Genomic DNA, 45,070 nt, shown 5'->3' on the forward strand with positions numbered 1-45,070 from the left:
TGGCGCCGAATTGAAGGTCCAGCCCAGATTGTTGGTTTCGCCCGGGTTGGCCGTCAATGAGGTCGGCGAGACCGTCAGCATGCCGAGCACGGCGGTGCTGTTCAGCCCGCCCGTGGTGCCGGTGAGCGACACTGAGGCGACACTTGCGGTTACCGTGTCGGAGACATCAGCGTCGTTCACAGTCAGCGTGCCGCTTTTCGTCAGAGCCGAGTTGGTCTCGATCAGAGAGGCCGCCGCACTGTCGCTCGTCACCAGATGGATATCGGGTTTGTCGTTGGTGCCGGTGAACTGAACGGTGGCCGTGGCCCAGCTCAACGTGCCATTGCCGAGCTGAATGGCGTAGGTCACCTTGTCGACGAGAACCTGACCCGCGGAAAGTGCCTGTAGCTGCGCAGCGATACTGGCCGTGTCGTAGTGGATCGTGCCATCGCTGGCCATCCAGATCTTGGCTCCCAACAGGCTTGTGTCGGTGCTCCCGGCGGCTCCCGAACTATCGGTAGAATATGTCGTGTCACGCGCGAGCAGATCTGCCGGGGCATATGTCTTGGTTGCGGTCGACAAGCTGTCAGCGTTGTCGATGGAGTAGAGTTGTTTGGCCGCTCCGCCCAGATCGTTCGCCAAAACATTCAGGGATAGGATGCCCGTGACGTCTTCCGAATAGGTGAAAACATCATCCTTCGCCTGCGGCGTGTTTGAAAAAGACGCCGTGGTGCCGCCGGCACCGGTGACCTGAGTAGCCATTTTCACCCCCCTAGTTGTTAAAGAACAGATGCCCAACCATCTGCTTCATAAACAGTACTGAACGACCGGCTGCTTCCAGTCGAAGAATAGTCGCGCGATCGGCGTGCAATTCGCGCAGGCATCACTTGCCGGCGCCATCCAGACAAACCTCTCCGTTACGAACAGCTGGTTTAAGCTGGCCATTCATGGACGGACGGTGGCTCGATGACGGTGGCAGCGACGACCTTGGTCGCCGCTCTGCGTCTCCCTACCCCAATTGCATCGTCTAACTCGCCGGTTACCGGTCACGAATTTTAGACAACGCTTATATTAGGAGATTATTAACTCTAGCAGAGCGGTGGCGTCAACGTGCAAGTTTGCAAAACAGTTAATAGTTGAAGGAGCCGCGGCCATGATATCGGTGTTCGGCTCGACCAAATGGCAGGTTGTTGGGCTGAACACTACAACATACACACGGTCTGCTTCCGCGTAACGGCAAGGTGATCGCAACGACCGACATGCGGCACAATATCAAAATCCAGCCTCAAAACTGGATAATGACGTTCGAAGAATTTGTGGCCCTCGGAGGAGCCGACGCCGCAGACCAATCGCCGAGGCCCAAGCGCAGGACGACTAGACCGGCAGAGCCGCATCTGAAGCGACAATTGGCTCAACTATCGTGTCACTAGCTTCGCCCGCGTCCACAAATGGCGTTCGCCGATGCCGGAACATGCTAAAGCACCGTCAGCGCGGAAACGTCATCCGCGGGCGATTTTCTTTATATATTCAGAATGTTGACTTGAAAAAAATATCGTCAGGTCCGAGATCCGTGACGGTACTTTTCTCGAACGTTGAGCCTCGTATGAAAAGTACCGTCAAATTGAGCTGCTGTCCTTTGCTCCAGGCGAAGGTCCAATTTGCCGGCAGCCAAAAAATCAGTGACTTAGAGCAGCAATGGGTTCAGTTGATGATGTAGATTCGGTGGTGAACGAGATAGACCGCAAACCGTTGCTTTTTCTGCGAAAAACTACGCCGGAGCACGCCAGACTACGCTAGCCCGTCACTCCCACTCGATGATCAACGGGAACTTCAACACACTGATTTTGCATACTAATTTCTTTCAACGAATTCCATAATACCGTCCAAAATACCGTCAGATTCTTACGCTGTTGAAAACGCTACAACAATGTAGTCGCTGTCGCAGCGTGCATCCTTTTGACTGCATCATTTACGGTAGCGCCTTCGCAGCGCCAAACAGAATGGCGCGTGCACGCCATTTCGGCGGATCCAACGGACGCGGTACGCAAACGACACAGACAGCGGCTGCTTGGTTTCGCATCCGTTTGGCCCACCGAGCACCGACGAATTTGCACAATTCCACTGTATACGAACTTTGGACTATTCGCAGCCAGTTGGCGAATGGCCGCAGTGGGGCCGCTAGCCGATTGGCAGCTCCCGGCGTTCAGAATGATAGCGGACAGAGCCGGAAAGCACTGCTCGTGGCCGCGAAATTGCGGTTTCCGGGACCCCGAACGGGCGGCGGCCGAAAGCCGGCGCAAAGGCGACGTGAGCGGCTTCATCGAGGGATCCGTGTCCCACTGCGATGGCCGTGCCGTCGGAATGCTTGGTTGGATAGGCGGGCTTGGCGACGATTTGATATCCGGCCACCATGTCCTGAGCGGCCTGCCGCGACGCCTCGAGCGTATCGTGCACCCACTGGACGTCGACGCCTGCGAGGGCGGGAACGTTCGCCGGGTCGATGTCCATTTTCGTGATGCGCCATGAGTAGTGCATCAGATAGGCGCGTTCCACCGGCCTGAGCGTGGTGCCTATTGAGACCGCGGCCCCTGCAGAGCGCATGGCCGATATGAACGAATCCACTCCGGGTCGGAATGAGGCATTCAGGTCCGAAGTCGACGTGCTTCCAGGAAACTGACTAACCCATTTTGCCCCGCTTGGGGTCTTGGCAAGGATGCGGATACGCCCGTTGGCGAACGCATTGCATACGCCCTCGAGCTTACGCCGCAGCGCCACACGGTTTGCTGGGGCCCCGCCCGCCAGTTCCAGTCGAGAAAGGACTTCCAGGGCCTGCAGGGCTTGCGTGATCGAGCCTGGCCTCGCTAAGTCCGCTCTCAAGCTTTGGAGCCGCTTGACGAGATACCGACTCTTTCTGTCCCGTTGGCACTTGCGCCTCCCCTTTTGTTCTCTCCCTTTGCTTCGTTCGTATTACTTGGGCCCTTGGCTTTCTCCTTAAATCGGCGCAACAGATAACAAATGTCTCAGCATACGCTTTTCCCTGAATGCAGCGTTTAAAATCAACACTTGCCACGGCGCGCCACTACCGCCCCACTGCTTTGATTTGCCTCGGCGCGCGAGATTAGAGTTCGAGCCCTTCGAATTTTTCGCGCCGCGCCCAGACGCGAAGACTATGTGCGCTATCGACAGTCGAAGCTGGGCCTTCTTCAGCGCGGTCTGGCCGGCAGTGCTGTCCAGAGAACAAATCTCTAACTGCCGAACAACGGCGCCAGAAGGCCGGGACCCATCGACGGCAAGCGCGACGCGTCCAGTCCATTTTTTCTGTAGTATGCCAGGAGACGGCCCCGCCCGCGGCTGCCCTTTGCAAGCGGAAGAAATCGCAATGCGTTGCGCCGGAATATCTTGTCACAAGCGTCGTCCGACAGGCCACAGTCGGTCCGCAGGAAAGCGTTGATGCTTTCGATGTAATGACTGTAGCCCGCTTCCTTGCCGAGCATGATCCAGTCGCTCCCGAACAGGATGTGGTTACATTCAGGGTCAAATTCCGCCACCCAGTGCCTGAAAGAGGCTGCCAGGGATTTCCTGGTCTCTGCCTTGGCGGTCAGGACCTCGGAGAAGTAGCTGATGTCAGCGACAACATTCTGCCGCGGATGGGCTTTGACAAATTCGCCAAGCCGCCATTCCCAACTCCCCTGCGGCAAAGGCATATCTCCGCGCCCTGCCGATTTCGTATCGAAGGTGCCGAAATGGGCCAAGCATACCCGCAAACTCGGGAACTTCTGGAGGATCGGGATCCAATAGGCAGGGTCTCCCCGCTTTTCATACCCAGGACCTGAGCCATTGGACGCCGGGGCATGGGCAAGGATGGGAGCATCCAGCTCCACGCACAACCGATAAAGGTCCTCCAGGGCGGCATCCAGCCGTTTGCTTGGATCAAAACCCAGAGCCGCAACGGTGCGAAAGGGATAGGGTCGGGAGTTGCCGGAAGCGCGAAAACCCATGGGCGGATAAAGCTTCGCGCCAATGAAGCCGTGCTCTGTCAGGGCTGCCCGCATCGTCGCCAGCGAACTGACAGCGCTCTTGCCGGCCCGATGGGCAACCTCCCGCAGCGGATCAAAGCCCATATAACCATGAACAACGGGGCCCTTCTTGGCCATGCGCTGCGAAATCCTGTCCATCACCAGCATTTGGCGCGGCAGCGGCGAGGCATCGACGTCCTCGTAGAGCCATTCATCATAGTCCACCAGCGCTGGGGTCAGCATCAGAGGCCGGAAGCCCTGCCGTTCGGTGTCTGAGACGAGACGCTCGACGAGGACGTGGCGATAGAGCCTGAAGAGGCTGAACCAGTTCAGATACCTGGCGAGCGCACTCTGACCGTTGAATGCTCTTTGACTTGCGGCGCGGGCATGCGCATACGAAAATTCCTTGCCTGCCCGAAGCGTGACCGTCGGTTCCCCAAGCATGTAGTTCAGGAATTTTTCCTCCGCCAGCGGAGCCCGCTCAGACCTGGCGGATAGACTGTCCATACTGATGATCCGTTTGCTTTTCCGGTCCAAGTCAAGCAAGTGATGTGCAGTGTCCTCAACCGCAGCCTGCCGCGCCTTGTCGGCTAATTGAGCCGACTGTTGGGCATGTCGACCTGTCGTCAGGTAGGCGATCTCCTGATCGGCGCTTGGCGCCTTGTCGGTTCCCAGCAATCGCACAATGAGCTTGTAGAACTCATCGGCGATATCCGGATCACGTATTGCCAGGATCTTGGCTGATTGCTTGGGAAAGTCGTCAAATACGACCTGCCGAAGGAAGCGTGCTGTCGGCAGGTCGGATGCGTTGAACACATGACAATGAGCGTCGATCAAAGGTGCGTCGTGGCCGGATTCGGCCTCGCCTTCCGTCTTGCAACCGGCAGCAACGGCAATGAGAGACATCGATGACTGCTTCATGAAATTTCGACGATTCATTATTCTTCCCCCAAGCATCGACACAGGCACGAGGCGTTTCTACTTCGGTGTCGTCTCATTCATGAATAGTATCCAACTGCAGCGATACGACCATTAGTTTTCTGCCGCAATATAACGATACCTTGCCTTTGAGGTCCGTCAAACGTAGGGTTTACTGCGTGTGCGACGACTTCCTGGAACAACACACCGAGCTGACACCAACGCCCGACCTGCTAAATCACCACCTTATGATAGAAGTGGTTGCGGGGCCCGCCCTAAGCGCCGCTTTTTGCACGCAGAGGGATATCAGCCCAGCGTGCCCCTCAGACACTCAAATCGTTGGTTTTCTATAGTTGGCACGTCATTCGATTCCACGTGGGGGAAGTTGAATGACGAAACACACAAAAACCGGAAGACGATTCCGATTCCCTTCGGCTGACGGAGGCCGAGCTTGCACCTCTTCAGCGGGATGCAGCAAATAAATCGATAGCAAGCATGTCATCCTTCGGAGGATTGCGGCGGGTCAAGGGAGTTAGCCGAAGTCTGCAATGAAATTTGCCAGGATCTTTGCGCGCGTGCCGCGTCCGTCAAAGTCCCAGCCGACGGCGCCCAGCCCTTCGATTGTGTCGTCGAACATTGCCTCTCTCGCGCGCGTGGCCGGTGCGGGTTTGAGGACCATCATACCGTAGGCATTCCCGATCGCCTGCTTGAACTGGAAGCTTGGCCAGAAGAAGCCTTTCGAATCTGATATGTCCTTAGTCCATACGAGCGCGACGTATGTTGTAATTGCGCCAGCAAACGCGCCGGTTACAAATTTTATAGCATCAGCGTCGGAAACAACGCCAAGAAAGCTGGGAAGAGGTTCGAGTCCAATCCAGAGAATGAGCGCCGTCGCAATTGACATTACTCCGACGGACGCAACGATCCATACTTCGATGAACCATCGCCCGATTCCGGGTTGGCTGTGCATCATTTGTTTTCCAACACCTAACGATGCCGTAGCTATGGCAATGAGGCCGAGACTAGCAACGACCCAACCCCACCCCCCCGTAAAAGTTCGGATTCCGAGGAGGACGCCGAGAAGAGCTGGGAGGCCCGCCAGTGCGCCTCCAAACGCCGCATTCATATCGGCGTGCCATCAAGTTTCCATTTATGCGGCGTGGCATGCTGACAGCGGTAAATCAGGTACCCGTCGGGGTCTGTAGTCATTTCGATGTCGGTGGGCGGCGGCGGATTCTGCCCACATCGCGCTGCGGCGCTCATTAGCATGCCATTCACTTTCTGAATGGCATGGACGACGTCCGTCGAACGCAGATTGCCCGCGTTCCTTGCCCGGCGAGCCGCTCGCTCGGCACGGCCGGCAGCAATCATGATCTCCGGGACCATATCCGTCCGCTCGAGGATAACGTGCGGAAACTCGTCAATCCTCGGCGCTTCTCTTTCCATCATGATTGCAGTTCCTTTCCTGCCTGTGTCATCTCGTTTCAGCTCAATCCAGGAATGGGACCTTCTATTTCGATGATTTCGAGACGAGGATCGAGGCTCAGGTCCCCCGGGTTTGAACCTGGCTCCCCTTGCGGTACCTCTAACCCAAAATATGCATAATACTCGACCCACGTTTGCAGGATCTCTCCGGTAGATGGGTCTCTGAAACTCATCGGATTCTCGGCGAAGAACTGGTGCCCACCATTGGCGTATGCGAACATGTCGACGACCAGTTCGCTGCAATAAAGTGCGCCTTGATCGGTCGAATAGAGCTGGTCGTACGGGACGTCGCGCAGGGTCAGCCCGTAGGCGATGGCTGCCGGCATGAGACGAGAGTGGCTTGGCCGGAGCCGACCCACCAAAAAGCGGCGCTGGCCGGAGCCGGGCGGAAATTCCGTGCGACGGGCATACACCTCCCAGTTGGTCACTCTGACCTCGGGGGGAAAAGCTTCCAAAACAAAGAGACCTTTCTGATTTTCGACCGCAACGCCGACATGGTTCATGAGGCAGCTACGATAACCTCGAGTAACGACGGAAATCGCATCGGTCATTGGTCCGATGCAAGTGAAAACCAGGTCTCCGGTAGTGATATCCATGCGTTGGCCCCCCTGAAGTTAGCTCAGTCTCACCCCAGTTCAGCATCGCGAAAGCGCACAACTCACCAGCAAAGGAGTCACGTCCACATGGCGCGGTTCCTTCTTGTTTCGAACCAGCCCACTGTCCGACTGCATCAACACCAGCCCCTCGCCTACAGATTCGGACGGTTGGGGCGGGTAGCCGCCGAGGAAGACGCCTTCGTCACCGGAGCCATTGGCGACGACGATGTTCAGATAATCGGCAGCCCGAGTTCTCCAAACCACGTCCACGTCAGCCGTGCCGATGTCCGCCGAAACGGCCACGACATCGACGCCTAGTTTTTCCATTACCATAGTTGTCTCGGGAGCCAGCAGATCTGGCCCTTGAAGAATAGAGAGCCGCCCGTAGGGCCTATCGACGATCACGAAGTCGTCTCCGGGCCTAATGCCTTCGTTGGCAAGTCGGTGCGTTCTGACATAGCGATGAAGCGTCACCTCGCCTCCGTCGACCGCAAACAGGATACTCGTGGGCTGTCGCATTGCTCCAGCGTTGTCGAAGGGGATCACCAAATCCACGCTCTTTCGTTTTGCGAGCGCCGCCAGTTGATCGAGTATTGTTTCTTCGTCAGTTGCGAAGGTGCCAATCGGGAGCACAAAGAGGCTCACCTTCCTGTGTTCCACCTTCGCCTTTGTGATCGCGTTTTCAAGCGCGGCGACAACATCGGACACGGCGTGAGTGCCATTTCCAAGATCAGCGGCAACCAAGATTCCCGCAGCGGGCGCAGGTAGTCCCAACTGGGTGAAGGTGTAGCCCTCAAGCGTATCCTGATTGAGCAGCGCATAGAGATCTGGACGCCGAATGACAGGAAAGATGTGCTGATCAGGCGGGTCGATCTCGCCAAGAACGACTCCATCGTTCGCATCAGTCCACTGCGAGATCGCTTTCCCGTCATGCTCGACGATTGCGCTTAGAGATCCGTACGAAAAGTCGTAGGGGAAAGGAGACGCAATTGTGAACGTATCTTCGTCGAATGCATCGACCTGCACGCCCCGCGTCTCTGTCCCATACCTGTTGGCGACGATCAGTGCCACGTCGTTCTCCCTGGCTCTCTGTTTGAGAAACGACAGATCGACGCCTGTGTTGGCGGGCGCAAGGAGAATATCCGCCCCCTCAACGGCAGCCAGTCGAGCAAAATGTGGATAGAAAAGGTCGGCACAGATTACGATCGCCAGCTTTCCATACGGCGTATCGAAAATTGGCACAGGGCCACCAGCGATGGCATTGTACGAAGCTTCGAGCAGTGTGTTGCGCTTGCGGTAGCTACCGGCAACAGTGCCGTCTGGGGCGATCAACGCGGCGGAATTGAAGTATTGATCGGTCGCTTTTTCAAATTCAGGCAAACCGATCGCGATGTAGACTCCATACTGTTTCGCAAGCTTACCAAACGCCTCCGTGCTCGCACCCGGAATTGTTTCGGCGACCTTGGCCATGTCTGCTCTGCTGAAGATTGCGTAGCCTGATGTCGCCATCTCAGTATTGACAATGATCTTCGCGCCGGCTCTCGCGGCTTGTTCACTCAGCGCCAGCAGCCGCGCCCGATTTCCAGGAACGTCCCCAAGCACAGGTTTGAAGTGAATAGTAGCTACCTTTACGGGAGCCGCGCTCGCAAACGTCATCGGCAGCATGAAAAGCAGCGGAAGGAGTATTCGAACTAAACGCCGCCACATTGCTTTTCCCTCTTAAAAGCCGATATTACCGTAGACTGGAATGTGAATTCGGTCGACATCAAAAAGATATTTTACTGCCCGTCAGGATTTCGCATTGCGTGCCAACCCCAATGCCCCGTGGGCATCAAGGGAATGCTCTCAGGACTTCAACATTGGCGGCAGCGCTCCCAGTCCGATGACGATCACCGAAAGATGATTGTTGGCGCATGCAATCGGTGGGCAGAAAACGACCCATTTTTCGATAGTCACCATTGAAGTGTACTGGCGAGCTTTCTGATGATGATAGTATGTATGACAACGCCAGCTGGTGGGAGAGAGGAAATGCGATTGAAGCTGTTTTTGAGGGTTACCGCTGCCGCTGCTATCTTGCCGCACCTAGCGCTGGCGCAAACTCTCCCCGTCCCGTCAACTTGGATCAATGAGCGAGGGTCTGTGCTCACAGTCCAAAGCGTTGATGCTTCGTCAGGTAAGATCCTCGGCAATTTTACTAACAATGCCCCGAACACCGCCTGCCTGGGAACGCCGGGCTTCGACCTTGCGGGAAAGATTGAAAATGACGACGTTAAGCTATACGTCACCTTCAAAAATCAAAGCATGGATTGCCGCACCATTACTCTGTGGACAGGCAAACTCGCCGGCGACAAAATAACAACGATATGGGAATTGGTCTATTTGACCCCGGATGGTTTTTCCACGGCAACCGGGTCGGATACGTTTACGAAGCAGTAGTCGCCATGTGGCCGATTTGACAACATCAGACCGCGTCGGATTGACGGCCTCATCCTAAGCGCGTTTCTGCCACCCAGTATCCAGCATTATCTGAGAGCCTTTTAGTCTAGCCAAATGGCCACCGCTACCGCTCCGCCGCCCGGGTGGCCCACCGCACGTTGGCCAAGATATCCATGCTCGCGCCACGTATGCCGCTGCACCTAGGCGCGTGTCACCAGCGGATCACGACGACTTTTTCAGTTCCATGGCCGCATGTTCATGTCGTCGATCAGTCGCTGACGCAGTGGACTGATAGGTGCATCAAGAACAGGATACGGCATGGTCAGGCTCCTTGTTGAACAAGCCGTGATGCTCTGCCGCTGCCGAACCACCCTTAATGCGAGCGCGACGCCATTGAGATAGGAAACGCTATCCCCGCCACGGCTTGGTAGGTTCCGTGGAATGATGGCTCATCGGGGCCAACTTCCAAAGCTGCTCGTGTGGTTTCATCGCCTGAGCATGGCCGCAATGCCATGGCGGATAAGGGGAAGGTGCTGGGCGAAGCGAAGCCCTAAATGTCTTGCAAGCCGTGCCGCTCGGCGCTCGCTTGAGTAGAGGCCCACAAGTACGTTCGTAGCATGGTAAAGCGGCCCCGCCGACAGTCGCAAACAGCTTTCGTAATTGCGCAACATGTCGGGATCGGCAATGTCGCGACCATCGCGACATGCTGTCAAGATTCTATAGGCGAGTTGCTTCTGGCTGCAGAGGCCGATGTTAAACCCATGCGCGGTCACCGGATGCATGCCAATCGCAGCGTCGCCGATGAGCGCGACGCTCGGAGCGCAGAATTTGTGCGCCCACGTCGTGACGAGCGGATAGCTATGGCGGCTGCTTGCCAAAGTCATTTTTCCAAGGCGGCTTCCACACCGGTTCGTCAATTCCCTAAGGAATAGATCGTCGTCGAAGGCAAGTAGTCTATCGGCCTCGTTTGAGCGCAAAGTGAGCAGCAGCGATGACACGCCTTCCTCAAGGGGCAACATCGCTATCGTCTGATGGTGATCGAACCATTCGATTGCAATCTGGTGGTGGGCATGCTCGTGCCTTACCCGGCAAATAAGCATTGAGTGGCCGAGCCAATTAACATCCGCACCGATACTCAGGAGGTCGCGCGTGGTGGACAGACGAGAGTCCGCAGCAACTAGAAGTCGAGCGGTCAATTGCCTGCCATCGGACAGCGTTATGACTACTCCTCGGCGGCTGTTTGTTGCATTCACGACTGAATGGCCGCAGAGCAATCGGGCATGATCCTGCAAGCGGATGATTTTGAAAAGGGCATCGCGAATCCGGCAATTTGGGACGAGAACTCCCAAAGGTTGCCCAGATTGGCTCGAGGAATCGAAACGCAGAGCGAAAGAGCTCGATCCGTTGAGGACGCGTGCGCCTTGAAGTGATGATTTGTCCGAAGCGGGAATGGCATCCCAGGCGCCGAGCTCGCGAAGGATTCTGATCGAGGCGTGGGTCAGCGCGATCTCGCGACCGTCGAACGCCGGATTCGCAAGTTTTTCCGGAGCAAGGGCTTCAACAAGTGCCACCTTGAGTTTGCTCTGGGCGAGCGATGCGGCGAAGGAAAGGCCGACCGGCCCCGCGCCAACGACAATGATGTCAAAGCTGCTGTCGGACCCGCCCATCAGCGTGGCGCCATTGCGTCGGCTCTCCAGTGCTCAAGCACGAACCGCGAAATCAAAAACGCTTTTGATGCTAGTTTAAGCATGACGCGCACAAGGTACAGTCGCCTAATAGGTGGCATCAGCGGCAGATGCTAACAAAGCCGTTGCCCGACCGCTGCACCTGACAAATAAGCGGTCGACCGGGCCGTTGCTGCTCGCGATCCTTGGCGCGAAACTGCTGCTGCTGCTCCTGATATTGCTGCCGCCGCAGCCTGTTCTCCAGCATCAACAGTTCGTTTTGCTGCACCAGCGCATTGCGATTGGCGGGGTTGAGGACTGGTGCCGAGGCGACCGGACCCGGCAATGTCACCGTTGCCAACATTCCCGACATGAAGCTCGTCAATAGGCGAAACCGTGGCATCCATTCACTCCTGCAAACAAAATTCTAAGCTCAGCGATGCCATGTTCCAGCATCATCTCGACTTCGCCACGCTCGCTCAGCCGAAAGGGAATTGCAGCGACCTGACCCGCTCACTACGACCTTCTTCATGGTGGCTGTCGTTTCCGGCGATCCAGTTAGGCTCTTCGTGAGATGTTGGTGGGCTTGAGCCGCAGGCGGCGGACCGATCGCGCGATCCAGTGGCCGCCGCATCGCCTCAAGAAACCGGGAAGGAATATCCGCACGATTCGGAAACCGAAGAGGTAGTCTCATGAGACAGGGCAGCGGCTGATCGAACCCGGCCTTTGCTGCGCTCCCCTGAGCAGATAGCCATCCAACCAGCGGGTTTCTAACGTCGGCCATTCAGGTTTCCAGCAGCCACACTTGCATGGAGCCTTTCGCCCGATTGTTCCAGAGATAATATGGCAGGGCAGTTAGCTGGCAGTCCGAAGCGATCGGGGGCGCACTCCTGTACAGGCCATCTCCCCAGGCTTGGTCTTCGACGCGCTGCGCGGAGGTGGTCAGCGTGACCACGCCGTCGAAAAGATCGCCCCGTTCGACCGTTTCGATCTTGGCCTCTCGCGGCAGCTTGAGCTGCTGCACGCGCGCCCCGGGATTGTCGACCTCTTCAACGCAATAAACCAACGGTCCGCGCTTGAGCGCCACCCGGCCGATATCCTGCTTGACCAACGGATGAGCATAGATCCGCTCGGGAGACATCGGTAGCTCGAGGGCGATCATGTCTCCTGGGGACCATAGCCGCGAGATTGAAAGATAGCCATTTCTGGTACATGCAGTCACGTCGATCACATGTTCCCCGACCGAAGCCTTAGCTTCGTGCGCCCAGCCGGGAATACGCAGTTTGACGGTGAACTCGGCCGGCGCGTCAGGGCTGACCTCTATCCTAATCGAGCCAAATAGTGGATAGGCGCTGGTTTCCCGCAGGAACACATTTGCTCCAGCGAGCTGGATGTTCGTCGAAATGCCGCCGTAGAGATGGAAGGCAATTGCGTCTTCGCTGGCCGAGACAAAATAGCCTCCGACCGAAGCGATCAGACGCGACAAATTCATCGTGCAGCATGGACATGTGTGCCAGGCCCATCGGCTGTGTCGTCCATCGCTGTCCAGCGGATTGGTATAAAAATAGTGCCGGCCATCGCGCGACAGGCCGGTCAGCGCGCCGTTAAACAACGCCCGTTCCATAACGTCGGCGTAGCGGCCGTCGAGATCGAAATGCAGCATACGATGGGCCCAGAAAATCAGCGCTACAGAAGCGCAGGTCTCGGCATAGGCCGTATCGTTCGGCAAGTCATGGGCCTCGGTAAAGCCTTCATTCCCGCCGGCCGGACCCAAGCCGGAAGTAATATAGATCTTTGAGGACATGACGTCAGCCCAGAGCAGCTCGCATGCTTTCTTTAGGCTGTCGTCATTCAGTTCCGCCGCGAGGTCGGCCATGGCAGAAAACATGTACATGGCGCGGACGGCATGTCCAACCACAATGGTCTGCTCGCGCACCGGCTTATGCGATTGGCTGTACTCAAATCTCTCCACCCAGAAATCCTGCGGACTCTCCCCGCGCGCAACTGCTTCCTGATCGAAGTAGTGCGGCTGGCGCCCGCGCTCATTGATGAAATAGGCTGCGAGGTCGAGATGCTTTCTCTCTCCCGTCAAGCGATAGAGCTTAACGAGAGCCAGCTCTATCTCCTGATGGCCGCAATAGCCGCGCTTCTGGCCGGGGTTCGGGCCGAATGTCTTGCGCACATGGTCGACATAGCGCTCGAGGATGCAGAGGAGCCGGCGCTGGCCAGTCGCAACGAAGTAGGCGATGCCGCCTTCGAGCAAATGTCCAAGATTATAGAGTTCGTGATTGTCGCGTAGGTTCGTCCAGCGCTTGTCTGGGTCGCGCTGCAAGTACCAGCAGTTCAGATAGCCGTCGGGAGCCTGCGCTTTTTCGAGATCGTCGACGATCTTTTCGATCCTGGCCACCATGTCGGCGTCGCTCCTGTGTGACAGCGCATAGGATGCCGCTTCGATCCACTTGCCGACGTCGGAGTCCCAGAACAGCTGCACGAAATCATGCCCATTGTCTCGGAACGACGGCGGGCGGTTCGGCAGGGTCAGGGACTGCAAAATACCGTGCTTGCCAAGCTGGACGTGCTGGCTGGGGATGGTACGTGTCAGGACCGTCTCTAGCCGTTCGCGCCAAAATTGCCCCTCCAGCGCCAAATCGACAAACCGAACTGGCTTGGTTCATTCGGACGCATCCGTTCCTGCAACGAAGTGCACTAGCGAGTTCATGGCTGCGACGATGCCGGCCAGGACCAGCGAACATGGCCAGCGCCTGACGCCGCTCTGCTGCCGTCCCGCGATAATCTTGAGCACGCGGTCAGCAGCCTCGCGTCCGAGCCCCTTTAGGTTCAAATCGACGGTTGTCAGCTGCGGACGCGCCGCAAGGGCCACAATGTTCTCAAAACTAGCGAGGGCTACGTCGGCATGTATTAGCGAGCCAATCTCGCAGAGCGAGTCGCACGCGCCCCGGGCGATCTGATCGTTGCCGCCGAAGGTCGCGTTCGGCGTTTGCTCACAAGAATCCGGCCGCCGCCTCGCGCACCCACGCCTCGGTCCACTTGTGGCCCTGGCCGCCCTTCGTGTCGGTCTTGATCCAGACCGATCGCCGAGGCGTTCGGCGGTGCGATTCATCGACGGAGGCATGCTTTCACCCCTTGGAAGACTGGCCGATGAAACCACACCGCTGAGCAGATAACCCTGATCTGGGTCAATCGGCACGACAATTCCGGCGACCGCGGTTCGAGGATCACCCGCCTGCATATTGGGGCGGATGGGCGACGTAATTCTTCGAGCGACAGATGCCTTTCACAGATCAGCGTCAGCGGCGGCCAGGTGAAGCTGGCTACCTCAGCAGTTGTTCCGGACGACTCGGCTTACGGCCGGCATCCGCACGGCCGCCTGCACAGCGGCTTATTCAGCGTTCCGGCTTGTCGTCCTGGTCGATAAGGATACGCTCTGCTGCCCCGTCGAGATCCTCGTATTGACCGCTTTTCAAGGCCCATAGGAAGCCAGACAGCCCAAGCCCGCCGAGGAGCAAAGCCACAGGTATCAGATACGCTAGCGTCGTCATTACAACTGTGCCAATCCGCTACTGTTGGAGCGTCCATCATTGGGAACAGTTTTCGTTGGTGCGTCCCGAACAAAGCCTTCCAGGCGCAATGCATTCCCGATCACCAGCAGTGATGACGCAGACATGGCAATCGCCGCGATAAGCGGAGTGACGTGCCCTAGAATAGCGACTGGTACAGCGATGGTATTGTAGAGAATTGCGACGGCGATGTTTTGGCGAATCAGCCCTCCCGCCTTCCGCGAGACCTCCAGAGCAAGGGATACTGCGAGAAGGCTTTCGCGCAGGAAGACGAAATCCGCGGCATTGCGACCAATCTCGGCTGCGCTGGCCGGAGCGATCGAGACGTGAGCCGCGCCCAGGGCGGGCGTATCATTGAGTCCGTCGCCGACCATCAGAACCTTGTGTCCGGCCGTCGCCAGCGTTTCGATGCGCTCAACCTTGCCGGATGGCAGGAGGTCCGGGACGAAGCGGCGGATATCTAACAGGTTTGCAACCTCACGGCAGGCGGCTGCGGTATCGCCCGACAGCATTTGCACCGACACCTCTTGCTCGTTCAACTTCAATATGGCTGCCCTGGCGTCAGCGCGCAGCGCATCCTCGAAAACAAACGACGCAACTATGACCCCGTCTTTCGTCAAAACCGTTCCGCCATTTGTGCCTTTGCCGCTGATTCGAGCTTTCCACGCCGCCCATCCGCGTCGGCCAAGCCGCCACGTGCTGCCCGCAGCGGTGCCTTCGATCCCGCATCCGGGGTACTCACTGACGGACTCAAGTTTTGGCTGACCCGCAAAACCCCCAAGGCCGGCCAGCGTCTTTGAAAAAGGGTGGCGGGAATGCGCAGCCATGTCGGCCGCGATGGCCAGCATGGCCGGATCGATTGCTGCCACATTGACGAGTCTGGGCAATCCTAGGGTCAGCGTACCGGTCTTGTCGAACACGGCGGAGTCGATTGCGGCGAGACGCTCCAGAGCCGAGCCGTCCTTGACCATGACTCCGGCCTCGAACAGGCGCCGGGCCGCCATGACCTGGACAATCGGCACGGCAAGGCCGAGGGCGCAGGGGCAAGTGATGATGAGCACGGCGATGGCGACGGTGATGGCGCGGTACCAATCGCCGGACGCGATCATCCAGCCGAGGAACGTGGCAAAGGCCGCCAGATGGACCACGGGCGCATAGAGCGCCGATATCCGGTCCGCAATCCTCCTGTAGCGCGAGCGGCCTCCCTCTGCGGCCTCCATCAGCCGGACCATTTCCGCCAGGAAGGAATCCTTCGCGGCGGCGGTTGCCTGCATCGTCAGAGGACCCGTCAGGTTCAGCGTGCCAGCCTGGACATGGGTGCCGGCACTCACGGTTTTGGGAGCGCTCTCGCCGGAGACGATCGAGCAATCCAGGTCGGAATTCCCGCTGATGATATCGCCGTCGACCGGTATCCGTTCCCCGGCCGCGATGAGAAGGCGCATTCCCGGCATGAGCTCGGCGACGGGCACGTATTCGCGCGTGCCGTCGTCCCGCAGGACAATGGAACCCCGTGCGACAAGCCGCGACAGGCCATTGACCGCGGTTCGCGCCCGCTCACGCATAACGTGGTCCAGCGTGCGGCCGATCAACAGGAAGAAAAGCAGCGATACCGAAGCGTCAAAATAGGCGTGCTCGCCGTGATTGATCGTTTCATAGAGGCTCGTCGCGTAGGCGAGCGAAACACCCACCGCGATCGGCACGTCCATGTTCATCCGGCCATGGCGCAGCGCGTTGGCCGCGGAACGAAAGTAGATGCCGCCGGCGAAGGCGAGCGCCGGGATGGCGATCAGCGCGGATATCCAGTGAAACAGATCCCGCGTCGCGCCTTCGGCGCCGGACCAGACCGACACCGACAGCAGCATGATGTTGCCCGCCGCGAAGCCCGCGACGGCGACGGCGCGGATCAGCTCCGAGAGAGTCTTGTCCTTCTCATGGATTTCCGGGTCGAACAGGTGTGCCTGGTAGCCCAGCCGTGAAAGCGTGGCGAAGAAAGGTGGGACCTCGTCGCCTTGCCAGCGGACCGACACGCGTTTCGTCGAGAGGTTGACGCGGGCCATTTCGACGTTTTCGAGCTTGGCGAGCGCCGCCTCGATCGTCTGGATGCAGCCCCCGCAATGGACAGCCGGCACCGACAAATCCGTCTGGTGAATGTCTCCGCCCAACGCGCGGCTGGCCAGCTTGATTTCGTGAATGGAGGGCAAAGCCGATGCCGCGTCGGCGACTTCCAACGCCATTTCTGCTCCGGGCGCGCAGCAGCTCATTGCAGGACCCCGTTCGAGATCATGACGCGACGAACGTCGCGGAACGGCGAAGCCAGGCCTGCGTCGGCATCGATCTCGACGATCCAGACGCCGTTCCTTGGCGTGTGCCGGGCGGCAAATTCTTCGGTGTTCCCGGAAGTGCCTCCGGACACCGCGGCAAGTGTCAGGGCTTCATCCTCGGCTTCGTAGGCCGGGTGGCGGAACAGCACCTTCACGCCGTGCAGCGGCACCGGCTTGCCTTTGCTGTCTGCAAGGCTGTAGCGGACTTCGCCGGAGGCGACGGTCAGCTTGCCGGTCCAACCGAGCGCCGCTTGCGCCCGTCCTTTCCTCGCTTCTTCGTTGAACTGCTGACTAGCTACATAGCTGTTCTCGACTATGAGGCCGGACCAGCTCCTGCTGGCGAGTGTCGCCATAGTCAGATTGACGGCGATGACCACACCAAAAAAGGCGAGAATGGTGGTTAACATGTGTCTGCCGGTGAATTCCCAGCTTCGTTGCGTGTTGACGCTCATCTGGTGATCTCCGGGGTGCTGAAAGTGGCGGTGTATTCGTCCGCCTCGAATCTCGCCTTGTCCTCGGCGCGGAATTTGAACGTTTGGGCTGCGCCTCCGAGCCGGTCCGCCGGTAGGCTCACAAAAATCTTCAGCATCTTCAGGCGGTCGGGTTCGACTGGAACGGCGAAGGACCGGCCTGCCGGAAGATCAATACCAACGACGCTCATTTCGGCTCCCGGCAGGCCCTGCATCGTGACGACGACTGTCCTTGGCTCGGGCGCCATGTTGAGCAGCTTTACGGTGTATCCGTTGCGGATTGACCCGTCGGACAGCGTGACGAATTGCGGGTTGCGATCGTGCAGGACATTCAACTCCAGCCGCTCACGGGCCAGAAGTGAATAGACCAGCGCGAGCCCGACCGCCGACCAAGCGCCCAGATAGATGTAGGTGCGCAGGCGAAAAATCTTGCGAATATGGAATTGCGCCAGCTTGTCAGAAAATTTGCCTTCATCCGTCCTGACAAAGGAAGGATTCACTGTGGAGGAACCGCCCGCTGTTGCCACCGCCATATTGGCGCTGTAGTCGGATAATGTCGCATAGGAGATCAGCCCGTGCTCCTTGCCGAGCTTGTCCATGACGTCCTTGCAAGCGTCGATGCAGAGCGCGCAGGTGATGCATTCGAGCTGCTGGCCGTCGCGGATGTCGATCCCCATTGGACAGGCGGCGACACAGGCGTTGCAGTCAACGCAGTCGCCGACCGGCTGCCCCGCGGCCAAGGCCTTCTTGGCGTGGCGCGAACGAGGCTCGCCGCGCCAGTCGTTATAGGTCACGGTAAGTGAATTCTCGTCGAGCATGGCAGCCTGGATGCGCGGCCAAGGGCACATGTAGGTGCAGACCTGCTCGCGCATCAGCCCGCCGAATGTGTAAGTGGTCGCCGTCAGCACGCCGATGGTGACGTAGGCGGCCGGGGCGGCCGCGCCGGTGAAGACTTGGCCGATCAGCATCGGCGCGTCAGCGAAATAGAAGATCCATGCGCCGCCGGTGGCTACTGCAATGATCAGCCAGATAGCGTGCTTGGTTGCGCGTAGCACCAGTTTGCGCGCCGTCCATGGATGGGCGTCGAGCTTCATGCGGGCGTTGCGATCGCCTTCGATCGCCCGCTCCACAGCGAGAAACAAGTCCACCCACACGGTCTGCGGGCAGGTATAGCCGCACCATGCACGGCCGACGGTCGAGGTAATCAGGAAAAGGCCGATTCCGGCCATGACCAGAAGGCCGGAGACGTAGTAGAACTCCTGTGGCCATATCTCGATCAAGAAGAAGTAGAAACGGCTGTTCGCAAGATCGACCAGCACGGCTTGATCCGGGGCGAACGGCCCGCGATTCCACCGCAACCAGGGTGTCAGGTAATAGATGCCAAGCGTGATCGCCATCACCAGCCATTTAAAGCGGCGAAAGTTGCCCGAGGTGCGCTTGGGGAAGATCTTTTTGCGCGCAGCGTAACGCGTCGGGCGCGTCTTGGAGAGATTGGCTGGCGACGCTTCCAGCCGTCCTATCCGCGTTTCACCCACGTGCGTCTCCACTCACCAGCCATGTCAGAGCCCGCCTGTCGAACACCTTTGTTTTTGAGGCGGTCCTCGCCGTTGAGGCAGGGTCCAGCCTGACGGTGTCGAGGCCCGGCTTTCGCCGGGCCCCGTCGCTTGGCAGGGGGAGGCCGAGAATAGGGCTTCCGTTCCTATTCTCCGCCGCCAAGCGAATGGACATAGATTGCAAGTTCCTTGACTTTGGCTTCGCCCAGACGTCCGAGCCATGCCGGCATCACACCATGCTTGGGTCCGCGGACCTGCGCGGCGATGGCCGTCTCGCCGCCTCCGTAGAGCCAGATAGCGTCGGTCAGGTCAGGGGCGCCGAATTCCCTGTTCCCCTTCGCATTGTCGCCATGGCAGGCGACGCAATTTTCCGCGAAAACCTTGGAGCCTGGTTCGATTAGGCTTGCATCTTTAACTTTGCCGGAAAGGCTGGCGACGTAGGCGCTGACCTGTGCGATCTGGTCGGCGGTGATGAGGTCGCCGAAGGCCGGCATTTCCGACAGGCGCGTGTCTGGATCTGACGCGAAGCGAATGCCATGCATAATCGTCTGCTCGATCTGCTCGGCCTTGCCGCCCCACAGCCAGTCGTCGTCGTTGAGGTTGGGAAACCCCTTGGAGCCCTGCGCGCCGGAGCCATGGCACTGAGTGCAGTTGACCTTGTACGCGGCGCCGCCGGCTGCGATGGCGAATTTACGTAGGGTGTCGTCCGCGGCGATCTCAGGGAGACTTTTCGATTCTATCGCAGCGACATATTTTCCCTTCCCCGCTTCCGCCGCCGCCAGCTCATTGTTGACCCCGTTGCGGCTCGAATAGGCCAGCACACCCTTTGTCGCCGAGTGCAGCAATGGCCATGCCGGATAGGCGATGGTGTAGCCGATCGCCCAGGCAATCGTTACGTAGAAGGTGGTTATCCACCAGCGCGGAAGAGGATTGTTCAGCTCCCGGATGCCGTCCCATTCGTGGCCGGTGGTCGACATGCCAGAGATATCATCGATCTGCTCGTCGCTCATGATCACTCGTCCTGAAGCGGAATTCGCGCGGCTTCATCGGCCAACTCGACGCTGCCGGGGCGGAGAGCGAAGGCGATTGCTCCGACAAAGAAAAGTGCCATGGCGACCAAGCCCCAGCTGTCAGCAAACTCCCGCATCAAATTGTAATCCATGGATAAAACTCCTCAGCGGTAGCCGGTGGTTTCCTTGTAGTTTTTGTAATCGACCAGGGTGCCGAGCATCTGGAGATAGGCCACGAGGGCATCCATCTCGGTCACCTGTCGCGGGTTGTTGTCGAAGTCCCCGATCTTGGCTTTTGGATAACGGGCCTCCAGGCCGGTCGGGTCAGCATTGGGATCAGCCTGGGCCATCAAATCGGCGTTGGCATGCGCGATCATGTCATCGTCGTAGGGGACACCGACACGCCGGTTGGCGACCAGGTTCGTAGAGAAATCCTTCACCTCGATCGGGGTGTCTTTCAAAAACCCATAGCTTGGCATGATCGATTCCGGCACCACGGAACGCGGGTCCGAAAGATGCGCGACATGCCAAGCGTTCGAGTAGCGATCGCCGACGCGTGCGAGGTCCGGCCCAGTGCGCTTGGATCCCCATTGGAACGGGTGATCGTACATTGACTCGGCCGCCAGGCTGTAATGGCCGTACCGCTCCACCTCGTCGCGGAACGGCCTGATCATCTGGCTGTGGCAGAGGTAGCAGCCCTCGCGCACATAGATGTTGCGCCCAACGAGCTCGAGTGGCGAGTAGGGACGCATCCCGTCGACCTTCTCGATCGTGTTGTCGAGATAGAAGAGCGGTGCGATCTCTACGATGCCGCCGACGGTCACCACAAGAAGGGAGCCTACGAGAAGAAGCGTGGCGTTCTTCTCGATGATGGCGTGTCTATCTATCAATCTCATCTTCTGGCTCCCGATCGCGCAACTCGGAGACCTGCAACGGAACCTGGCATCGGCTGCTCCTCGCGTCGGTATCCGAGGATGGTCATGGCGATGTTCCAGGCCATGATTAGGGCGCCGGACAGATACATGGCGCCACCGATGGCGCGCATCACGTAGTAGGGGTGCATGGCGGCCACCGTCTCGGCGAAGGAATAAACCAGGAGACCCTGCTCGTCGTATTCGCGCCACATCAGCCCCTGCATGATGCCGGATACCCACATGGCGGCGGCGTAGACGACGATGCCGAGCGTCGCCAGCCAGAAGTGCCAGGTAACCAGCCGCAGCGAATAGAGCCGCTCGCGGTTCCAGAGCTTCGGCACCATGTAGTAAATCGCGCCGAACGAGATCATGCCTACCCAGCCGAGCGCGCCCGAATGGACGTGGCCGATAGTCCAGTCGGTGTAGTGCGACAGCGAATTGACTGCCTTGATCGCCATCACCGGGCCTTCAAAAGTCGACATGCCGTAGAAGGCGATGGCCGCGACCATCATGCGGATGATCGGATCGGTGCGGATCTTGTCCCAGGCGCCAGAGAGCGTCATCAGGCCGTTGATCATGCCGCCCCATGAGGGCATCCACAGCATGATCGAAAACACCATGCCGAGCGTCTGCGCCCAGTCGGGTAAGGCCGTGTAGTGAAGGTGATGCGGCCCGGCCCAGATGTAGAGAAAGATCAGCGCCCAGAAGTGGATTATTGACAGGCGGTAGGAATAGACAGGCCGATTGGCCTGCTTGGGCACGAAATAATACATCATGCCGAGGAAGCCGGCGGTGAGAAAGAAGCCGACTGCATTGTGTCCGTACCACCACTGCGTCAACGCATCCTGGACCCCTGAAAACGCAGAGTAGCTCTTAGAACCGAGAAAAGAGACGGGCATCGATAGATTGTTGACCACGTGTAGCATCGCGATGGTCACTATGAAGGACAGGTAGAACCAGTTGGCGACGTAGATGTGTGGTTCCTTGCGCTTCAGGATGGTGCCGAGGAACAGGATGAGGTAAGCCACCCAGACGATGGTCAGCCAGAGATCGACATACCATTCGGGCTCGGCATATTCGCGACTCTCGGTGATGCCGAGCAGGTAACCGGTCGCGGCCATGACGATGAAAAGCTGGTAGCCCCAAAAGACAAACCAGGCGAGATCACCGCCGAAGAGGCGGGCGCGACAGGTGCGTTGCACGACGTATAATGACGTGCACAGCAGCGCGTTGCCGCCGAAGGCGAAGACGACGCCGGAAGTGTGCAGCGGCCGCAAGCGTCCGAAATTGAACCAGGGCTGGATGTTGAGATCGGGGTAGGCCAGCTGCAGTGCGATGACCACGCCGACCAGCATACCGACCACACCCCAGAACATGGTGGCGACGGCGCCATAGCGGATCGGCCCATCCATGTAAGCGGAAGGGTCGACCGGAGCTACCGGCTTCAACTCGGTGTTGCGCATCAAGATGGCGGTAAAGCCAGTCAGGGCGAAAAACAGCACCCACATGTGCTGGCGGAAAGGTCCATCGACGCCGAAGCCGGCAGCCACCAACGCCGCAAAAGCAAAAAAGCCAAGCACGACGATCTCTGTGCCGAATTTCATCGCAATCCCGATCTCGAGTCCGGCGGACGCCACGTCCGCAATGCATTTTATTGCGCAGCCTCCGCCTTGCTCGCCCTGACCTATGTCAGGGCCGTGCGATTTTACTTCGGCCAATATCGAGAACTCAGTGCGATGAGGAGATGGCGATTGAACCAGAAAACGCAGAACGGGCTCCCGCGCTCGTGGACAACCCTGGCATCGTCGGTCCGAGCGCGTGCGGAGATGGCTCCGGGCGACCTGATGAACCTTGCCCATTTGGAAAAGCTGAGGCTCTGCAGCGCTCTGGAAAGCATTGCCGATGGTTTGCCGAACGTCGACTGCGCCAGATGGCTCGGAACGGCCAACGCGATCGTTCCGCTGCTGCGAGACATTCATAACTTCGAAGAGACGGTGATCTTCCCCGCGTATAGGGCCTGCTTGACCTCAGCTGAGGTTGACCTTGGCACTACCGGCCGGTTGCGCCTCGAGCACATCAAGGATCAATGCTTCGCCGGCGAGCTGGCCGAAACACTCCTGTCGATCGGTAAAGGTGATCCGATAGAAAGCGCGGAAGCTATCGGCTTCATGCTACGCGGCTTTTTCGAAGGATTGCGGCGACACATCGCATTTGAACGCGAGCATATCCTGCCGCGCATCGGAGTAGCCGACGCCGGCACCCCCGGTTAGGCCTCGTGCAAAGAGCTCACAGTGGCGCCACTCGCCCGCCGCAGCGCTGTTCCAGGCGGCTCATGCTGTCCACCGTCACATGACGCTTGTTTTCGATCCGGATCACGCCATCCACCCGCAGTCGAGTCAGCTGGCGGCTCACGGTCTCGTTCGTAAGCCCAAGGAAATCAGAAATTTCAGCCCGAGTCAGCGGCAGATCAAAGCACGTCGGCCGTTCCGCAGAATCAACACCGGAATGCATATTCCGGCCGATCATGAGCAAAAAGCTCGCCACTTTCTCCGGTGCGGTCTTGCGTCCAAGAGTCACCATCAATTCACGCGCATCGTCTAACTCGTTCAGCGTCTGCTTGAACAGCCGATGCTCAAGTTCCGGAGACTCCTTCATCATTCGTTCGACGGCCGCTCTCGGAAACGAGCACAGCGTCACAGAAGTTGCTGCTTCCGCATTGATCGCGCTTTCCAGCTTGAAGGGTCGTCCCAGAAAATCGGGTGAAAATTGCAGACCGACGATCTGCTGGCGACCATCCGAAAGGGTCTTCGTCAGCTTCACCACGCCTGAAAGCAGGTTCGAATAGCTGTAGACGGGCTCGGCGTCGCCAATTAGTGCGCCTCCTGGCTCGATCTTGTGCCTCGTCGTAGTTTCCGCGAATCTGACCAACTGATCGGGATCGAGCGCACCGCAGACACCGCTATGCCGGGCCTCACAAGAATGGCAAAGAACCGGAATGGGGGAACTGTGAATGTTCTGTCCTACTGTCATTACGCTCGCTCTGCCGATTCCAAATACGAGCAGGATAGCAATCTGGGGTAGAGAAATCCTTGCGGCAGTTTGTCCGTGCTGGCTTGACCGAAATCAGGGCTTCGGCTTGTCGATGCATCTAGGCTTGCGACCGCGCAAACACAGTGGACCGCGACATGCAATCGGAATTAGCTGCAAGGCTTGGCGAGAATGTCCCTCGCTACACCAGTTACCCCACCGCGCCGCACTTCCATCCGGCCATCGATGCTGCCGTCTACCGCAGCTGGCTGGCGGCGCTCGAAGGCGGTGCCGAGATCTCGCTCTATCTTCACATTCCCTATTGCGCCAAACTGTGCTGGTTCTGTGCGTGCCATACCAAACAGACGCGCCGCTATGAGCAGGTGAGCGACTATCTGCCTTCACTATATGCCGAGATCGCGACGATTGCCGGTCTTGTTAGCGGAAAGGCGCTGGTGCGTGCAATTCACTTCGGTGGCGGTTCGCCGACGATCCTGAACCCCGATGACATGGTTGCTCTGACAAAGGTTTTGCGCAATAGCTTCGATTTTTTACCGGACGTAGAGATCACCGTCGAGATTAACCCCAACGACATGGACGATGCACGCCTCGACGGGCTCGCCAAAATCGGCATGACGCGGGCGAGCCTCGGGGTGCAGGATTTCGATCCGAAAGTGCAAAGGGCGATCAACCGCGAGCAAAGCTTTTCGCAGACCAAGATAGTGGTAGATGGCGTTCGTTGTCGCGGCGTCCGATCGGTCAATCTGGACCTGCTCTATGGCCTGCCGCACCAAACCCAGGACAGCCTCAGTTCCACCGTGGCGCAGGCGTTGACCCTGGAACCGGACAGGATAGCTCTGTTCGGCTACGCCCACGTGCCGTGGTTCAAGAAACACCAGATCATAATCGACCAGGCATGGTTGCCGGTCGCCACGGAGCGGTTTGCCCAATCGCAACTCGCTGCACGAGCCATTGTGGGCAAGGGATACGAGACAATCGGGATTGACCATTTCGCCAAACCTGGGGACGCGCTGGCACGTGCGGCGCGCACAGGGACTCTGCATCGCAACTTTCAGGGCTACACGGAGGACCGCTGCGAGATATTAATCGGCCTTGGCCCTTCATCCATCAGCCAGCTTCGCCAAGGTTACGCGCAGAACACGCCTTCAACGGCCGCGTATGCTCGAATGATAGGAGATAGAGGATTGGCCGTTGTGCGCGGCATAGCGCTGTCCGACGACGATCGCGTCCGAGGCTGGATCATCGAGCGGCTAATGTGCGATTTCAAGTTCTCGGCCATCGATCTGCTACAGCGCTTCGGCGAAGCGGGCCATAAGCTTCTCCGTCAGGCAAGCTCCGTGGGTTTATATAATTCAGTTCCATTGCTTGAACTTGATGGCGAATATTTCGTCGTGCCGGCTGAAAGCCGCCCGTTCGTCCGAAGCATCGCGGCCAAGTTCGACGAATTTTTCGAAGGCGGAACGGGGAGGCACTCCTCGGCAGTCTGATCAGCAGAGACGGTCGGCAGCCGTTACGGTCGATTGCGTATGAACTACAGACGACTCCATTATCCGGTCGTAACTGCCGTGTTGTCCCGCCCATCCCGGCCTTGAGGCGAACACCCCCTTGCGGGCACCGGAATACACAAGCAATCATTGCGTCGTACCGCAGGGTGGTGTGCTCGGCGGCAGCGAAGCTGCTCGTGAGCGCTCCCCTCGATGGCGTTATAGATACTGTGGCGAGAGCCCGGCCTGTGGCACCCTCGGTGCTGTTGCGCAGCTACCAGGCGAGTGTCCATGCCACGACACGTCGATGCAGACACATTCGTCACCGCCTACGATCAGCACAGCATGTTGGTCGCAGTGGTTGAGATTTGCCGGTCAAAACGGCCTATGGCCGCGACATCCGGAGATCGATACGGATTTGCGAAAGCGAGTGAGCAGGCACTCTTCATTCACCGATTTGCCGCTACACCGTAACCGGTCGACCTCAGCCAGTTTTTCGCTGAAAATATCGATTGCCGTTTCGGCCCCAGCAACGTGGCCCCAACGCCGGCAGTTGGCATCGTGCGCCGATCCGAATACCAGGTGCCCACCCGCCGCAAGTAGTCCCACCAAGGAGCCGACAGCGGCACGTATTTCCGGAATACCGCCTAGATAGTAGAGAACTTCGGCTACCACGATCAGATCGAATCTTTCCTTGGTCGAGAATTCGAGGACGTCGGAAACTATCCAAGTGATGTGCAAACGCTTTTTCAGCCGTTGGCGGGCTCGAGCAATTGCCCGCGGCAAGACATCGATGACGGTGAGCCGTTGACAGTGCGGGGCTAGTTTGGCTGTGAAAGCTCCCGCCGCGCATCCGACCTCGAGCGCATTGCTAATAGGTCCCTCCGAGAGCGACAGTCGAAGCATTTCGTCGTAGCGTCTTTGCTCGAAAGGATTGCCGTCCAGTCGCCAAGGATCCTCCGTGATCATCTCGCGGCTCAACAACTGATAAACTGCATCCTGCATCAACTGGTCCCCTTGGAAATGACTGAATTCATCCTGCAAGCTCAGAGAACAGCGGCAGCAGAATTGCGTGATGGCGGTTTGAAGTGAATCGATACGTTGTTCACCGCTTGGCGCAATTTGCTAAGCAATGCACGTGATCGATTCCATTCAGAGTTTCATAGTAGGTATCGAATATGTGGGTACTATCCACCAGGTCGATTGATCGCCGCCTAGGCTGTCCTTAACCTGACCGGCAGAGCACCCGGCCAATGTTCCGGGGACAAGAACGCCGAGGGACAGGTCAATCGCCGCAACGGCCATTCGCGTGGAACGGTGCTGACGCACACATCAGACATGAAGATGACGCGTCGATCCAACGCGGCCGGGTGGGGATCTTCGATCCAAAGATCGCCAAATACCTGCGCCGCTTCCCGATTTTACAGCATCAATATGTTTCGATGTCGGGCACGATCCGCACATCAACGGAACAGCTCGCTGACACACTCATCACGCAGCGTCGATATGGCCGACGCAGGTTCAAGAATTCCTGCTGGCAGGGAGAGCGATCTCGTGATGCGATCCCGATAGCCCTTGTTGTACCTCATACCGGACTCCATATTTTGAATTTCCTCAGCGGCTAGCCCAGACGTCACCGCCAGGTCCTCGATGGAATATCCAAGGTGCTCACGATAGGCGCGGATGATGTGGGTCCCCTCTGACACAGCCGTTAACACTGTCTCGGGAATGCGCAAGTCGTTCATAGACACCTCCAACAACAGCAGGGACACCTGAATCGGAAGATGTCCTCCCGACCTGGCGCTCCCAGCAGATCAAATCAATGGATGTCGACCGGATCGGCCTTTCCATGGAATGGCCACCTGAAATTGGAATGGCCACCTGAAATTTCGCAGCCAAATCGGGATATGGCAGTTCACCTCGTCACAAGTTCAAGAGCCTGCTGCCCGTACGATAGGCTGATCAGCTGTAGCGCAACCATTTGCCGCCACCCGAGGGCGGCCTTGTACTTGATGCCTGGCGCCGCTTCAAGCAGCCGCGACGCTTCCTTCACGGCAAGCCCTCAAGCAGCTTGCGCGGATGCCAGCGCCTGGCGCGCGCCGGACCGCGCCGCTTCAATGTCAGCATGAACGGGAATCACAGCGCCGAGACCGCGCCGTTGCTGGCGTCAGTGCTGATACGGATCTAGCGCCGGATTGCAAGAAACGGCGAAGCTGTCGGGGCCGGCGCAGACATAAGCCCTTCGTCCTAGAATAGGATGATCGCGTTGTTCGACAAGCAGTGAGAACGCGCAATTCCTAGGCCCACCAGTTTTGGTTCAACCTGAGCCCGACTCCGACTGGCGCCGGGACTTCTCCGACGCGCCAGGGCCTGGGAGGCCTTCCTTCCTGGCCTTAGCAAACGCTCGGTCGCCTTCGAGGAACCCGGCCAGCATAAATGGAATGAGCTCAGCTACCGTCTCAGACTCGCCGTACGTCTGACGGTAAAGCGCGGCATAGTCCTGGAGCTCTTGATATAAGTCGGCGCTAACAGTGATGGTGATTTTGGAAGGCGTCCGGTTCGGAAGCTTTCCAAGCTTCAGATTGGCCATAATTGCCCCTTTTCAAGGTCTGTAGGGTCGCAGCACAAGATCCTTGTGCACGATGACGCGCAGCGGCCAACCAGGGCGGACGGTGATGGTCGGTTGGACGTTGAGGTTCTTTTCGGCGACCCGTTGCCCGGCTCGGCTGACGTTCTGCTGGGCAGATTCGCGGATTGCCTTCACCAGATCGCTTTCGTCGTCTCCGAGGCTCAATTCGGTGCCCACGCCAAGCAAGGTCGCAAGCGCAACACCCTTGATCAGCTGCCAGGTGTGGAAATCCACCTTGTCCTCAAGCCCAGCATAGCCCGCAGTGTCGGTGGCGGGCAGATTGTCAATTTCGATGGAGGAACCGTCGGGCATCATTATTCGCTGCCATAGCAGCAGGGCGCGTCTTTGCCCAAAGGCTACAACGCTGTCATAGGTGCCGATTAGTCGTGAGCCCTGCGGAATGAGCAGAGTGTGGCCTGTGACGGTGTCGTGCACGTTCTCGGTGACCTGTGCGACGACAAGGCCGGGCAAATCGGAATTGATCCCGGTGACGAGACTTGCCGCGATCACGCTGCCGGCCATCAGCTGATATGGAGAGGCAGGCGTCTGCAGGGCATGCGGATTGTAAATGCCGCCGGTGTTCCGCTGGCTAAGAAAGTCGAGCTTGCGCTGCTGGTTGTTCTGGTCGCCCTCGGCCGGCGCAACGGACGCGCGTGCCGTATCGGCTTGCGGGAGCGCCTCAAACGGCTGCTGCGCACCCTGCCCGCCGCCGGCGATATCTATCTGTCTGGGTCGACTGTCAATCCGGAACAAGATTTGCGACTCGCGCGCCGCGATCGCCTGCTGGGCAAGCCGCTGCTCCTCGGCGGAAGCCTCCTGCCCCGGCGCGATACCGAGCTGTCGCTGACGTTCAAGGATCGGGCGGCCGAGATCACCAGGCAGCGGGGGTCCAAGCACGGGAGGTTTCGGCTTGATCTCGGAATAGTCCATGGGCAGGTTATCAAGCGCCTCAGCGGTTGGCTTGCGCTCGGTATTGTACCGGTCTTCCGCCAGATCCTTGATGTGCAGGGCGGATCCTTTAAGCGCGATCATAGTGACACCAAACACGGCACCAGATCCGAGTGCAGCGATAGCGATGATCACGCTACGTCTGAAGCGCACAGCACGGCGGGGCGAGGCTCGCAACTGCAGCTGCTCGGGATCGAGTTTTGGAAAGGTACTGGGGCGGGACGTATCGGCCATGAGCTCCCCCTCACCTGCCAACACGCGAAAAGAGTGCCATGTGCCGCGCCGGCTGCCGGCCGTCGGTCCTTGTTATGCGCACCACCTGCTGTTGCTTGGTCCCCAGACGCAGTTCGGCGGCGGCAAACAGACGATCGACGATGAAATAGTTGCCCCGCATTCGGTAGTTGACGAGCTGGTTGTTGCCGTCAGCACCAACGATGAAGAGAGGTGGCGCCTCGCCCTGATCGATGCGGCGCGGGAACTCGATATAGACCTTGGTGCCGTCGTCGAAAACGCGCGTCGGCCTCCAGGGCGGTGTGTCGCCGCTAATAGAGTAGCGGAAGCGAAGGTTCTCGAGCGCCACATTCGACGCGGCAGGCATAGCCGCATCGGCGCGAGCGTTGCGCTGACGGAGCGCAATGATCTGGTCTTCACTGTATGTCCAAGAGATCGCGGCCATTGAGGTCTTCTCGGTGCTTTGAAGTTGCAGGTGGTAGGCGCGCCGGTCCGTCGTGATGACGAGATTGGTGGCAATCCCCGGCGCGAAGGGTTTTACCAGCACATGGGTGCGCTGGTTGTCAGCGGCGCCGCTGACGGTGTCGCCGATGACCCAGCGCACCGTGTCACCAGCCGACACGGCTGTCAGTTTCTCGCCCGGTTGCAGAGCGATATCGCTGACGCGCTCCGGCGCGGCATAGAGCTGGTAAAGCGCGCCATCGGTGAAGGGATAGACCTGGACCGCATTAACATACCCGTACTTGGTGGGTTGCTGGGTGGCCGCCCTGTTGGCATCGGCGACGCGTTCTTCAGGAGAGAGCTTGTCGTCGGCTGTGACCTTAGCCGGATCGGACTGTAACTGGCCGGGAAGCGGCAACGGCTTTGGCACCTCGACGATCTTGACCGGCTTCTCCGGCGGCTTCTCGATCGCAGCCGGTTTGAAGTCGGCTGCGTCGTAGGAAATCTCAGGCGGCGGCACCGGCTTCGATGAGCAGGCGGAGAGAACTGCTGCAGACGCCGACAGGATCAGCACCGCACGGAGCGATGGCTTTCTACTTTTCATTGGCAGGCTCCTTGGGGGAAACGGACGGCGGCGCGACGCTGTCGAGCTCGCGCGACCAGTCGATGGCGTTGATGAAGACGCCGAGCGGATTCTTGCGTAGCTGATCAGTATTGCTCGGCGGGCGAATCGCGATGGTGAGAATCGCTGTCCAGCGCGTCGTACTGACCAGGCTGCCGCGCTCAAAGACTTGCTCGGTCCACTTGACCTGGAATGAGCTTTCGGAGGCTCTAACCACGCTGGTCACCTGCACCGAGACGCTGCGCGTACCGATCTGACCGAAGGGATCGTTCGCCTTGGCGTACTCGTTGAGGAAGAGCGCTGCGCGGTCGGTGGCAAAGTCGTAAGCTGCCAGCCAGTTCTGCCGCACCAGCACCGGATCGGTGGAGAGCGAACGGACATTCTGGATGAAACGGCCCAGATGCCAAGCGATCTGGGCATCGGATGGCTCGTAATCCCGGACTGCCGGCGCAACGGCGCGCGCCTCACCGAAGCGGTCGACCTCGACGACGTAAGGCACGACACGACTTTGCATCGACTGCCATGCAAGTCCGCCGGAGAGTCCTGTTGCCAAAGCCAAGCAGCCAAGTGCCATCAGCCGCCAATTCCGAGCCTGCACCCGAGATGAGCCGATGCGCTCGTCCCAGAGCTGGCCGGCCTTCTGGTAAGGTGTTACGGGCTCGGGCGTCTTGCCGTAACGCTGAACGGGTCGCTTGAAGAGCATCTAGTCGTCCTTGTCGTTGAGAGAGGGATTGGCGCTGCCGCCCGGCCTGTCGCCATCACGGACGGCCTGCATGGCGGTGTGGCGATGCGCACGGGCGGTCTGTTCGGAACGCAGGCGCCTGGCCCAGCCGGGCGCGGCATCGGCGGCCGTGCCAGCTGGGCTTCCGGTCATGGACGCGGTCGGCGCACCGCCAGTCGCGGTCCAAGCGGCTTCGCGCCCTGCATCGGCGTTGCGTCCGAACGTTTGCGCAGCCGATCGCGCTGCCCGCATCGCGGCGCCGCCGGCGGCACCCGCCACGCCGTGCATTCCGGCAGCTACGCCGGAGACGCCGGAGTGAGGTGAGGTTGCACGTCCCAACTGCCATGCCGAGGAAGCTGCCGAGCCCATGGTGGTGCCGGCTCGGACTGCGGCGAGACCTCCGTTGGCTGCCGTGCGCGTGCCAGCAAACGCAGCGCCTCCGGCAACGAACGATGCACCGGCGCCGGCCGCGGTGGTGCCCAGTGCCGCGCCAGCGCCAAGCTGCGGCGCGCCGGAAACAAGGCCCGAAGCGATCCCAGGTCCGAAGATGCCAAGACCAAGCAGCGCCAGCGCACCTAGCACCTGTGACATGGCCGCGGCCAAATCCGGCTCCTTGCCTTGCAGCGCGGAAGCGAACTCACCGAAGAGCGTGGAGCCGATGCCGACAATGACGGCAAGCACCATCACCTTAATGCCCGACGAGATGACATTGCCGAGCACGCGCTCGGCCAAGAACGCCGACCGGTTCCAGAGCGCAAAGGGGACCAGGGTAAAGCCTGCCAGCGTGGTGAGCTTGAACTCCAGAATTGTGATGAAGAGCTGGATGGAAAGAATGAAGAAGGCGATGATGACCAGGAACCAGGCCACGAGCAGCACGAAGATGGTGAGCGCGTTGCCGAAGATTTCGGGAAAACCAAGAAGCTGGCTCGCCTGATCGAGAAGTGGCCAGGCGCCCTCGAAACCGGTCGCCGCAATACGGCCAGGATGCAGGAGATTGTCGGCGGACACATTGCCGGAGGAGGCGTTGATGCCGAGGCCGGCAAAGGAGCGATAGATGATATCCGCGAGGTTCTTGAAGTTGTTCAGGATGAAGGCGAAGACGCCGACATAGAGCACCTTGCGGATGAGCCGGCCGAAAATGTTGGGTTCGCCCCCGAGCGCCCAGGCCAGGCCGGCGAGCGCGATGTCAATGCTGATCAGGGTGGTGGTGAGGAAGGCGACGTCGCCAGAGAGCAGACCGAACCCGCTATCGATATAGCGGATAAAGGTCTCCATGAAGCGATCGATGACCCCAAGGTCGTTCATGCCGCCGCCGTCCTCGTGGTGATGAAAATGAAGATCAGTTGCCGGGATAGGCTGTGCCGGTGCCCAGGAAGCGCTTCGTCGTCTGGCGGGCTGTTTCCTCGGACTCCGCCTTGCGCGCCGCATCCTCGGCCTCAGCACGAAACTGCGTCGCGAGCAGCGTCTGGATCTGCATCTGCTGCTTGGTCGAAAGCGCGATCAGCTGATTGGTGGCTTGGCTCGCCTGAAGGGCACCTGCCGCACCTTGGCTGCGGTTGACGAGGTCGGCGAGCAGGTCGCCATCGCCGCGGACATTCTCGACGATCTGCGACTGGACACGCATGGTCTGTCGGAACGCCTGCATGGCGCTCTGCCAACGCTCGCGCGCGGCGCTAGCAACATCGTTGATCTTGATCGTGGCATCGTAGCTATCCGGATATTGCTGGCGCCACTGGTCCTGGAGCTTGTCGAGATCGAAGCTCAGGCCACTCGCCTGGTCCATCAAGCCATCGATACGATGGAGCGCACCGGTAAGCTGGCCTACCGAAGAGAAATCCAGGCTCTGAAGGTTGCGCGCCATGTTCTGCAGCATGGTCGCCTGGTTCTGCAGCGACTGGATCTGGTTGTTGATCTGCTCCAATGCGCGCGCCGCCGAGAGCACGTTCTGCGTATAGTTTGATGGATCGAACACGATAAGCGCGTAGGCCGGCTGAACATAGTCGGCCAATGGTTTGGCGATTAGCGAAACGGTGATCAGGCTGGAAAAAAAGCGGCGTCCCATCATGATGATTGCTCCTTGTCTGGCTGGGGGAATTGCTGGAAAAGCTCGGCAGCCCAATCGAGGCCGCGCGCGCTCAGGAAGCGGGAAGCGAAGCTCTCCTCCCCGTGTTCGGACAGGATCCTGTCGATGAGGGTCTGCGTGGCTGGATCGGAGGCGCCGCAAAGCGCAAGCGTGATTGGGCCTAAGCCCAGCTCGAAGAGCCGGTTGCCGCAGCGCGACTGCAGATAGTATTGCCGCTTCGGCGTGGCGCGCGCGATCAGTTCGATCTGCCGTTCGTTCAGCCCAAAGCGCTCATAGGCTGCCCGAGCCTGCGGTTCCACGGCACGATCGTTGGGAAGAAAAATGCGCTGCGGGCAGCTCTCGATGATTGCGGGCGCGATTGACGAGCCAGCGATGTCGGCAAGCGACTGCGTGGCGAAGATTACGGACACGTTCTTCTTTCGCAGCACCTTCAGCCATTCGCGGATGCGGGCGGCAAACAGCGGATTGTCAAGATAGATCCAGGCCTCATCGAGCATGAGCAGCGTCGGCCGCCCGTCGAACCGCTCCTCGAGGCGATGGAACAGATAAGTCAGCACCGGCAGGACAGCGCTTTCCTCATGCATCAGTTCCTCGGTCTCGAAGCACTGCACGTCCGAGTTGGCGAGCCGATCATCATCCGCGTCGAGCAGCCGGCCGAAAGGACCGTCGAGCGTGTAGGGCATGAGCGCCGACTTCAGCGCGTTGGACTGAAGCAGCACCGCGAGGCCGGTGAGCGTTCGCTCTTGCGCCGGCGCGGTGGCAAGGCTGGTGAGCGCCGACCAGATTGCCTCCTTCACCTCTGGCGTGACGGTGACGTTCTCATGAGCAATCAAGCCGGTGATCCATTCCGCCGCCCAGCTTCGGGTAGCGGGGTCGCTGATCTTGCGCAGGGGCTGGAAGGCAAGCGCACCGTCGGCACCCAAGGCATGGTGTTCTCCGCCCATGGCAAGCGTTGCCGCGCGGGCCGAATTGCCCTTGTCGAAGAGATAAACTTGCGCGTCGGCATAGCGTCGGAACTGCAGAGCAATTAAGGTGAGCAGAACCGACTTGCCGGCACCGGTCGGTCCAACGATGAGCATGTGGCCGACATCGTCCACATGGGTGGAAAGCCGGAACGGCGTCGACCCGCTGGTCTCTGCAAAGAGAAGCGGCGGGGCCTCTGTCCGTGTGACCTTGGTCAGATGCTCGTTCGAGGTCGGACCGGCCCACACCGATGATAGCGGCATGAGATGGGCAAGGTTTAGCGTGTGGAGGAGCGGTTGGCGCACATTGGCATAGACATGACCGGGCAATGAGCCGAGCCACGCTTCGACTGCATTGACGCTTTCACGGATCGTGGTGAAGCCGAGGCCATTGATGATGCGCTCGACCGCGCGAAGTTTCTCCGCCGCGGCTTGGCGATCCTCGTGCCACACCGTCACGGTCGTGGTGAGATAGCCGAAGCCGACATGATCGCCGCCCAAAGCCTGAAGGGCGGCATCGGCATCGAGCGCCTTATTATCGGCGTCGCTGTCCACGAGAGGAACGGCTTCGTTCGTCACGACCTCGCGCAGGATGGCCGTGATCGATTTGCGCTTGGCAAACCACTGCCGGCGCAACCGCGTGAGCGTCTTCGTGGCTTCCGTCTTGTCGAGCGGGATGAAGCGCGTCATCCAGCGATAGGCAAAATCCTGGTGGTTCAGCGCGTCGAGGATTCCGGGCCGCGTGACATTGGGAAAGCCGAGAACGGTGAGTGTGCGCAGATGCTGTTCACCCAGCATCGGTTCCAGGCCGCCGGTAAGCGACGCGTCAACCAGGATGCCATCCAAATACATCGGCGTTTCCGGAACGGCGACTGGGTGGCGGCGGGTCGAGACGGTGCCGTGCAGATAGGTCAGCGTCTCGGCATCGTCGAGCACGCGCACTTCGGGCATGAAGCCCGACAGGAGGTCCAGCACACGGTCGGTCTCGTCACGGAACCGCGCCAGCTCCTGGGGCCAGTCTCTTTCCCCTTCCGCACGACGCGAGTCGACGAGCGCGTTTTCCGCCCGGGCCTGGCTGTCCGGTGGCGGCATGAACAGCAAGGTCAGGTGATAACGGCTCTCGAAGTGCGCGACCTTGCCCTCGAAGGCCGCACGCCGCTCTTCATCGACCAGCCACGACGCCGCGTCGGGAAAAGTAGAGCTCGGATAGCCCCGCGCTTCGGTGCGCTCGGCTTCGAAGAAGAGTGCCCAGCCGGAGCCGAGCCGTCTGAGCGCATTGTTTGCCCGCGAGCAAACACCTACGAGTTCGGCTTCCGTCGCGCTTTCGAGATCCGGGCCGCGGAACCGGAACGTCCGCTGAAAGCTGCCATCCTTGTTGAGCACGATGCCGGGCGCGACCAGCGCGGCCCAAGACAGGTGGTCGGCAAGCCTGTCGGCTTTGCTGCGGTATTCCGAAAGGTTCAGCATGCCAGCCACCCCTTCTGGCGAAGGTGGCGGATAAGCACACTGGCGAATTCCGGATCGCGCCTCGCTGCAAAAACCGCGATCGTGTGGCCGGCAATCCAGAGCATCAGCCCTGCGATCCATTGCTGCAGGCCAACGCCGATTGCCGCGGCCACTGTGCCACTAAGGATCGCCACCGCTCGCGGTGCGCCGCCCAATAGGATCGGCTCGGTCAATGCCCGGTGAACCGGTACCTCGAAGCCTTCGATATGCTGCTCTCCGGGGGCCATCAGACGAGCGCTCCACCACCGAAGGAGAAGAAGGATAGAAAGAAGCTCGATGCAGCAAAGGCGATCGACAGCCCGAACACGATCTGGATAAGCCGGCGGAAACCGCCTGCCGTGTCGCCGAAGGCGAGCGTCAGGCCGGTGGTGATGATGATGATCACCGCGACGATCTTGGCGACCGGTCCCTGCACCGATTCCAGGATCTGCTGTAGTGGCTGTTCCCACGGCATGCCGGAGCCGGCCGCATAAGCCGGGGCAGTGAGAACAAACGTGAGCGCGGCGGACGAAAGAAAGCGAAGCTTCTTGCGCATGAAGTGACCTTTCAAAGCTGTTGAAGTTGCGGAAGCGTGAGTTGGGTGACGGCGTAGTCGCCGCTGCCATCGAGACCAGTGACCTCGGCAATCGCATCAATGTGGCGCGAGGATCCGCGTCCGGCGATGAAGACAATCAGACCGATGGCATCGGCGATGAGGCGGCGGGGGACGGTGACGACGGTTTCCTGGGCGAGCTGCTCAATGCGGTAGAGGGCAGAGCGCGCCGAATTGGCGTGCACGGTGGCAATGCCGCCGGGGTGCCCGGTGTTCCATGCCTTAAGCATGTCGAGGGCTTCGGCGCCCCTCACTTCGCCGACGATGATCCGATCGGGCCTGAGCCGCAGCGTCGAGCGTACGAGGTCGGCAAGCGTCACCGCACCCCGCCTCGTCCTCAAGGCAACACAGTCCTTTGCTGCGCATTGCAGTTCGCGCGTATCCTCGATCAGGATTACCCGTTCGTCACATTCGGCAACTTCGGCCAGCAGCGCATTGGCAAGCGTCGTCTTGCCCGAGGACGTACCGCCGGCAACCAGGATGTTGCGCCGCTCGCGCACTGCCTTCCTCAATGCATCAGCCTGCGCCGGAAGCATGATGCGATCGGCAACATAGTTGGCCAGCGTGTAGAGTTTTGCCGCAGGCTTGCGGATGGCAAAGCATGGCGCCAAGACGACTGGCGGCAACAGCCCTTCGAAGCGCTCGCCCGAGGGCAGCTCGGCACTGACAATCGGGTTGTCGGCATGCACCTCGGCACGGACGTGGGAGGCGACGACGCGGATTATGCGTTCCGCCTCGGAAGGGTGCATGTGCACGCCGGTTTCGATCCGGCCTTCGCCCAACCGGTCGAGCCTCAGCGCGCCGTCGGGATTGACCATCACCTCGATCACAGCCGGATCGGCAAGCGCCTCAGTGATCGCCGGCCCCATGGCGGTGCGCAGCATGGCGCGGCGGCGATGGTTAGCCTCTGGGTGGGAGCTCATCCTTCCCCTCCCCCGCCACCGTCTTTGCCAAGCGATCGTTTGCCGGAAGCGATTTGGCGGCCGACCTGCTCAACGAATTTATCGAAACGCTCCTGAGCGATGGCCTGCGTTGCCCTGTCCGGGATCGGCGTGTGAGCGTGGAGCGTGATCGAAAAGCGGATGAAGAGCGCGAGGCTCTCCAGGATCATCTCGCCATCGCGCCTGACATGAGCGAGTTCGCGCGAAAGACGGTCGAGCCTCACGCCGTAGCGCCGGTCGAGCTCGATCTCGCCACGCCGTTCGATGTACGCCTCGACCGCCTTCGCAACGATCGCGGACTTGGTGGTCGAGGGATCGCGGCTTAGGTTATCCAGTTTCTTGCTGAGCTCTGGCTCAAGCAAAAACTGATGTCGAATGCGGTGGGGCTTCATGCGGCTCGTTCCACGGGCCAGCGCTTGGCGCGCCGGCGACGGGAACAAGCATCGGCCGAACACCAGAAATCTGTTATGGCCCTTAACTACGCTCAGATGCGCTCTGCCTTTGAATGCCTTCAGAAGCCGGGCACGATGTCCTTGGCGTTGCCCGTTGTCTCGTTGATGCCGTAGGCGCGCGAGGCAGTCGAGATCCGGTCCATGACGCGCTTATCGGCTACCGTCTCGCTATCATCGTCAACGGGCTTGAAGAGGTCGTCCTGATCGGGCCCCTGGGGGACGACGGGCTGTTCTTCGGCCAGACCTGGATGACGTTGCTGCTGGAAACCTCCCTCATCCCCGATTGCCGCGGCGGCAATCTCGTCGTCTGAAGCTAGACGACGGTCAACGCCCCGCACCTGGCCAGTCCAGTCGTTCGCACACGACGCAGGGCAGTCCACATTGGAACCGTCGAGCAGCACCGGCGAAGGTAGCACCCGTTCGGTGAAATTCTGGTCCTCGTAGTAGCGCAGCTTCTTAGCGCGGATTGGAGCCAACCCCGATATCAGCACCAGCTCATCGGAATTCGGCAACTGCATCACCTCGCCGGGAGTCAAGAGCGGGCGCGCGGTCTCCTGTCGACTGACCATGACATGAGACAGCCAGGGGGCAAGCCGGTGGCCGGCATAATTGCGCATGGATCTGAGTTCCGTCGCAGTGCCAAGAGCGTCGGAAATACGCTTGGCAGTCCGCTCGTCATTGGAAGAAAATGCAATTCGCACGTGGCAATTGTCCAGGATGGCGTTGTTCTCGCCATAGGCCTTCGAGATCTGGTTCAAGGACTGCGCGATCAGACAGGCGCGGATGCCGTAACCGGCCATGAAGGCGAGCGCAGTCTCGAAGAAGTCCAGCCGCCCGAGCGCCGGAAATTCGTCCAGCATCATAAGAAGCTGATGCTTGCGGCTCTTCTTTGGATCGCCCTCCAGGCGCTCCGTCAGTCGCCGACCGATCTGATTGAGAACCAGTCGCATCAACGGCTTGGTACGCGAGATGTCCGATGGCGGCACGACGAGATAGAGCGATAGCGGCCGCTCGGCAGCCATGAGGTCGGCAATTCGCCAGTCGCAGGCCGATGTTGCCGCCGACACCGTCGGATCGCGGTAGAGCCCAAGAAACGACATCGCGGTCGAAAGAACGCCTGAACGCTCATTCTCTGATTTATTAAGCACCTCGCGCGCGGCAGAAGCGACAACAGGATGGACCTGAGGCTTATCCGCCGGGCCGAGGTGGTTGGTGGTCATCATGCGCTGAAGCGTTGCGGCAAACGAACGTTGCGGGTCCGACAAGAAGGTGGCGACGCGGGATAGCGTCTTTTCTTCCTCGGCATAGAGCACGTGCAAAATGGCGCCGACGAGCAGCGAATGACTGGTCTTCTCCCAATGATTTCGCCGCTCCAGCGCGCCTTCCGGGTCGACAAGAATGTCGGCAATGTTCTGGACGTCGCGCACTTCGTTTGCGCCCTTGCGGACTTCCAGCAGCGGGTTGTAGCGGGCTGATCTTGCATCCGTCGGATCGAACAGAAGGCAGTATGAGAACTTCGAGCGCCAGCCGGAGGTTAGCTGCCAATTCTCGCCCTTGATGTCATGAATGACAGCCGATCCGGTCCAGGAAAGAAGCGTTGGAACAACCAGTCCGACGCCCTTGCCCGAACGCGTCGGCGCGAAGGCCATGACGTGCTCCGGGCCGTCATGGCGCAGGTAGCGATCCTTCAGCTTGCCGAGGAAAATGCCGGTCGGCCGAAACAGGCCCGCGTTCTCGACCTCCCGGATAGCGGCCCAATGTGAAGAGCCGTAGGTGGTGACCAACCCACGCTGTCGCGACCGCCACAGCGACCCGGCGACCGCTGCAGCACATCCCATGAACCCACTGGCGCCGGCGAGCATACCTGCCTTGTCGAAGACGTCTGGCGCATAGGCATCGAAATGGAACCACCATTCGAACAATTTCCACGGCCTGTAGATTGGCCATCCGGCGAGGATAAACCATGGTGCGCCGAGAGGCGTCTGGTAGGCCAGCATGTGGGCGCACCATTGCGTTGCCGTCCATACGCCGAGAGTGACGATAGCGAATACAACGGCGGTCTGCCCAATCAGTAGCTTTGTGGGGGTCATTGGCCTCTTCCGCTGTCGTGTTAAGCCGAACTAATGATCATGTCGCGGAGCAGAAACTAAAACGTATCCTACGCACGACCTGCTGCGATCAGGCATCGGCAAGAGGTTGGAAACGTCAGAGCGGGCGCAGAGGCCCGGTGCTTTCGGCGCTCAACCCGGGCCGCGCGGATCAGTCCGCGACGGTGTGTGCCGCTCACCGGCATAGTCGGCCTGTCTGGCAGGCGCCGTCACACATGTTTCGACATTGTGACATCAGTGTGCCGCACGTTTTTAAAACTCTTAACAATTAAATTGTCATCGTGTTGATATACTCGGCTGGAATTTGAAGGTAAATTGCTCTCATCCACCGCAGTCGGGAACGCCGTTCTTAGAAGAAACAGCAGATAAGACGATGATCTGGAAACGACACTTGCGGCTTTGCTTACTATCGGCAATGCTGCGGTAGCGCAATACAGAAAAGTATGCGTACGCCAGGCACCATCTTCGACCAGGGATTACGAAATGGGCAATACCGAGAGTCGTCGAAACTGTCCACTTCCCAGCGTTAGACCATGCCAAAGCCATCGATCAACCCGCGCCGTCACCGGAAGGCGGGCAAGCAGTCGACAGGAGCTCTTGTCGAAGTCGCGTCGGGTGCAATCGCCGAAACAGGCCCAGAATCCATCCTCAAAAGCAAAGGCGGTCGGCAACGACCTGTCGCTGGGAACGATCGCAGCATTGCGGGCGAACACCCGGCTGGCTCTCGGATGTACAGGCGGGCAGGCCGAAGTTTCAAGCATCCACAAACCGAGGCGGTCGCGACGGCCTCACGCAGATCAAGGGCAGTCTTCGACGTGGTGGCCGATCTCGAGGCGGTTTGCTCGCCCCGGGGACTGGAGGGGGTGCTTGCTTGGTTGGGCCTAGAGGCTCGTCCAGCTTGCTCCCGCTGTCTTTGGAACTGGATCGCGCAAAATACGTGACAATCACGAACATGCTGCTCGAGTTCACCGGTTCTTCAGATGCCAGAGTTCGATAGCTGCCAAAGGGAAAACTCGCATGAAACGACGTGGTCTCATGTTCCTGACGCTGCTTTCACTGGTCGGGCTTTCCTTCGCTGCGACAGAGGAAAGGACTCAGGGGGCCGCCGATGCGACGATGAGATTTTTGGGTGACAGCGCGGCTGCTGGCGCTGGCTACACCTGGGGTGGCGGAACCCTGGACTTCGAGGGTAAATGCTATCCTTTCACCGTTTCCGGATTGACCTTCATCGATATCGGCGCCGAGCGAATTGACGGCGCAGGAACTGTTTACAATCTGAAGACGGCCGAAGATCTCGCGGGAACCTATATCGCGGCCGGCTCGGGTGCGACACTCGCAGGCGGAGGCAGCGTTGTGGCGCTCGAAAATCAGAATGGCGTTATCGTGCATTTCCATTCAACCACGGCTGGACTGAAACTCTATCTGTCGCCCGCAGGGATCGTTGTGAAGCTGAAGTGAATTCCTGGATCCTCGCTGCATCCGCTCTGTCAGGTGATCGCTGGAACATAGCCGAATCGATCGAGAATCGGTCTGAACGGGCCGTGTCCAAGAACCGGATTCAGCCGGCTCTGACCGCCAGGCGAAGAATCGTTGCCGCATGCGGCAAGGCTTGAGAGAACTGAACAGAGGGAGCGGCGGAATGGACGGCGAGAACAAGAAAACGGTCCGGTCCGACCTCGATGAGGCCGCCCTCTTCTTCCACAAGCATCCAACCCCGGGAAAGCTCGAAATCCAGGCGACGAAGCCGCTCGGCAACCAGCGCGACCTGGCGCTTGCCTATTCGCCAGGTGTCGCCGCCCCCTGCCTCGAGATCCGCGACGACCCGGCGACCGCCGCCGACTACACCGCGCGCGCCAACCTGGTCGGCGTCGTCTCCGACGGCTCCGCTGTGCTTGGGCTGGGCAATATCGGCCCGCTCGCCTCCAAGCCGGTGATGGAAGGCAAGGCGGTGCTGTTCAAGAAGTTCGCCGGGATCGATGTTTTCGACATCGAGATCGATGCGCCCGGGATCGATCGCATGGTCGAGACGATCTCGGCGCTCGAGCCGACCTTCGGCGGCATCAACCTGGAGGATATCAAGGCGCCGGAATGCTTCGAGGTCGAGGAGCGGCTGAAGGCCCGCATGGGCATTCCGGTCTTCCATGACGACCAGCACGGCACGGCGATCATCGTCGCCGCGGCGGTGCTCAACGGGCTCGAATTCGCCGGCAAGACCATCGCCGACATCAAGATCGTCACCTCCGGCGCCGGCGCCGCGGCGCTCGCCTGCCTCAATCTCCTCGTCTCGCTCGGCGCAAGACTCGAAAACATCTGGGTCACCGACCGTTTCGGCGTCGCTCATAAGGGCCGCGTCGAGGAGATGGATCGCTGGAAAGACCCGTATGTGAAGGAGACGGAAGCGCGCACGCTCGCCGACGTCATCCCCGGCGCCGACGTCTTCCTCGGCCTCTCCGCCGCCGCCGTGCTGAAACCGGACCTGCTGCAGCACATGGCGCCGAAGCCGCTGATCCTGGCGCTGGCCAATCCCAATCCCGAGATCATGCCGGAGGTTGCGCGCGCGGCACGCCCCGACGCCATGATCTGCACGGGACGCTCCGATTTTCCCAATCAGGTCAACAACGTGCTCTGCTTCCCCTACATCTTCCGCGGCGCTCTCGACTGCGGCGCCAGCGCCATCAACGAGGAGATGAAGATGGCCGCGGTCAGGGCGATCGCCGCCCTTGCCCGCGAGGAGCCATCGGACGTCGCGGCGCGCGCCTATTCCGGCGAGACGCCAATGTTCGGTCCGGACTTCCTGATCCCCTCGCCCTTCGATCCCAGGCTTATCCTGCGCATCGCGCCGGCGGTCGCCAAGGCGGCCTGCGACACCGGAGTGGCGACACGGCCGATCGCTGACTTCGCCGCCTATATCGACAAGCTCAACCGTTTCGTCTTCCGCTCCGGCGTGGTGATGAAGCCGGTGTTCTCCTCGGCCAAGGCTTCCAGCGCCAAGCGCGTGATTTATGCCGACGGCGAGGACGAGCGCGTGCTTCGCGCTGCCCAGGTCGTGCTTGAGGAAGGCATAGCCGAGCCGATCCTGATCTGCCGGCCGCAGGTCCTTGAGATGCGGCTGAAACGCTACGGTCTGCGCATCAAGCCGGGCGTCGATTTCGGCCTGATCAATCCCGAAGATGATCCGCGCTACCGCCACTATGTCAACCTCCTGATCGAGCTTGCAGGCCGGCGTGGCGTGACGACGGAAGCCGCCCGCACCATGGTGCGCACCGACAACACGGTGATCGCGGCACTTGCGCTGAAACGCGGCGATGCCGATGCCATGGTCTGCGGCCTCGAAGGGCGCTTCGAGCGGCATCTGCGCAATGTGACGTTGATCGTCGGACCGCGCGCCGGGATCAAGCATTATGACCTGTCGACGTTTTCCATGCTGATCTCGCAACGCGGGATCATCTTCCTCACCGACACCCACGTCTCGGTCGACCCGACGGCGGAGGAGATCGCCGAAATCACCGTGCTGGCGGCGGAGGAAATCCAGCGCTTCGGCATCGAGCCGAAGGCGGCACTCCTGTCGCATTCGGATTTCGGCTCGCGTGATTCGCCGAGCGCGCTGAAGATGCGCCGCGCGGCGGAAATCCTCGGCCGCATCGCGCCCGCTTTGCAGTGCGACGGCGAGATGCATGCCGATACCGCACTGTCGGAGCATCTGCGCCGGCGCGTCTATCCGCACTCACGTCTGAAGGGTGAGGCCAATTTGCTGGTCTTCCCGAACCTCGATTCGGCCAACATCACCCTGACGGCTTTGCGCGCCATGATGGACGCGCTGCATGTGGGGCCGATCCTGCTCGGCACCGACAAGCCGGCGCATATATTGACGCCGTCGGTGACCTCGCGCGGCGTGGTCAACATGACCGCGCTCGCCGTGGTCGAGGCAGCGCATAAGGCGCAGGCGCTTGTCGATCTGGGCTGAAGCTGGAATCGGCGGCATGCTAAAACAGGCGGTTGCCTGCTGATCGCTTTTTCAACAGACGCGGATGGCCTCGGCCTCGCGCGCTAGACTAAGCGCGCGTACGAGGGCCACCTCGGCGCGACGGCATCGGTCCCAGCGCGCCGGTCGGAACTGACTCACTGCCACTTGGTTTGAGCGGCGGCTGTCTGCCGACTGCAGGCGCATTGCCGCTGGCAGCAGGTCCGCCTGATGATCCGGCCGAACATGCGCCGCTCAGCACGGACCATTACTGCGGCATTGCTGCGCCCCGTCGATGAGCGTGGCGACAAGCCCGGCATCTCGGGCGAGTCGGTGCCCGCCTGCATAGTCTTGTTTCAGCTCGCGCAGCCCCACAGTGCTGGCCATCCGCGTCTGCATCGATCGTCGCAAAGGTGCCGATGTTGTGGTCGAGGAGCTACTTTCCTGCCTGGTCGGCGGTGGCATTTTCCGGCATCGAAACCGCCAAAGCGTTTAATCGCTGCGCAGGATTCTTGCTTCGAGCGCGGCCGCCACAAAGGCTCTTCGAGCAGCTGGTGGATGAGCGTGACCCCGCAATACCTGCAGGCACGCGTCCATCGCTACCTTCCGTTTCTCGGTTTGACGATGAAGATCACGCAGCAGAATAGCGGCCGCCTCGTTGACGTCGAACACAACACGCTCTGAGCTGTGGCGGCCAACCTGAATAACAACCGGCCTCTCAAATCTGCTCAAGCCGGTCATCTCAGCGCCCCCAAGGCAATCATGCGTCACAACGCCCGTTCTTCCTCTTTGCGGAGCCGAGCCGTTCCGTTGCCAATTGCGAAATGTCGACACAATGCACTCTTGACGTGCCCTGCGCCAGCCTCACACGCGTGGCCGACGCCCAGTCCTCCCATTTTTTCCACTGCCCGCTGCCAGACACTGTTTCAGCGCCGGCCAGGAGATGCCATTCGCCAGCAGACGAGTCGGGAGACAGGGACACGTAAGGCGAGACGGAGAGCGAGCGAAACACCGGTCCCACCTCGATTTGCTGGCAAGCTGCATCGTTGCGTCGCCGCGATTGTTTGCAGAGCGTCATGATCTCGATCAGATGGCGAGAAGAGGCCTGGTCTTTCGGAAAAGCTGCTGGCCGAAATCTTGGGGTCTGACCCTCGATCCTTCAGCCATCAGGCTTCCCCGTTGCCACGTCTCCTCAAATGCGGCGCCGGCGGCTGCTCGTTCGATCCTCTGGCAAGGACCCGGTTTCGGCAAACTCGCTTGCCTCGGCGGGCCGTTTGCCCCAATCCAATCAAAGTCTCGTCAGCCGGTTTTGCAGCGCCTGCCGATCGGCCACGAGGTTGTCGAGGTGCAGCGGCTCGTGGTCTGGCCGCTCCCCGTTGAGCAGTCGTTGAACCAGCGCCC

The 45,070-nt window shown here is 59.8% G+C and carries 40 protein-coding genes; 5 read left to right on the forward strand and 35 right to left on the reverse strand.

Annotated features, from left to right (window positions below; genetic code table 11):
- The 7 genes from MESCI2_RS0133755 to MESCI2_RS0133790 form a co-directional block, all read right to left on the reverse strand.
- Positions 1-741, reverse strand: a 741-nt coding sequence (locus MESCI2_RS0133755) for a VCBS domain-containing protein (protein ID WP_027040352.1), incomplete at its 3' end; no start/stop codon positions are given.
- 1,416 nt (positions 742-2,157) lie between these two features.
- The gene (locus MESCI2_RS01000000136025) at positions 2,158-2,532 is read right to left on the reverse strand and encodes a hypothetical protein (RefSeq protein ID WP_155936724.1); all 375 of its coding nucleotides are present in this window, start codon (positions 2,530-2,532) and stop codon (positions 2,158-2,160) included.
- Positions 2,533-3,224: 692 nt separating this feature from the next.
- Positions 3,225-4,934 carry an amidohydrolase family protein gene (locus MESCI2_RS0133770; protein WP_027040353.1) on the reverse strand — a complete coding sequence of 570 codons (1,710 nt, stop codon included), beginning with the start codon at positions 4,932-4,934 and terminating at the stop codon, positions 3,225-3,227.
- Positions 4,935-5,445: 511 nt separating this feature from the next.
- A complete protein-coding gene (locus MESCI2_RS01000000136030; protein WP_027040354.1) occupies positions 5,446-5,886 on the reverse strand; it encodes a hypothetical protein in 441 nt (146 codons plus the stop codon).
- Between the two features lie 149 nt (positions 5,887-6,035).
- Entirely contained in the window at positions 6,036-6,362 is a 327-nt protein-coding gene (locus tag MESCI2_RS0133780; RefSeq protein WP_027040355.1) for a hypothetical protein, read from the reverse strand.
- Between the two features lie 35 nt (positions 6,363-6,397).
- Positions 6,398-6,994, reverse strand: coding sequence for a YiiX/YebB-like N1pC/P60 family cysteine hydrolase (locus MESCI2_RS0133785; protein ID WP_027040356.1), 597 nt, complete (start codon positions 6,992-6,994; stop codon positions 6,398-6,400).
- 39 nt (positions 6,995-7,033) lie between these two features.
- A complete protein-coding gene (locus MESCI2_RS0133790) occupies positions 7,034-8,701 on the reverse strand; it encodes a nitrilase-related carbon-nitrogen hydrolase (protein ID WP_032901597.1) in 1,668 nt (555 codons plus the stop codon).
- A gap of 321 nt (positions 8,702-9,022) precedes the next feature.
- Between MESCI2_RS0133790 and MESCI2_RS0133800 the strand changes: the two genes are divergently transcribed.
- Entirely contained in the window at positions 9,023-9,430 is a 408-nt protein-coding gene (locus MESCI2_RS0133800; protein WP_197031631.1) for an avidin/streptavidin family protein, read from the forward strand.
- A 485-nt stretch (positions 9,431-9,915) separates the two neighbouring features.
- Here the strand turns inward: MESCI2_RS0133800 and ubiM are convergent, their stop codons facing one another.
- The 12 genes from ubiM to ccoN form a co-directional block, all read right to left on the reverse strand.
- Complete coding sequence (gene ubiM / locus MESCI2_RS0133805) at positions 9,916-11,097, reverse strand: 5-demethoxyubiquinol-8 5-hydroxylase UbiM (protein WP_027040359.1); 1,182 nt, start codon at positions 11,095-11,097, stop codon at positions 9,916-9,918.
- Between the two features lie 118 nt (positions 11,098-11,215).
- Positions 11,216-11,497 carry a hypothetical protein gene (locus MESCI2_RS0133810; RefSeq protein ID WP_027040360.1) on the reverse strand — a complete coding sequence of 94 codons (282 nt, stop codon included), beginning with the start codon at positions 11,495-11,497 and terminating at the stop codon, positions 11,216-11,218.
- Positions 11,498-11,878: 381 nt separating this feature from the next.
- Positions 11,879-13,741, reverse strand: coding sequence for a glycoside hydrolase family 127 protein (locus MESCI2_RS0133815; RefSeq protein WP_027040361.1), 1,863 nt, complete (start codon positions 13,739-13,741; stop codon positions 11,879-11,881).
- A 24-nt stretch (positions 13,742-13,765) separates the two neighbouring features.
- Positions 13,766-14,344, reverse strand: a complete 579-nt coding sequence (locus MESCI2_RS1000000139375) for a LacI family DNA-binding transcriptional regulator (protein WP_081738986.1) — start codon at positions 14,342-14,344, stop codon at positions 13,766-13,768.
- Between the two features lie 154 nt (positions 14,345-14,498).
- Positions 14,499-14,654 (reverse strand): cbb3-type cytochrome oxidase assembly protein CcoS, encoded by a 156-nt coding sequence (gene ccoS, locus MESCI2_RS0133825; protein ID WP_027040363.1) that lies wholly within the window; start codon positions 14,652-14,654, stop codon positions 14,499-14,501.
- The gene (locus MESCI2_RS0133830) at positions 14,654-16,933 is read right to left on the reverse strand and encodes a heavy metal translocating P-type ATPase (RefSeq protein ID WP_027040364.1); all 2,280 of its coding nucleotides are present in this window, start codon (positions 16,931-16,933) and stop codon (positions 14,654-14,656) included. Before MESCI2_RS0133830 ends, ccoS begins: the two co-directional genes overlap by 1 nt.
- Entirely contained in the window at positions 16,930-17,445 is a 516-nt protein-coding gene (locus MESCI2_RS0133835) for a FixH family protein (protein WP_027040365.1), read from the reverse strand. The genes MESCI2_RS0133830 and MESCI2_RS0133835 overlap by 4 nt, the downstream gene beginning before the upstream one ends.
- Positions 17,442-18,998, reverse strand: a complete 1,557-nt coding sequence (gene ccoG / locus MESCI2_RS0133840) for a cytochrome c oxidase accessory protein CcoG (RefSeq protein ID WP_032901598.1) — start codon at positions 18,996-18,998, stop codon at positions 17,442-17,444. Before ccoG ends, MESCI2_RS0133835 begins: the two co-directional genes overlap by 4 nt.
- Positions 18,999-19,162: 164 nt before the next feature.
- Positions 19,163-20,026, reverse strand: coding sequence for a cytochrome-c oxidase, cbb3-type subunit III (gene ccoP, locus MESCI2_RS0133845; protein ID WP_027040367.1), 864 nt, complete (start codon positions 20,024-20,026; stop codon positions 19,163-19,165).
- Between the two features lie 2 nt (positions 20,027-20,028).
- Positions 20,029-20,178 carry a CcoQ/FixQ family Cbb3-type cytochrome c oxidase assembly chaperone gene (locus tag MESCI2_RS0133850; RefSeq protein WP_027040368.1) on the reverse strand — a complete coding sequence of 50 codons (150 nt, stop codon included), beginning with the start codon at positions 20,176-20,178 and terminating at the stop codon, positions 20,029-20,031.
- A gap of 12 nt (positions 20,179-20,190) precedes the next feature.
- A complete protein-coding gene (ccoO, locus tag MESCI2_RS0133855) occupies positions 20,191-20,922 on the reverse strand; it encodes a cytochrome-c oxidase, cbb3-type subunit II (RefSeq protein ID WP_027040369.1) in 732 nt (243 codons plus the stop codon).
- On the reverse strand, positions 20,919-22,544 hold the full coding sequence (gene ccoN / locus MESCI2_RS0133860) for a cytochrome-c oxidase, cbb3-type subunit I (RefSeq protein WP_027040370.1): 1,626 nt from the start codon (positions 22,542-22,544) through the stop codon (positions 20,919-20,921). Before ccoN ends, ccoO begins: the two co-directional genes overlap by 4 nt.
- A gap of 147 nt (positions 22,545-22,691) precedes the next feature.
- On the opposite strand from ccoN, the gene MESCI2_RS0133865 reads away from it, so the two are divergent.
- Positions 22,692-23,210 (forward strand): hemerythrin domain-containing protein, encoded by a 519-nt coding sequence (locus MESCI2_RS0133865; RefSeq protein WP_027040371.1) that lies wholly within the window; start codon positions 22,692-22,694, stop codon positions 23,208-23,210.
- A gap of 16 nt (positions 23,211-23,226) precedes the next feature.
- Here the strand turns inward: MESCI2_RS0133865 and MESCI2_RS0133870 are convergent, their stop codons facing one another.
- Complete coding sequence (locus MESCI2_RS0133870; RefSeq protein WP_027040372.1) at positions 23,227-23,970, reverse strand: Crp/Fnr family transcriptional regulator; 744 nt, start codon at positions 23,968-23,970, stop codon at positions 23,227-23,229.
- Between the two features lie 155 nt (positions 23,971-24,125).
- Between MESCI2_RS0133870 and hemN the strand changes: the two genes are divergently transcribed.
- Positions 24,126-25,475, forward strand: a complete 1,350-nt coding sequence (gene hemN, locus MESCI2_RS0133875) for an oxygen-independent coproporphyrinogen III oxidase (protein ID WP_027040373.1) — start codon at positions 24,126-24,128, stop codon at positions 25,473-25,475.
- 372 nt (positions 25,476-25,847) lie between these two features.
- Here the strand turns inward: hemN and nodS are convergent, their stop codons facing one another.
- From nodS to MESCI2_RS0133950, 14 genes are all read right to left on the reverse strand, one after another.
- Entirely contained in the window at positions 25,848-26,477 is a 630-nt protein-coding gene (nodS, locus tag MESCI2_RS0133880; protein ID WP_032901602.1) for a nodulation methyltransferase NodS, read from the reverse strand.
- A gap of 458 nt (positions 26,478-26,935) precedes the next feature.
- Entirely contained in the window at positions 26,936-27,217 is a 282-nt protein-coding gene (locus MESCI2_RS01000000136035; protein ID WP_050596747.1) for a helix-turn-helix domain-containing protein, read from the reverse strand.
- Between the two features lie 572 nt (positions 27,218-27,789).
- A complete protein-coding gene (locus MESCI2_RS0133895; RefSeq protein WP_027040376.1) occupies positions 27,790-28,062 on the reverse strand; it encodes a DUF2274 domain-containing protein in 273 nt (90 codons plus the stop codon).
- Positions 28,063-28,074: 12 nt separating this feature from the next.
- Positions 28,075-29,283 carry a TrbI/VirB10 family protein gene (locus MESCI2_RS0133900; protein ID WP_027040377.1) on the reverse strand — a complete coding sequence of 403 codons (1,209 nt, stop codon included), beginning with the start codon at positions 29,281-29,283 and terminating at the stop codon, positions 28,075-28,077.
- A 10-nt stretch (positions 29,284-29,293) separates the two neighbouring features.
- Positions 29,294-30,325: a P-type conjugative transfer protein TrbG gene (gene trbG / locus MESCI2_RS0133905; protein ID WP_027040378.1), complete on the reverse strand. Its 1,032-nt coding sequence runs from the start codon at positions 30,323-30,325 to the stop codon at positions 29,294-29,296.
- Positions 30,315-31,046, reverse strand: a complete 732-nt coding sequence (trbF, locus tag MESCI2_RS0133910; protein WP_027040379.1) for a conjugal transfer protein TrbF — start codon at positions 31,044-31,046, stop codon at positions 30,315-30,317. The genes trbG and trbF overlap by 11 nt, the downstream gene beginning before the upstream one ends.
- Complete coding sequence (trbL, locus tag MESCI2_RS0133915; RefSeq protein ID WP_027040380.1) at positions 31,047-32,369, reverse strand: P-type conjugative transfer protein TrbL; 1,323 nt, start codon at positions 32,367-32,369, stop codon at positions 31,047-31,049.
- Between the two features lie 34 nt (positions 32,370-32,403).
- Entirely contained in the window at positions 32,404-33,129 is a 726-nt protein-coding gene (gene trbJ / locus MESCI2_RS0133920) for a P-type conjugative transfer protein TrbJ (RefSeq protein WP_027040381.1), read from the reverse strand.
- Positions 33,126-35,576 carry a conjugal transfer protein TrbE gene (trbE, locus tag MESCI2_RS0133925; RefSeq protein ID WP_027040382.1) on the reverse strand — a complete coding sequence of 817 codons (2,451 nt, stop codon included), beginning with the start codon at positions 35,574-35,576 and terminating at the stop codon, positions 33,126-33,128. The genes trbJ and trbE overlap by 4 nt, the downstream gene beginning before the upstream one ends.
- The gene (locus tag MESCI2_RS0133930) at positions 35,570-35,842 is read right to left on the reverse strand and encodes a VirB3 family type IV secretion system protein (protein ID WP_027040383.1); all 273 of its coding nucleotides are present in this window, start codon (positions 35,840-35,842) and stop codon (positions 35,570-35,572) included. Before MESCI2_RS0133930 ends, trbE begins: the two co-directional genes overlap by 7 nt.
- Positions 35,842-36,150: a TrbC/VirB2 family protein gene (locus MESCI2_RS0133935; protein WP_027040384.1), complete on the reverse strand. Its 309-nt coding sequence runs from the start codon at positions 36,148-36,150 to the stop codon at positions 35,842-35,844. Before MESCI2_RS0133935 ends, MESCI2_RS0133930 begins: the two co-directional genes overlap by 1 nt.
- Before the next feature lie 11 nt (positions 36,151-36,161).
- Positions 36,162-37,130, reverse strand: coding sequence for a P-type conjugative transfer ATPase TrbB (trbB, locus tag MESCI2_RS0133940; RefSeq protein WP_027040385.1), 969 nt, complete (start codon positions 37,128-37,130; stop codon positions 36,162-36,164).
- Positions 37,127-37,540: a CopG family transcriptional regulator gene (locus MESCI2_RS0133945; protein ID WP_027040386.1), complete on the reverse strand. Its 414-nt coding sequence runs from the start codon at positions 37,538-37,540 to the stop codon at positions 37,127-37,129. The genes trbB and MESCI2_RS0133945 overlap by 4 nt, the downstream gene beginning before the upstream one ends.
- A gap of 119 nt (positions 37,541-37,659) precedes the next feature.
- Complete coding sequence (locus MESCI2_RS0133950) at positions 37,660-39,690, reverse strand: conjugal transfer protein TraG (RefSeq protein ID WP_027040387.1); 2,031 nt, start codon at positions 39,688-39,690, stop codon at positions 37,660-37,662.
- Between the two features lie 1,035 nt (positions 39,691-40,725).
- On the opposite strand from MESCI2_RS0133950, the gene MESCI2_RS0133955 reads away from it, so the two are divergent.
- Together MESCI2_RS0133955 and MESCI2_RS0133960 are read left to right on the forward strand one after the other, a co-directional pair.
- Positions 40,726-41,166 carry a hypothetical protein gene (locus MESCI2_RS0133955; protein WP_155936725.1) on the forward strand — a complete coding sequence of 147 codons (441 nt, stop codon included), beginning with the start codon at positions 40,726-40,728 and terminating at the stop codon, positions 41,164-41,166.
- A 181-nt stretch (positions 41,167-41,347) separates the two neighbouring features.
- Positions 41,348-43,672 (forward strand): NADP-dependent malic enzyme, encoded by a 2,325-nt coding sequence (locus tag MESCI2_RS0133960; RefSeq protein WP_027040389.1) that lies wholly within the window; start codon positions 41,348-41,350, stop codon positions 43,670-43,672.
- Between the two features lie 489 nt (positions 43,673-44,161).
- On the opposite strand, the gene MESCI2_RS1000000137770 is transcribed toward MESCI2_RS0133960, so the two are convergent.
- Entirely contained in the window at positions 44,162-44,410 is a 249-nt protein-coding gene (locus MESCI2_RS1000000137770) for a DUF982 domain-containing protein (RefSeq protein WP_081738988.1), read from the reverse strand.
- Between the last annotated feature and the right edge of the window lie 660 nt (positions 44,411-45,070).

The sequence above is a fragment of the Mesorhizobium ciceri WSM4083 genome (assembly GCF_000519305.1).
In the GTDB taxonomy this organism is placed as follows: domain Bacteria; phylum Pseudomonadota; class Alphaproteobacteria; order Rhizobiales; family Rhizobiaceae; genus Mesorhizobium; species Mesorhizobium ciceri_B.

Excerpts from the sequence above, each read along its gene's own strand:
- MESCI2_RS0133790 (WP_032901597.1), bottom strand. The coding sequence starts at position 8,701 with ATGTGGCGGCGTTTAGTTCGAATACTCCTTCCGCTGCTTTTCATGCTG.
- ccoN (WP_027040370.1), bottom strand. The coding sequence starts at position 22,544 with ATGAAATTCGGCACAGAGATCGTCGTGCTTGGCTTTTTTGCTTTTGCG.
- MESCI2_RS01000000136030 (WP_027040354.1), bottom strand. The coding sequence starts at position 5,886 with ATGATGCACAGCCAACCCGGAATCGGGCGATGGTTCATCGAAGTATGG.
- trbL (WP_027040380.1), bottom strand. The coding sequence starts at position 32,369 with ATGAACGACCTTGGGGTCATCGATCGCTTCATGGAGACCTTTATCCGC.
- MESCI2_RS0133950 (WP_027040387.1), bottom strand. The coding sequence starts at position 39,690 with ATGACCCCCACAAAGCTACTGATTGGGCAGACCGCCGTTGTATTCGCT.
- ccoO (WP_027040369.1), bottom strand. The coding sequence starts at position 20,922 with ATGAGATTGATAGATAGACACGCCATCATCGAGAAGAACGCCACGCTT.
- ccoP (WP_027040367.1), bottom strand. The coding sequence starts at position 20,026 with ATGAGCGACGAGCAGATCGATGATATCTCTGGCATGTCGACCACCGGC.
- trbF (WP_027040379.1), bottom strand. The coding sequence starts at position 31,046 with ATGCTCTTCAAGCGACCCGTTCAGCGTTACGGCAAGACGCCCGAGCCC.
- MESCI2_RS0133900 (WP_027040377.1), bottom strand. The coding sequence starts at position 29,283 with ATGGCCGATACGTCCCGCCCCAGTACCTTTCCAAAACTCGATCCCGAG.
- MESCI2_RS0133785 (WP_027040356.1), bottom strand. The coding sequence starts at position 6,994 with ATGGATATCACTACCGGAGACCTGGTTTTCACTTGCATCGGACCAATG.
- MESCI2_RS0133945 (WP_027040386.1), bottom strand. The coding sequence starts at position 37,540 with ATGAAGCCCCACCGCATTCGACATCAGTTTTTGCTTGAGCCAGAGCTC.
- MESCI2_RS0133800 (WP_197031631.1), top strand. The coding sequence starts at position 9,023 with ATGCGATTGAAGCTGTTTTTGAGGGTTACCGCTGCCGCTGCTATCTTG.
- MESCI2_RS0133930 (WP_027040383.1), bottom strand. The coding sequence starts at position 35,842 with ATGGCCCCCGGAGAGCAGCATATCGAAGGCTTCGAGGTACCGGTTCAC.
- hemN (WP_027040373.1), top strand. The coding sequence starts at position 24,126 with ATGCAATCGGAATTAGCTGCAAGGCTTGGCGAGAATGTCCCTCGCTAC.
- ubiM (WP_027040359.1), bottom strand. The coding sequence starts at position 11,097 with ATGGGCGGGTCCGACAGCAGCTTTGACATCATTGTCGTTGGCGCGGGG.
- MESCI2_RS0133780 (WP_027040355.1), bottom strand. The coding sequence starts at position 6,362 with ATGATGGAAAGAGAAGCGCCGAGGATTGACGAGTTTCCGCACGTTATC.
- MESCI2_RS1000000137770 (WP_081738988.1), bottom strand. The coding sequence starts at position 44,410 with ATGACCGGCTTGAGCAGATTTGAGAGGCCGGTTGTTATTCAGGTTGGC.
- ccoS (WP_027040363.1), bottom strand. The coding sequence starts at position 14,654 with ATGACGACGCTAGCGTATCTGATACCTGTGGCTTTGCTCCTCGGCGGG.
- MESCI2_RS0133895 (WP_027040376.1), bottom strand. The coding sequence starts at position 28,062 with ATGGCCAATCTGAAGCTTGGAAAGCTTCCGAACCGGACGCCTTCCAAA.
- MESCI2_RS01000000136035 (WP_050596747.1), bottom strand. The coding sequence starts at position 27,217 with ATGAACGACTTGCGCATTCCCGAGACAGTGTTAACGGCTGTGTCAGAG.
- MESCI2_RS0133830 (WP_027040364.1), bottom strand. The coding sequence starts at position 16,933 with ATGAGCTGCTGCGCGCCCGGAGCAGAAATGGCGTTGGAAGTCGCCGAC.
- trbJ (WP_027040381.1), bottom strand. The coding sequence starts at position 33,129 with ATGATGGGACGCCGCTTTTTTTCCAGCCTGATCACCGTTTCGCTAATC.
- trbG (WP_027040378.1), bottom strand. The coding sequence starts at position 30,325 with ATGAAAAGTAGAAAGCCATCGCTCCGTGCGGTGCTGATCCTGTCGGCG.
- MESCI2_RS0133835 (WP_027040365.1), bottom strand. The coding sequence starts at position 17,445 with ATGAGCGTCAACACGCAACGAAGCTGGGAATTCACCGGCAGACACATG.
- trbE (WP_027040382.1), bottom strand. The coding sequence starts at position 35,576 with ATGCTGAACCTTTCGGAATACCGCAGCAAAGCCGACAGGCTTGCCGAC.
- nodS (WP_032901602.1), bottom strand. The coding sequence starts at position 26,477 with ATGCAGGATGCAGTTTATCAGTTGTTGAGCCGCGAGATGATCACGGAG.
- MESCI2_RS0133810 (WP_027040360.1), bottom strand. The coding sequence starts at position 11,497 with ATGCCACGGTTTCGCCTATTGACGAGCTTCATGTCGGGAATGTTGGCA.
- MESCI2_RS0133955 (WP_155936725.1), top strand. The coding sequence starts at position 40,726 with ATGAAACGACGTGGTCTCATGTTCCTGACGCTGCTTTCACTGGTCGGG.
- trbB (WP_027040385.1), bottom strand. The coding sequence starts at position 37,130 with ATGAGCTCCCACCCAGAGGCTAACCATCGCCGCCGCGCCATGCTGCGC.
- MESCI2_RS0133850 (WP_027040368.1), bottom strand. The coding sequence starts at position 20,178 with ATGGATTACAATTTGATGCGGGAGTTTGCTGACAGCTGGGGCTTGGTC.
- MESCI2_RS0133935 (WP_027040384.1), bottom strand. The coding sequence starts at position 36,150 with ATGCGCAAGAAGCTTCGCTTTCTTTCGTCCGCCGCGCTCACGTTTGTT.
- MESCI2_RS0133870 (WP_027040372.1), bottom strand. The coding sequence starts at position 23,970 with ATGACAGTAGGACAGAACATTCACAGTTCCCCCATTCCGGTTCTTTGC.
- MESCI2_RS0133770 (WP_027040353.1), bottom strand. The coding sequence starts at position 4,934 with ATGAATCGTCGAAATTTCATGAAGCAGTCATCGATGTCTCTCATTGCC.
- MESCI2_RS0133960 (WP_027040389.1), top strand. The coding sequence starts at position 41,348 with ATGGACGGCGAGAACAAGAAAACGGTCCGGTCCGACCTCGATGAGGCC.
- MESCI2_RS1000000139375 (WP_081738986.1), bottom strand. The coding sequence starts at position 14,344 with ATGCAGGCGGGTGATCCTCGAACCGCGGTCGCCGGAATTGTCGTGCCG.